Origin of the sequence: Acetobacter thailandicus, from assembly GCF_011516655.1 — a bacterium.
Taxonomy (GTDB): domain Bacteria; phylum Pseudomonadota; class Alphaproteobacteria; order Acetobacterales; family Acetobacteraceae; genus Acetobacter; species Acetobacter thailandicus.
Map to the genome: position 1 here is coordinate 115343 of NZ_WOSV01000007.1, position 42296 is coordinate 157638.

General features: G+C 46.5%; 27 protein-coding genes (1 of these 27 cut by a window edge). 12 read left to right on the plus strand and 15 right to left on the minus strand.

The annotated features are described in order from the left end of the window. Window positions 1-939, minus strand: the 5' portion of a protein-coding gene (locus GOB58_RS10070; protein WP_173560106.1) for a formimidoylglutamate deiminase. It extends 429 nt beyond the left edge of the window; 939 of the gene's 1368 nt are visible here — the first part of the coding sequence; it begins with the start codon at window positions 937-939; the stop codon falls past the left edge of the window. 150 nt (window positions 940-1089) lie between these two features. Between GOB58_RS10070 and hutI the strand changes: the two genes are divergently transcribed. The 5 genes from hutI to GOB58_RS10095 all read left to right on the plus strand — a co-directional run bounded on the left by hutI (window position 1090) and on the right by GOB58_RS10095 (window position 7988). Further along, window positions 1090-2322: an imidazolonepropionase gene (gene hutI, locus GOB58_RS10075; RefSeq protein WP_173560107.1), complete on the plus strand. Its 1233-nt coding sequence runs from the start codon at window positions 1090-1092 to the stop codon at window positions 2320-2322. A 76-nt stretch (window positions 2323-2398) separates the two neighbouring features. Beyond that, window positions 2399-3145, plus strand: coding sequence for a histidine utilization repressor (gene hutC, locus GOB58_RS10080; protein ID WP_086554871.1), 747 nt, complete (start codon window positions 2399-2401; stop codon window positions 3143-3145). A gap of 298 nt (window positions 3146-3443) precedes the next feature. Next, window positions 3444-4673 (plus strand): SMP-30/gluconolactonase/LRE family protein, encoded by a 1230-nt coding sequence (locus GOB58_RS10085; RefSeq protein WP_173560108.1) that lies wholly within the window; start codon window positions 3444-3446, stop codon window positions 4671-4673. Window positions 4674-5115: 442 nt separating this feature from the next. Further along, window positions 5116-6621, plus strand: coding sequence for an aldehyde dehydrogenase family protein (locus tag GOB58_RS10090; RefSeq protein WP_086635222.1), 1506 nt, complete (start codon window positions 5116-5118; stop codon window positions 6619-6621). Window positions 6622-6704: 83 nt separating this feature from the next. Further along, window positions 6705-7988 (plus strand): NAD(P)/FAD-dependent oxidoreductase, encoded by a 1284-nt coding sequence (locus GOB58_RS10095; RefSeq protein ID WP_086554874.1) that lies wholly within the window; start codon window positions 6705-6707, stop codon window positions 7986-7988. Window positions 7989-8009: 21 nt separating this feature from the next. On the opposite strand, the gene GOB58_RS10100 is transcribed toward GOB58_RS10095, so the two are convergent. Beyond that, window positions 8010-8636, minus strand: coding sequence for a TetR/AcrR family transcriptional regulator (locus GOB58_RS10100; RefSeq protein ID WP_233127623.1), 627 nt, complete (start codon window positions 8634-8636; stop codon window positions 8010-8012). A 743-nt stretch (window positions 8637-9379) separates the two neighbouring features. Here GOB58_RS10100 and GOB58_RS10105 point away from each other — a divergent pair. Then, the gene (locus GOB58_RS10105; protein ID WP_173560109.1) at window positions 9380-12067 is read left to right on the plus strand and encodes a Hint domain-containing protein; all 2688 of its coding nucleotides are present in this window, start codon (window positions 9380-9382) and stop codon (window positions 12065-12067) included. Between the two features lie 156 nt (window positions 12068-12223). Here GOB58_RS10105 and GOB58_RS10110 read toward each other — a convergent pair whose 3' ends face one another. The 6 genes from GOB58_RS10110 to GOB58_RS10135 are packed head-to-tail and all read right to left on the minus strand — an operon-like array spanning window position 12224 to window position 23476. Further along, window positions 12224-13189: a CmpA/NrtA family ABC transporter substrate-binding protein gene (locus GOB58_RS10110; RefSeq protein WP_086554666.1), complete on the minus strand. Its 966-nt coding sequence runs from the start codon at window positions 13187-13189 to the stop codon at window positions 12224-12226. After that, window positions 13186-13767, minus strand: coding sequence for an ANTAR domain-containing response regulator (locus GOB58_RS10115; RefSeq protein ID WP_173560110.1), 582 nt, complete (start codon window positions 13765-13767; stop codon window positions 13186-13188). The genes GOB58_RS10110 and GOB58_RS10115 overlap by 4 nt, the downstream gene beginning before the upstream one ends. 18 nt (window positions 13768-13785) lie before the next feature. Continuing rightward, window positions 13786-17724 (minus strand): bifunctional nitrate reductase/sulfite reductase flavoprotein subunit alpha, encoded by a 3939-nt coding sequence (locus tag GOB58_RS10120; protein WP_173560111.1) that lies wholly within the window; start codon window positions 17722-17724, stop codon window positions 13786-13788. 6 nt (window positions 17725-17730) lie between these two features. Beyond that, entirely contained in the window at window positions 17731-20634 is a 2904-nt protein-coding gene (gene nirB / locus GOB58_RS10125; protein WP_173560112.1) for a nitrite reductase large subunit NirB, read from the minus strand. Between the two features lie 17 nt (window positions 20635-20651). Beyond that, window positions 20652-22292, minus strand: coding sequence for an alginate export family protein (locus tag GOB58_RS10130; RefSeq protein WP_173560113.1), 1641 nt, complete (start codon window positions 22290-22292; stop codon window positions 20652-20654). Then, complete coding sequence (locus GOB58_RS10135) at window positions 22292-23476, minus strand: nitrate/nitrite transporter (RefSeq protein ID WP_173560114.1); 1185 nt, start codon at window positions 23474-23476, stop codon at window positions 22292-22294. The genes GOB58_RS10130 and GOB58_RS10135 overlap by 1 nt, the downstream gene beginning before the upstream one ends. A gap of 645 nt (window positions 23477-24121) precedes the next feature. Here GOB58_RS10135 and GOB58_RS10140 point away from each other — a divergent pair. From GOB58_RS10140 to GOB58_RS10150, 3 genes are read left to right on the plus strand one after another with little or no spacing between them, the layout of a single operon-like run. Continuing rightward, window positions 24122-26743: a plasma-membrane proton-efflux P-type ATPase gene (locus tag GOB58_RS10140; protein ID WP_173560115.1), complete on the plus strand. Its 2622-nt coding sequence runs from the start codon at window positions 24122-24124 to the stop codon at window positions 26741-26743. A 26-nt stretch (window positions 26744-26769) separates the two neighbouring features. Next, entirely contained in the window at window positions 26770-27606 is an 837-nt protein-coding gene (locus GOB58_RS10145; protein WP_173560116.1) for a polyphosphate kinase 2 family protein, read from the plus strand. Window positions 27607-27666: 60 nt separating this feature from the next. Further along, window positions 27667-28908 (plus strand): ArsB/NhaD family transporter, encoded by a 1242-nt coding sequence (locus tag GOB58_RS10150; protein ID WP_173560117.1) that lies wholly within the window; start codon window positions 27667-27669, stop codon window positions 28906-28908. A gap of 268 nt (window positions 28909-29176) precedes the next feature. Here GOB58_RS10150 and GOB58_RS10155 read toward each other — a convergent pair whose 3' ends face one another. Next, on the minus strand, window positions 29177-29389 hold the full coding sequence (locus tag GOB58_RS10155; protein ID WP_173560040.1) for a hypothetical protein: 213 nt from the start codon (window positions 29387-29389) through the stop codon (window positions 29177-29179). Here GOB58_RS10155 and GOB58_RS10160 point away from each other — a divergent pair. Continuing rightward, entirely contained in the window at window positions 29289-30923 is a 1635-nt protein-coding gene (locus GOB58_RS10160) for a phospholipase C (protein ID WP_173560131.1), read from the plus strand. The genes GOB58_RS10155 and GOB58_RS10160 overlap by 101 nt on opposite strands. A 118-nt stretch (window positions 30924-31041) precedes the next feature. Here GOB58_RS10160 and GOB58_RS10165 read toward each other — a convergent pair whose 3' ends face one another. Further along, window positions 31042-32424: a cytochrome-c peroxidase gene (locus GOB58_RS10165; RefSeq protein WP_265792558.1), complete on the minus strand. Its 1383-nt coding sequence runs from the start codon at window positions 32422-32424 to the stop codon at window positions 31042-31044. Between the two features lie 144 nt (window positions 32425-32568). Beyond that, on the minus strand, window positions 32569-34920 hold the full coding sequence (locus GOB58_RS10170) for a TonB-dependent receptor (RefSeq protein ID WP_242005306.1): 2352 nt from the start codon (window positions 34918-34920) through the stop codon (window positions 32569-32571). A gap of 229 nt (window positions 34921-35149) precedes the next feature. Between GOB58_RS10170 and mntR the strand changes: the two genes are divergently transcribed. After that, entirely contained in the window at window positions 35150-35638 is a 489-nt protein-coding gene (mntR, locus tag GOB58_RS10175) for a manganese-binding transcriptional regulator MntR (RefSeq protein WP_173560118.1), read from the plus strand. 84 nt (window positions 35639-35722) lie between these two features. On the opposite strand, the gene GOB58_RS10180 is transcribed toward mntR, so the two are convergent. Next, complete coding sequence (locus tag GOB58_RS10180; protein WP_173560119.1) at window positions 35723-37888, minus strand: Hint domain-containing protein; 2166 nt, start codon at window positions 37886-37888, stop codon at window positions 35723-35725. A 458-nt stretch (window positions 37889-38346) separates the two neighbouring features. Between GOB58_RS10180 and rfaD the strand changes: the two genes are divergently transcribed. Then, window positions 38347-39351: an ADP-glyceromanno-heptose 6-epimerase gene (rfaD, locus tag GOB58_RS10185; RefSeq protein ID WP_173560120.1), complete on the plus strand. Its 1005-nt coding sequence runs from the start codon at window positions 38347-38349 to the stop codon at window positions 39349-39351. Between the two features lie 242 nt (window positions 39352-39593). On the opposite strand, the gene GOB58_RS10190 is transcribed toward rfaD, so the two are convergent. From GOB58_RS10190 to GOB58_RS10200, 3 genes are all read right to left on the minus strand, one after another. Beyond that, window positions 39594-40586 (minus strand): glycosyltransferase family 2 protein, encoded by a 993-nt coding sequence (locus tag GOB58_RS10190; RefSeq protein ID WP_173560121.1) that lies wholly within the window; start codon window positions 40584-40586, stop codon window positions 39594-39596. Window positions 40587-40615: 29 nt separating this feature from the next. Further along, a complete protein-coding gene (kch, locus tag GOB58_RS10195; RefSeq protein WP_173560122.1) occupies window positions 40616-41788 on the minus strand; it encodes a voltage-gated potassium channel protein in 1173 nt (390 codons plus the stop codon). Between the two features lie 231 nt (window positions 41789-42019). Continuing rightward, a partial coding sequence (locus GOB58_RS10200; RefSeq protein WP_173559508.1) for a carbohydrate porin occupies window positions 42020-42296 on the minus strand: 277 nt, incomplete at its 5' end.

The following is a 42296-nucleotide window of genomic DNA, read 5'->3' on the forward strand; positions in this document are numbered from 1 at the left end:
GTTCTTTGCAACATATTCAACAAACGGAAAAAAGCCGTCTCCGAGGTTGGCCTCTGTCACCGGGCACAAACCTGCCACAGCCTGACTTTTTGCAATCCTGGTGACCTCAGGCGACGTAAGATGAGTCGCATGTACAAGACACCAGCGGGCATCAACAGGCACATGCTCGAACAGCCAGGCGACGGGCCTCTGCCCTGTCGCGGCAAGACACTGTTCTACCTCCCCGATTTGCTCCGCAATATGAATATGTACGGGTGATGACTGAGCAACAGCCGAAACAAGCGCATTAATATCTTCTGTCCCGACCGCACGCAGAGAATGCAGACCCAGCCCGACAGAAACAAGGGAACTCCCCTGCCATTGCTTTCGGAGATTACTGATAATTTCAGCTATAAAACCCGGTGTTGAGGCAAAACGTTGCTGCTCATCCTGCAAAGGTCTCTGTCCAAACCCTGCATACATATAGAGCGTCGGCAAAACTGTAACACCCAACCCTGCGGTTTGTGCACCTGCGGCAATTCTCATCGCCATTTCGGCAGGCTGATTGTAAGCACAGCCATTTTTATCACGATGCAGATAATGAAACTCAGCAACCTGCGTATAGCCTGCGCGTAACATTTCCATATACAAAAAAGCGGCAATCCCCTCCATCTGATCGGGAGAGATATGACCGGCAAGCTGATACATCAGCGTGCGCCATGTCCAGAAAGTGTCAGATGGCGTTTGCCGGCGCTCAGCAAACCCGGCCATGCCACGCTGAAAAGCGTGAGAATGCAGGCTGATCTGGGGTGGCAGAGCAATCTCATACTGCTCCATCCCTCTGGAGGGCTGACTGTCGGCTGTGACAGAAGAAAATCTGCCATCCGGCCCGATAACTAAGGAGACATTTTTTCTCCACCCCTCAGGGAGAAGAGCCTGCTTCACAAAAATTCCGGTCATGCAGTCATACCCATTTTACTCAGCTTCCACCCGCATCATTAAAGCTGCTCCAGGCGGAATCTGACCGTTGTCGTTTTGAAACCATAACGGATTTGACTTATTTGTATATACCTTTGTATGGTATCTCACAGACTAAGAAAGCAGGATGCCATGTGGGATACACTCTGGAAGAACGTTCACTTAGCCACGATGGCACCATCGCGCATCAGCTCACCTGACCCTTATGGATGCATTAAAAATGCCGCCATTGCAGCGAAAAATGGTAAAATTACGTGGATTGGCGCTGAAGCTAATCTTCCTGACGCCCCCGAAAAACTTGCACGATCTGTTATCTCTATGCAGCAGAAATGGGCTACCCCGGGGCTGATAGATGCCCATACCCATCTTGTCTATGCAGGTGATCGAAGTAACGAATTCAGCCAGCGCCTTAATGGAGTCAGCTATCAGCAGATTGCACACGAAGGCGGCGGTATTAACGCTACTGTAGCAGCCACACGTGCAATGTCTGAAGAGCAGCTGCTTGAACTGGCTATAACCCGTGCCAAGCGTATGATTGCAGGCGGCACCACGACTATCGAGGTAAAATCAGGCTATGGTCTGACCCTGGAAGATGAACTCAAGCTGCTGCGTGTAGGCCGTGCCCTTGAACAGCACCTTCCCATACGTGTGCATACAACCTTCCTGGGTGCACATGCTCTGCCACCTGAATATGCCGGCCGTCAGACTGACTATGTCAACACCATCATCAATGATATGTTACCTCGCATAGCAGAAGGAAAACTCGCTGACAGTGTCGATGTCTTTTGTGAAACAATAGCGTTCTCACGATCCGAAACCGAACAAATCTTTCAGGCCGCAGCACAGCTTGGCCTGCCGGTTCGCATTCATGCTGACCAGATGTCAGACAGCGACAGCTGTGCTCTCGCAGCCCGCTTTAAGGCCCTGTCAGCTGATCATGTCGAATATGCTAACGAAAATGGTGTTCAAGCTATGGCGACAGCAGGCACTGTCGCTATGCTCCTGCCCGGAGCCTTTTACTTCATTCGCGAAACGAGACTGCCGCCGGTAGATCTTTTCAGAAAGCACAAAGTGCCCATGGGGCTTGCCACAGACTGCAACCCTGGAACCTCCCCGTTGCTCGACCTGACAACCACCATGAATATGGCCTGCACCCTGATGCGCCTGACACCGGCTGAAGCCCTGCATGGCGTTACAACAATTGCCGCCAGGGCTCTTAACTTACAAAACATCACGGGTGTTTTGCAGGAAAATTATGCTGCCGATATAGCTTTCTGGCCCATATCAGGCCCACATGAGCTCTCTTACTGGATTGGTGGCGTCAGGCCCTCGGCACGGGTCTTTGGTGGCAAAACAGACAACTAAAAAACATAATCTCTATACAGGTGATACAAACGTCCATATTTTACCAAAACACCCCGCGCTACCAAAGGATCAGTTCATGACACCATCTTCTCCTGCTCCCCGCCCGCAGCTTCGCTATGAGCAGGTAAAGAAATATATTACTGATCACATCACCCGTGGAGAATGGGATGTCGGGGAAAGGCTCCCTTCAGAGAGCGAGCTGGTCGAGACTCTTGGAGTTTCACGTATGACCGTGCACAGAGCTTTGCGGGAGCTTATGACAGAGGGGCTTGTAACCCGTGCGCAGGGCGTTGGTACTTTTGTTGCAGAACTGATGCCCCGTGCCCCGCTGCTTGAACTACGCGATATTGCAGATGACATTATCTCGGCGGGTCACACTCACACACAAAGGCTGGTAACCCTTGAAGCTGTCAGAGCCGATGTGGATCTGGCCATGGCCTTTGATCAGCGCCCGGGTGCCAAGCTGTTCCATTCTGTTATTGTGCATATGGAAGATAACATCCCCCTGCAGGTTGAAGAGCGCTATGTTTCACCACATTTTGCACCGGACTACCTGGAGCAGGATTTCACTTCTTTGCATCCGCACCGTTTGCTGACACACATAGCTCGCCCTGATGAAATGGAACACGTTATTTTTGCCGTGACACCAGAGGAAAAAATACAGCAGCTTCTGGAGCTGGATGAGCCTGCAACGGCGTGCCTTCAGCTCGTGCGCCGCACATGGGTACAGGGCAAAACGGTAATGAAGGGAATTTTCACTTACCCCGGCAATCGTTACAGCCTTGGCGGACGTTACCAGGTGGATAGTCTCAAAAATCACTGAATAATACTTACGATATCTGATTATATATCAGGCAGTTAAGCTTAATAAGGCTTAACTGCTTATTTGCGCTCTGACGACAGTAAAAGCCTGAACCATTAGCCTCGTCACAAATCTGAAAATAAGCCTGCCTCGTTAATAAGATAACACCAAAAAAAATAAAATATTACTATGCATAGCTGCCTGCTCCTCTCTACCTCAGCACTACATAAATTTGCACATTGATAAAATAACTACCACTATTTAAAATAACCATTAAGTAATTTAGTATTTTCTCATATTGCGTGACAGGTCTGATAAAATGCCTCATTTGAATGACAAGCAACATTTACCGGCATGCACAACTCGTCGTAAAATTCTGGCTGCCGGCATCGCAGGTCTTGCCGGCACTACACTGATAAAACAGCACGACGCCTTAGCTGCGAACAGTGAAAGTGTATCTCCGCCAAGTATCATAAGCACCCCAGCCAGAGTCTGGGGGCCTCAGGCACCCGTGCCTTTCACACCTGACCCCGATATTATATCCTACGATCCGTCTTTCAATAAGGTCATTTCCTGGAACGCACCGTTAGAACAGGCCTGGCGAGGGAATGTCTCGTGGCTTGAAGGGCCAGCATGGTCAGTTGAAGGGCGCTTTCTGCTCGTAAGTGACGTAACAGGAAGCAGTCAGTATCGCTACGCTGAAGATACGCATGCGATGTCCGTATTCCGTAAGGAAAGCTATCATTCAAATGGAAACACCTTTGACAATGAAGGGCGGCTGCTAACATGTGAGCATGGCCTGCGTCGGGTTATTCGCTGGGAACATAACGGAACCTGCACTGTTCTGGCCGATAAATATCAAGGCAAACGCCTGAACTCTCCCAATGATATTGTCGTTGATAAGGATGGAGGAATCTGGTTCACAGATCCGGATTACGGAGACCGTTTGTGGGAGGGGCACCCAAACGAACCGGGTATCAACGCACCGACACCAGACAACCTGACCTGGAACCTGGGAACGGAGCTAAGCACTGAACTGGGCGGCGCTTATGGACAGCAGGCTCATGTTTTTTATATTGACCCGGAAACACGTGAACTCACAGCCGTTCTTACAGAAAATCAGCTCGCCGGCCCTAATGGACTCTGTTTTTCGCCTGATTATAAAACTCTTTATATCGCCTCCAGTGCAGATAAAGCCGCACACCCAGGCGGAGGTGGATTTCGTAATATTTATGCCTTTGATGTCACGGGTAATAAACTAACTAATCAACGCATTTTCGCATCCATGACTCTTAACGGCGAAAAATTAATGCCTGACGGTATTAAAGCCGATGTTGTGGGCAATATATGGGTTGGCGCCAGTGGCTCCCTGGGTCTGTGTGGCGTAATTATTTATAATCCCGCGGGTAAAATGATCGGCCGGCTCCGTATGCCACGCACCATTTCAAACCTGACATTTGGCGGACCTGAACGTAATCGCCTCTTCATGACAGCTCGGGATTCCATTTTTACTCTTGATGTCGCGACACAGGGTGCCGGGTTATCCTAAAAGCCACATATTATGGGCCGGGCGGCTGGTTTTACTGTTTCTCATGAACAGATGAAATTTATTTTCACAATATACAGCGCCCGACCTCAGTAAGTCTCCCTTCCATCAAGACACCACCCCCAAAAAATAAAATATTGCCAAATAAAATATATCATTTTATTATTACACCCATTAATTTTAGAAAAAAATAAAAATATTTAACATCATATTGATTTATATAATATTTTTATAATGAATTTATTTTTTAATAATACTTTATTAATGACATCTCCACCAAAAGTGGCACTGAGTGTCATTTTTCACGATGATGTGACACTCCACCGTATTGCAGACTCTATCCTGTCTATATATCAAAGAATATAGTAATCAGGATAAGCAGAGTCCTGATTAAAAATCAGTCAGCATTTTATGCAGGCAATGAACAGGACAAATGGAGTATCCCATGTCAGTCATTCAGGCCCCTCCTTTTAAATCACGCTATGAAAATTATATTAACGGTGAATGGAAAGCCCCGGTAAAAGGGCAGTATATGAAAAATATCTCGCCTGTTGATGCGCGCATATTATGCGAAGTGCCACAGTCTACAGCCGAAGATATAGAACTTGCACTCGATGCCGCCCATAACGCATTTAAAAGCTGGGGACGGACCTCCATCGGCGAGCGCTCTAACATTCTTCTCAAAGCAGCCGATCGCATGGAGGCCAACCTCGACCTTCTCGCACGCGCTGAAACGTGGGATAATGGTAAGCCTATCCGTGAAACACTGGGCTCTGACATCCCCCTGGCAATCGATCATTTTCGCTATTTTGCCGGCTGTATCCGCGCTCAGGAAGGCGGTATTACTGATATCGATCAGGATACAGTGGCCTATCACTTTCATGAACCTCTTGGTGTTGTAGGGCAGATTATTCCGTGGAATTTCCCCCTGCTGATGGGTGCATGGAAACTGGCCCCGGCTCTGGCTGCAGGCAACTGCGTGGTGATGAAGCCCGCTGAAACAACACCAGCCAGCATGCTGGTACTGATGGAAATCATTGGTGATCTCTTTCCTGCCGGCACAATCAATATCGTGAACGGTCTGGGGCGAGATGCAGGGTCAGCACTTTCCAACAGCAGCCGCATTGCGAAAATTGCCTTCACAGGCTCTACACCAACAGGCAAAATGATCGCGCATGCTGCTGCAGAAAACCTGATTCCGGCAACACTGGAGCTGGGCGGTAAATCTCCCAACATATTCTTTGCAGACATCATGGATCATGATGATGACTATCTCGACAAAGCCCTGGAAGGCTTTACCCTGTTTGCACTTAATCAGGGGCAAATCTGTTCATGCCCAAGCCGTGCTCTGGTTCATGAGTCTATCTATGATAAGTTTATTGAACGTGTGCTTCCACGGGTAAAAGCTATCAGACAGGGGAACCCTCTTGACCCTGAAACCATGATGGGTGCGCAAAACTCACTCATGCAGCAGAACAAAATTCTTGAATATATCAACATTGGACGCGATGAAGATAAAGCCGAAATACTGACCGGCGGTGCAAAGCCAGAACTTGGCAATGACCTCAGCAATGGCTTTTATGTTCAGCCGACAATCTTCCGCGGTGATAATACGATGCGTATTTTCCGCGAAGAGATTTTTGGTCCTGTTCTGACCGTCACTACATTTAAGGACGAAGCCGAGGCACTGGCAATTGCCAATGACACCGAGTTTGGCCTTGGGTCAGGCGTGTGGTCTCGTAATGGCAATATCTGCCACCGGGTCGCAAAAGGCCTGCAGGCAGGGCGGGTATGGGTAAACTGCTATCATATCTACCCTGCTGGCGCGGCATTTGGCGGGTATAAAAAATCTGGCATTGGTCGTGAAACACATAAAATGGTTCTCGAACATTACCAGCAAACTAAAAATATACTCACCAGCTACTCTGAAAAGAAACTTGGTCTCTTTTGAGTCAAAAAAAGGGGAGCATAGTTGCATGCTCCCCTTTAACCGTTATTTTACAATGATCTAAAGAACAACGACGGGTAGAGACTATGAGCCGGAAATTTGAAATCCTGATCGTTGGCGGCGGTGTTGCAGGTCTTGCACTTGCAACACGCCTTGGCAACACAATGGGCAGGCAGGGCAAAGCACGTATCACCCTGATCGACAAAAGTTTTTCTCATGTCTGGAAACCAATGCTGCACTGCTTTGCAGCCGGCACTGCCCAGAATGAAAATGACCGCATCAGTTTTATGGCACAGGCCAGACGTCATCATTTTGAATTCTGGCCCGGTGAGGTAATCAGCCTGGACCGTGAAAAAAAGGAAACAGTCCTTGGCCCGCTTTATGGTGCAGACGGAAGCCTGGTACTGGAAGGGCGAACGGTTAAATATGATGCACTGATCTTATCAATTGGCAGCTGTGCAAATGATTTTGGCACACCCGGGGTCTCTGAGCATTGCCTCTTTATTGACAACCTTGTTGAGGCCAATGGTTTCAACGAAAAGTTCCGCATGGAACTTCTTCGTTCCTATGCTGGCGATGGTGCCCTTGATATTGCTATTGTAGGGGGCGGCGCGACTGGCACTCAGCTCGCGGCAGAGCTGCACAAAGCACTTGAGCTGGCTGGCCTTCATAGTTTTTCACAAACGCCACCCGTACTAAATATTACGCTGCTTGAAGCTGGCCCGCGTATTCTGCCTGCTTTCCCCGAAGAAGTCTCACAGGCTGCCAGGCAGGAACTTGAGCGCATTGGCGTCAGAGTGCTTACATCTGCTATGGTTTCAGGAGCAGACAGTCATGGCTTCACCCTCAAAGACGGCAGCCACATACCAGCCACCCTGCGCGTATGGGCCGCAGGCGTCAAAGCACCTGAAGTTACCAAAGGTTTTGGCGACCTCTCCCTGAGTCGTTCAGGGCAAATTCTGGTAAAACCAACCCTTCAGTCTGTTGATGACCCTGCCATATTTGCTATGGGCGATTGCAGCTATATTGCCGACGACCCTTTGCCGCCAACAGCTCAGGTAGCAAGGCAACAGGCCCATCACCTCGCACGGCAGTTACCGGCGTGGCTATACGATAAACGTGAAATATCGCCTTGTGTTTTCAACAACAAGGGAGCGATTGTCGCATTAGGGAATTATAATGGATGGGGAACTCTGCCTGGAGGCACAGTCTTTGGAGGCGGAGTATTTAAAGGGCTGTCAGCTCGTCTGGGGCACCTGGCTTTGTATCGCCAGCACCAGGTTGAACTTTATGGTGTATCACGCGGCCTGATATCCTGCTTTTCTGACTGGGTAAGCTCTCTGGTTAATCCTTCGATCCGACTTCACTGACCGAGCAATAAAAATGCCTGCTCAAATCTCTCTGAAGCAGGCAATCTGCAGCATAATAACACGCTGAATCAGAACGACCAGGTCAGTACGCCCCTTTACACTAATCCACTCATCTACAGCGGTTCTGAAAGCGGCAATTCCTGACCGGGCGGCAACTCTGGCTGCCAGAGCCCTGTCACCGCTTTCAGACATGCGTTGTTCCAGCGCTGCAGCCAGACTATCCTCCCAGCAGGCATATTTATTTAAGCTCACCGAGCGTAATTCCGGCGTACGTTCAATCAGACGCACAAAAGCAAGCGCTTCTTCTTTCGTTTTTGCCATGTAAGGCACAACAGCCTCGAGCGCAACCTGAATGACCGCCTGAGGCAGCATATCTGCCGGACAGGCATTTACTCTCCTGGTCAGAACATCTGTCATCTGCTGCGTCCAGGCCGTAACGAGATCTGCCTTAGCAGGAAAGTGACGAAACAAAGTCCGGCGTGAAATACCCGCCGCTGCCGCAATTTCATCTGTGGTTGTTTTATTAAACCCTTTTTCAGACAAAAGCCTCATGGCGGCATCGATCAGAGCATCCTGGGTTTGCCGCCTGCGTTCTTCTCGCCGCGAGAAATTGCGCGCCACATCAGATGCTACAACCCAATCAGACAAAACATAACCTTCAAAAAATTCATTCTCATACTCAATCTGATTGATCACATTAAAAACGGATCAAAAAAACCGAACGCAGTGCCGATGGTATGCCACTATTCTCAAAGTGTTACCACTCCTCATATGCCTCACTGAATGTTTTAGAACATATCGGTTTCCAAACCGAATCTTCCTTAATATCTCCATTTGAGCCACATCAGTCGTTCGATACACAGAACCCGCTCTGGCTCACCACCATACCCCCCGGGGAATACCTTAAAAGAAATTAAGTTTAAAAAATAATAACAATAATACCCCTGAGTTTTAATTAAACAAAAAAAACAATAAACTTCACGTAATAAAAAATAAAATATGAAATATAAATAACTTTTTTATTTAATTTTATTTTTGACATATATCAAAAAAAATATCTTTTAATGTAATTAATCATAATTAAATATTAATTGTTTATTTTTTTATTTTTTACATTTTATGATTTATTTATCATTAATAAATTTTTAATTATTAATATATAATTTATTTGATGGTATGTGCAGATATACCTTATTTATCACGCAGGATTGTTTTTTCTTAACGAAACAGCATGAAAGATCACAGTTATTTATAAACAAACTCGCATATGAGTTGCATTATAAATCACAGTCTGATCATCCCCAGCTGCCTTCAGCATAATGTTTGCTCTGAGAACTCGTTGAAATAATTCAATTGATTACGTTTTAAATATTTATGAAGGTAAACAGAGAATGAGTCATGTTACATCCAACGTCCTGTATGTTGATGATGGTCTGAATGGATGGACAAACCCTGGTGGATTTTACGGCGCCGGATTTACATCTGTAACCGTTGAATCCGGCGGAACGTTTGCCGGCGCAACGCTTACCTCCGGAGGCAGCTTAACAATCCAAAGCGGGGGCACTGTACTCAACAACACATTCGAAGGCGGTACGCTGACTGTTGAAAACGGTGGGGCTCTCAGCAATATAACTATCAGTAGCGCTGCAACCGCTATATTTTTAGCAGGCACTAACGAATATTATTACAATGTAAATTTAGACGGTGGCACAATAAGTGCCTTTAACTCTACACCTTACTTTAACTGGGGAAGTAATGGCGGCACACTCATTCTCGAAAGTGGGTCAGTCGATACAGAAGGTGAGGACCCTTCATCTGGAAATGCCAATATCATAGTAAATTCAGGGGCCGTACTATCCGGCACTACGCTGGCCTCTGGCAATACACTCACTGTAAACAGTGGCGGCAGCGTCACCGGTGCAATTATCAATTCTGGCGCAACAGCGGTATTTTCCGCAGGCGCCAATGAAAATGCCACTCTCAATGGCGGCGTAATCAGCGCTTATAACTCTCCTCCTTATTTTACGTGGGGCAGTAGTGGTGGCACACTCATCTTAGAAAGTGGTGCCATTGACACGAACGAATCACCATTTTCTGGAAATGCCAGTATCATAGTAAATTCAGGGGCTCAGCTATCCAGCGCTACGCTGTCCTCTGGCAATACACTCACTGTGAACAGTGGTGGCAGCCTCGCCAGTACAACCATCAATTCTGGCGCAACAGCGGTATTTTCCGCAGGCGCCAATGAGGTAACTTCTGTCCATCTCAATGGTGGCGTAATCAGCGCTTATAACTCTCCTCCTTATCTGGGATGGACCACTAGTGGTGGCACTCTTATCTTAGAAAGTGGTGCCGTTGATACGTACGAAACTCCACCTGCCGGCAACGCCAATATTTACGTTAATTCAGGGGCGACCCTGCAAAGTACGACTATATCTTCCGGCAATACACTTATTGTAAGCAGCGGGGGCGTAGTCTCCACCCTTACTGTTACCAGCAGCGGTGGTGCTGGTATACGAGGCCTTTCGTCCTCTGCTGTTGTCTCTGGCGGAGGTGTTCTGGAGGCTGCTGCCGGCGGAATAATTGCAAATAATACTGTTGAAAGCGGTGGCTCCTTATATGCGCGCAGCGAAGGCGTAATAGGCACAACAACAGTTTCAAGCGGTGGTTCTCTTTATGCATTTTCGGGCGGTGTCATCTCAGGCAACGTCACAGCAGAAAGAGGTGCCCAGGTCACCATTCCATCAACCGCAGGGGGCACAGTAACCCTCACGGGTGATGGTAATTCTGACCTGGTTATTACTGGCAATACAAGCCCGACAACTGTTATCTCAGGTTTCACTCAAAATGTAGGAACAGGTGCTGTTGACAGCATTACACTCGAAAGTGTGAAAGCTAATGACGTTAAAGACGTCACATACCCTGACGCCGATCACGTCACATTCACACTTCAGGATAATTCATCCATTACGCTCAACATCATTGGTGTTAAAGAAATTGGCTATACTCTGAGTGAAAATTCTGATGGTGACCTGGTTTATGAGGTCTGCTTCCTGGCAGATACACTCATTGCCACACCCAATGGTACAATGGCCGTGCAGGACCTGAAACCAGGTGATATTATCGTTTCTTATCAGGACGGAAAAGCATGCCATACCACTGTGACATGGGCAGGCAAGGCACATTGCACTGTAAAATCAGAAAAATCTGACGATGAAGCCGGCTACCCTGTTCGTATTCTCCAGGATGCCATTGCACCAGGTGTTCCTTTTAAAGACCTGCTGGTAACAGCTGAACACTGCCTGTTTTTCGACAATGCATTTATTCCTGCACGTATGCTGGTTAACGGCCGCTCAGTCTTTTATGACCGCTCAGTTCCGTCTTATGACTACTACCATATTGAAACCGAGGACCATTCAGTCATTATGGCTGATGGTATGCTGACTGAAAGCTATCTCGATACAGGTAACCGTAATGCCTTCAGGCAGCAGGGGAATGTGTTCATCTTTAACCCACAGACAAAAAACTGGGAAAATGATGCCGCTGCTCCGCTGGATGTGTCACGCGAACGGGTAGAACCCATTTACCGCCAGATTGCACAACGTGCAGAAAAGCGCAGACTGCCACTTCAGACACTGCCGCCTGCACTCACAACTGAGACAAACCTGCATTTACGTTCAGCTAACGGACATATCATTCAGCCACTCCGTACAGTTGATAAATGCGTCATGTTCATGATCCCTGACGGTCTTGATACTGTGCAGATCGTCTCAAACAGCAGTAAACCCTCTGACACCCGGGGGCCATTTGTTGATGACCGACGCAATTTGGGTGTACTTATCGGCGAAGTGCTCTTTTTTGAAGGCAACAAAAAAAGAGAGATTATCCATCACCTCACCGATGACGCACTGAACGGCTGGCATGGTATCGCCCACCCTTCAGCACGCTGGACAAACGGCAATGCCTCTCTGCCACTGGGGCCTCGTAAACCAGGCAGCATCGGCCTGCTTTCACTCAGCATCGAAGCTGCCGGTCCTTACTGTGTAACGCAGGATGAGGAAGGCAAAAAAACAGCCTGAAGAAACACGAAGACCTGATAACATAAAAAATATCAGGTCTTCCTTTGAGTTAATCAGCTCTGCTCATTCAGGTTAAAACTGAAAATACCGGAAGCTGCTATAATATTTTACTATGCAGCTTCCTTTACTCAGGAAGTATATTCAGGAGCTAAACAACTAACACCAGCCCAGAGCAGATAACTTGGTCAGATCATCCGGTGTTAACCAGCCCTCACGCAACATATCCCGGATCATCCACCCGAACGAAAGCTCTGGTGTTTGGATATGCGTATTAAAAGACATTGTTTCTGTAATATTTTTTCCATCAGACAAAACAGAACGCACAGCTTTTTCGGGCAAATTTAAACCATTATTCTCCTGCTTAGCACTCAGTAATGCTGCCACTGAAGCTGAATTCTCTGACTGATTGCATAAGATTGCCGCTTCGGAAAGTGCTGAATAAAGACGTTTTGTTTCATCCGGATATCTCATTTTCCACTGATCTGTTAAAATGAGCATCTTCTCCAGATGATCTGGCACAGTAGCTGCTGAGCCTGATACAGCAAAGGCAAGGTGACGGAGCTGGGCATCTGCGCCCCAGGGTGGGCCGGCACAAAACCCGTCAATTTCTCCTCCCAGAAGAGCCTCAATCATACGAGCGGGAGGCATAACCACAATGTCTGTTTCCGTATTACGGCAGACGGAAATTTTTTTGAGAAATCGTGTCAGAATAAGGTAATGTGTCGAATAAAGGTGAACAACAGCAAGACGCGGCTTACGGTTAAGAGAACTCTGCCAGGTATGAAACGCTTTCTTTTTGTCTGGTTCCGAAATCCACGCACTCTGTGCCGCAGCCTGCCCACGCAGAACAATACTATTCCCTCCCCTGCTGACAGGCAGACCAGGGCGCAAACCAATAGCCCTCCCCCGCTGCCCAAGCGCTGTCATTATAGCCAGTGGCGGAAACATAAGTGCCCCATCAAGGCCATTCCAGACAAGACCATCAGCAACGTTAGCCCATGAGGGCATAACAACAGGCTGAATATTCAGACCATAACGGGAAAAAATATCGCGTGCGTGCGCCACCAGCACGGGGGCGCTATCAGCCAGTTGTAAAACGCCAATACGGCATAATGAGCTCATACTGGTGTACTCCTGTCATGTCGGGCAAGATAATCTTTAGCGATATCAGCTATTTTCCGTGATTTTTCCATAGCCTGCTTACGAAACCAGCGGTAAGCTTCATCTTCTTTACAGCATTCATTTTTCATAAAAAGCAGCTTTGCCCGATCTGTCGCTTCACGGTCAGACAATGTTTTTCTGGCGGCCTGTAGTTCTGCACTGGTTTGCCGAAAGCGGCGATACAGTGCAATTGCAGAACGCAGCAAAGGTTTTACATCTTTTACCGGTGTATTCAGTACATTGTATGAGCAGACGCCAGCCGCAAACGCATCTTCCATCAGACTCTCGTCATCCTCATCAATAAACAGGGCAACAGGCCGCTCAAGGCCAGAGGCAGAAAGTGCTCTTACACTATCAAGCGCATCACGATCAGAGCGGCTTATATCTACCAGAACAATATCAGGTATATGTATGCGTACAGCATCAATAAGGCTGGTGCCCGGGTGAAGCATAACAACATCCAGAGTGTTGTCGGCTTCGAGCAGGCTTGCCAGGGCCCCTGCTCTGTGGGAATTTTCATCTGCCAGAAGGACCTTCATCACCCGTTGTCTTTCTGTTTAGTATACATCACGCAGATAGCGGCCGCTGCGTGCCAGCTCTGCCAGAAACTCCCCGGCCTGTTCAATGCTCATCGCGCCATGACGGCTGACAATCTGTTTCAGAGTATCATCAACATCACGTGCCATTCTTGCAGCATCACCACAGACATAAAGGCAGGCACCCTGATTAATCCACTCCCACATGGCAAAACTGTGTTCGTTCATACGGTCCTGCACATAAATACGTTCATCCTGATCACGAGAGAAAGCTGTATCAAGACGGGTCAGATACCCCTGAGCCATAAAATCCTCCAGCTCTGAGCGATAATAAAACCCATTTTTTTCATGACGTTCACCAAAAAAGAGCCAGGCAGGCCCTGTTGCCTGCCGGGCAGCACGCTCCTGTAAAAACGCGCGGAATGGTGCAATCCCGGTTCCTGGTCCAAGCATAATTACCGGCAGACTATCATCCTCCGGCAGGCGAAAATGCGAGGATGGCTGTATAAAAACTGAAACTCCCTCACCACTTTTAAGGCGGGTCAGCCATGTGGAGGAGACACCAGGAAACGGCGTATAATTTACACCAACCGTCAGGTGAACCCGCTCCGGATGCAGACGCGATGATGAAGACACCGAGTAAAGGCGTGGTTGCATGCGCCTGAAAAGCCCTGGTATCTCCTGCTCTGAGGGTGGCACCGTCAAAGTGCTTATCAGGTCAGGCAAATATCCGCTTTCCGTTAACCCCAGCTTTTTCAGCAACGCCGGTGCCGGACGAGAAAGATCAAACCACCGGCGCAGGGCGTCACCCAGAGACACGGCCCCTTTATGACGCAGTGTGAGCATAGTGTTTTCAGCAAGCTGAAGGGCTTTAAGCACTTTCTGCACAATGGCTTCATTATTCAGTGGCCAGACCCCAAGTGCATCACCTGTAGTATAGTTTAAACCAGTGCCGGATATATCCAGCTCAACATGGCATGTTTCTTTCCCGCCCTCTTCACCGCTCAGATGTGTAACTTTAACCAGGCGTGCAGTTACGGGTGTATCGCGGGTTATCCCCTCAGATACACATAGCGGCTGTTTCATTAACGGCTTTGTGTCGGTGCCCTTACCCTCATCCCCCAGTGCTTTGAGTAACTGAGGCTGCCAGGTCTCTACCACGTCGTCATAATCAGGCTCACACTCTGCACGCTCAAGCAAACTAAATGCGCCAAGAGAGCTAAGCTGCTTGTCCAGTAAACGCCCGAAACCACAAAAACTGGCATAAGCAGAATCCCCCAATGCCAGGACTGCATAACGTAGTGTCGTCAGTGGGGTGTTATGCTGCTGCAGCATGTTCCAGAAAGGAACTGCACTGTCAGGTGCCTCGCCGTCACCAAAGGTAGAGACTACAAAAAGAGCTGTCCCTGTCAGATCGTCGGGAGAACACCCCTCCAGACCAGCAAGCCTCACGTCATACCCATTTTCACTCAGCCAGGATCTGAGCTGTGTCGCCAGTATTTCAGCTCTCCCTGTCTGAGAAGCCCACCAGAGTGTAAGCGCCGGTCGTGAAGAGGCAGGCTGACTATCATTACGCGGAGCCACAGCTGGCAAACGTGAATAAAGTGAGGTCAGCAACCCGTTAAGGTAAGACACCTGCTCAGACGATAACGGAGCAGAAGGTGGAATAACCGGCACTGTATTCTCTGGCGGCGTAAGCCGTAACCCCTCCAGAAAGCCGTTTATCCAGCCGACACTCCCGCCCGAAAATTCTGGTTTTTTAAATGCTGTCAGGTTCAGATGCTGAGCAAGAAAATCGGCTGGCATAATGTCAGTTCTCTCCTGTGTCACAGAGGAAGCAGTTCCGATTAAAGTAAGCGATACGGCACAGTGTTTAATGCCTGGCTGCAACGAAAGCGGATCAACCGCATCAGAAGTGACCTCATTGATGCAGAGCTGTTCACCAAACCGGTCATTCCAGTGAAAAGGTGCAAAACAGGTCCCTGGCGCCACGCGTGATGAAATATGCGCAGGCAATATGGCTCTTCCCCGCACGGAGCGTATCTCTACAAGATCCTTGTCTGAAATACCTGTGTGTTTTGCATCGTCAGGAGAAATTTCAATAAACGGGCCAGAATTAAGTTTATTGAGCTGCATGACCCGACCCGTTTTGGTCAGAGTATGCCACTGGTGTTGCAGACGGCCGGTATTCAGCAAAAAAGGATAATGTTCATCAGGCTGTTCTTCCTGCGCCATCCATGGGCGTGGCAAAAACACAGCTTTACCATCAGAATGTGCAAAAACAGGGGGGGCCTGCATATCAGGACGATAACGAACAGGATGCCTTGTGGAGAGATCACCCTCTGCCGCAGGCCATTGAACAGGGCCTGTTTGCAGACGGGAATGACTTACTCCCGAAATATCGTAACCTGTCAGTGAGTTTGTAAACTGACCAGCTTCGGCAAATATCTCAGCCGAAGACGCAAAGGAGAAACCCTCGCTAAACCCCATGGCACATGCAACTCTGGCAATAATCTGCCAGTCCGGCAGGGCCTCTCCGGGTGGCGCCACAGCCTGACGAGCCAGTGTCATGGTACGGTCAGAGCTGACCTGCACGCCATCGCCCTCCGCCCATAAAGCACCGGGAAGCAGGATGTCAGCATAACGGCCGGTTTCGGCATCTGCATAAGCATCCTGCACTATAACCAGCTCTGCAGCTTCAAGAGCGTCTCTTACTTTACCGCGGCGGGGAACAGTAGCAACCGGGTTCGTGCAGATGATCCAGCAGGCTTTAATTGCCCCCTCTGCCATATCTCTGAACATCGCAATGGCGCCATCACTTCCGCTGCTACGGATCGTGCCCGGTGGCAGTTTCCACTGCTCCTCACAGAAAGATCTGTCTGTTTCTGAGAGAGTCGTGCGCTGCCCAGGCAACCCCGGCCCCATATACCCCATTTCACGCCCGCCCATCGCATTTGGCTGGCCGGTAAGCGAAAACGGGCCGCTGCCGGGCCTGCAGATAGCACCTGTAGCCAGATGCAGGTTGCATAATGCGTTAGTGTGCCACGCCCCCGATACACTTTGGTTTAAACCCATAGTCCACAGAGACATCCAGTCTTTCGCTTCAGCAATCCAGCGTGCAGCTGTCCGTATATCGTTTTCCGAGAGACCTGTCAGAGCAGAAACACGATCAGGTGTATAATCAGCGAGGAATGCAGGCATATCCCCCCAGCCGCGGGTAGAAGCCTCTATAAATTTTTCATCAATAGCGTTCAGCTCAATCAGCAGCAGAAGCAGGCAATTGAGCAATGCCAGATCTGTGCCCGGGCGTATCTGTAAAAACAGATCTGCTTTATCAGCCGTCGCCGTACGACGTGGGTCCACAACAATAAGTTTCGCACCTGATGCACGTTTACGGTCCATTAGACGCAAAAACAGGATCGGATGACAGTCTGCCATATTCGCACCAATGACGAAAAACAGATTACTGCAGTCAAAATCTTCATACGATCCAGGCGGTGCATCAGCACCAAGAGACAATTTATAGCCTGTACCAGCAGCTGCCATGCACAGACGTGAGTTTGATTCGATATGGCGTGTGCGCAAATAACCTTTGACCAGTTTATTCGCCAGATACTGCGCCTCAAGCGACATCTGACCCGAAACATAAAGAGCAATGGCATCAGGCCCATGCGTTTCAAGAACAGAACGTAAACGCTTGGCCGTTGTCTCAATAGCCGCATCAAGTGATACGGGCACGGGCGACACTGCACGCTCTGAGCGAATAAGTGCTGTATCGAGGCGCGCTGAAGATGTCACCGGCTCATGACATGTACTACCTTTAGTGCACAGACGTCCTTTATTAACCGGATGAGAAGCATCACCTTTCACCCGGACAATTTTCTGATCTTTAACCTCCATCACGATGCCGCATCCGACACCGCAATAAGGACAAACAGAACGGACTTCGCGGCACGTCATACAGAATTACGCCATCAACGTTTCTGTCGGGACAGCACCCGCCGTACTAAGTGCACGAATTTCTACACGGCCATGGTGGATCCGCGCATCCCACGCCCGGATAGATTTTGTAACATCTTCAAGACATGCCCCGTCTGTCAGACGGAAATGCTGTTTATAAAGAGGGGAAGCCACAACGGGTTCTCCGTTCAGGTCTCCCATCAGTCCACGCCCCAGCACATTAGCGTGGGAAAACGGATCATGATTATCAACAGCAAATACCTGCCCTTCCCCATAGGCATCGGGCAGATAGAACAAAGCAACCTGTATATCGTTATATAAAGCAACCACCCCGGAACGTGCAACCAGGTCCTCCCGAGCGCAAAGGTCTGTCCACTCCGCCGGGCCTGCTGTCAATGACTGCTCAGGCTGATTGTCAGCAGGTTTAACCTGATCGCGCTCAGGCACAGTACGAATGTTGGGGTCCGGGCGACTATCATTTACAAATGTACGGAAGCGTTTCAGTTTTTCCTGATCTGTAAGCGCATCTTTCCATTCACAGTGATATGTGTCCACGACATGCTGCATTTGCTGTTCAAGCTCTTCACAGATACCGAGGCTATCGTGAATGATAACATCTTTCAGATATTCCAGACCGCCTTCCAGCCCTTCACGCCAGACAGATGTCCGCTGCAGTTTATCTGCTGTGCGTATATAAAACATCAGGAAACGATCAATATATTTGACCAGCGTTTCTGAATCGAGATCTGTGGCGAAAAGCTCTGCATGGCGTGGCCGCATGCCACCATTACCACACACAAAAAAGTTCCAGCCATTTTCCGTGGCGATAATGCCAACGTCTTTACTCTGGGCCTCTGCACACTCGCGCGTACAACCAGAGACTGCAAATTTCAGTTTATGAGGGGAGCGCAGACCTTTATAGCGATTTTCCAAATCGAGCGCTTTACCAACACTATCCTGAACACCATAACGACACCATGTGCTGCCTACGCATGACTTAACAGTGCGGGTTGATTTTCCGTATGCGTGGCCGGTTTCAAAACCTGCATCAAGAAGCTCTGCCCATATTGCGGGAAGCTGGTGTAATTGTGCACCAAACAGATCTACACGCTGACCACCTGTTATTTTAGTATACAGATTATATTTTTTAGCCACCTGCCCCAGAATAATCAGCTTATCAGGTGTAATTTCTCCGCCTGCAATACGAGGCACCACAGAGTAGGTCCCGTTTTTTTGCATATTCCCCATAAAAGTATCGTTCGTATCCTGAAGGGGGATATATAACGGGTCGGTAATAGGTTTATTCCAGGCTGAAGCCAGAACAGAACCGACTACTGGCTTGCAGATATCACAACCAAGCCCTCCGTTACCGTACTGCGCCATAAGCTCTTCAAAACTACGGATGCCATGCACCCTGACAAGAGAATAAAGCTCCTGCCGGGTGTACGAAAAATGTTCACACAAACTCCGGTCAACCGTGATCCCACGAGCACTCAGTTCAGTCTCAAACACGTTTTTCAGCAAGGCGGCACAACCGCCACAACCTGTGCCGGCTTTTGTCTCATTTTTCAGCGCTGAAAGATCTGTACAGCCCTGCCCGACAGCAGCGCTGATGGCCCCCTTTGTCACATTGTGACAAGAGCAGATTGTTGCCGTTTCAGGCAGGGCATCAGCGCCCAGTAAAGCTGCCCCCTCCCCCCGCGGCAGTATAAGGGTCGCCGGGTCAGCCGGTGGTGCAATCCTGTTCTGCACATACTGAAAAATCGTATCATAATACGAGTTGTCACCGACCAGCACGGCACCGGTGATGCGCTTACCATCAGCTGAAAGCACAAGGCGACGATATGAGCCATCGGCCTCACCAATAAAACGATAGCTGGTGGAACCAGGCTCAAGGCCATGTGCATCACCTACAGAACCGACATCAACGCCTTGTAGCTTAAGCTTCGTTGACATGTCAGCACCGGTAAAAGCAGCCTCGGTATCACCAGCAAGTAATGCACTGACCACACGCGCCATGGTATAGCCTGGAGCGACCAGACCAAAAATCTTTCCCTCCCACAGCGCACACTCACCAACAGCAAAAATATCAGGATCTGACGTACGGCAGTGATTATCGATAACAATGCCACCACGCTGCCCGATAGCAAGCCCGCAGGTACGGGCAAGATTATCCTGTGGTTTGATACCAGCTGAAAAAACGACAAGGTCAGTTTCAAGTGACGTGTTATCTGCAAAAATAAGTTTGTGCCGATGCGTTGTACCCGCAACAATTTCCTGCGTCTGGTGCTGAACACGCACATCTATACCCAGGGCCTCAATACGATGCTTTAAAGCACGTCCGCCCTCTTCATCAAGCTGAGCAGGCATCAGGTGAGAGGCCAGCTGAATAACACTGACATTAAGCCCTAACACTTTAAGGGCATTCGCAGCCTCAAGCCCTAACAGCCCTCCGCCAATGACAGTGCCATGCTGAACATTACTGGCAGAATCACGGATAAGATCCAGATCTTCCAGTGTGCGGTATACAAGACCAGCCGTGCCGGTATTACCCGGAACAGGCGGTACAAAAGGCAGCGCACCTGTGGCAAGAATAAGTGTGCTGTAAGGGAGCTGCATGCTCTCTGTAACAATAATTTTCTCATCACGGTTGATATGAGTCACCCTGTCATTCAGGTGAAGCGTGATGCCATGTGCATCGTGAAAATCCTCCTGATGCAACCTCAGCGCCAGAGCATCCTGCCCTGTCATATACTCTGTCAGGTGAACACGATCATAAGCCTGATGACGTTCTTCACCAAAAATATGAACATCATACTGCTCGTGCAGACCATGCATAACAAGCTGTTCTGCACAGTAGTGGCCCACCATGCCATTACCAACAATAATAAGGTTTTTTTTCTGGGTCATGGGCGTGCCTCCCGCCATTAAAATTTAAATTCGAGGGTTTGCATATAAAGTACTCCCTCTCTGGCACCGGCATCCCGCATCCCGTGTGAGAGAAGTATCCCTTCAATATCATGAGTCCATGCCCAGTGAGGGGCAAAATTCCAGGAAAACTGTGTGTAGGGCATAACACCGGTAAACCCTCCATGCAGGTTATTTCGCCAGCTGTAGATTTTACCATTGCCGCCATAAACAGCATCCTGCGTGTTAGCACGCCAGAAAACCGGAACATGAAATTTTATTTGCATATCAGGTCTTATCGCAAGATTAGCAACCGGACCAACACCAATAAGATTTTGCGATGTCAGAGAGAGAGAAAGGTCATTATAATAGGGCAAAGGCACATATGGTGTCGCAAAAGTGCCGACAGAACCGCTCTGTTTACTGTCTGACCCACCTGAAAAAATATCGGCCTGTATACCAAAGCCTGGCTTACCAACCCAGTCTGGCCGGTTATATGTAATTGTAGCGTTAACCGCATAAGCACGAACCGAACGGGTATGCAGGCTGTTCTGTGCAGGACGAAACTGCCCCCCCTGAAAGACACCTGTCAGACTGGTGCTAAACGGGCCGGCATTCCCCCACAGACGCACACCAATATTATCCCGGCGTGATGAACCTTTTTGCAAACCACCAGGTGAAGCTGTCGGAATAGATGCTGCTGCACCGCTATATAAATAGCCAAGGAAAAATACATCAGCAAACATCTGGCTTTTTTGCCCCATAAACTCAAATGAAGGCAGTGCTGTTGATGTATAGGCACCATACAGACGGGCATTGTAATTTGTGCCATCAGCAAACACTTTTTGCGGCAGTTTATTGGTTTGCAAAAAGTCAAAAACATCTAATCTGAAACGTTTCCATATTGCATAGCCACGAAAGCCATCCCATGTCTCCTGCACATTTGTCAGGTCACGGGGTGACTGCATAGAGACAGGTGCATCAAGAAACAGCTGCCGCCCGCCTATAACCCCCATACGAGCACCAAGCAGGCGCCCTTTAACTTCAAGAATACCCTGCTGAAGATCAAGACTCTCCCGCTCGGTGCCAAGCTGATAGCCATAGGTATTTGACCCGCCGGCAACACCATAAATAAACTCAGCATAAGCACGCACATGCTCACCAAGATGCAGGTCTGCGCCATACTGGTTACGTAAGAGCACCCTGCTAGCATTAGTTTTACCGGCATAACCCATCTGAGGCTGATTTTCGAAAATATAGCGCAAACGGTTTTCACCACTCAGGCTGAGCCAGATACTCCCGTTATTATTCAGCCGAATATATTTAAGACGATTAAACCAGTCTTTCTGACGAACGGCGGGAGAAGTCCGGGCCAGAGCGCTCCAGTCCTCAGCCCAGCGGGCCTGGCCATAACCACCGGTGACACCAAAACCTGAAGCCGCATTATTGCCTGTATTAAATACACCCCAGTCAGGATGATAAAGCGCCCCGCTTATGATAGCTTTTTTATTGGGCAACGGCAGAACAGGAACAGGCACAACCGGCTGTGGAGGAATTTTTACCGCTCTCGGCGCATTTGCCAGAGCACATGCGTTATTAAGCATAAGGGAAGCAATGAGACCGCAGCTTCCCTGACGTGCAAAGCGGGTGAGAGAGTGCATTATACAATCCCTCCGGTCCATTTACGATGACAGAACGTAACGCAGATACAGGCGACAAAGCACAAAAGTGAAAAAACAAAAAAGCCTGGCCCATATGAACCGGCAAACTGACGAGCTGCCCCCAGTGAGGAAGCAAGGTAAAACCCGCCAACACCACCGGCCATACCAACAAGACCGGTCAAAATACCAACCTGGGCAGGAAAACGCACAGGGACAAGCTGAAAGACAGCACCATTGCCCAGACCAAGAGCAAGCATACCTGCAAAAAATGCAGCAAAAGCCAGATAAACCGAAGGCAGGCCCGCAGCAATGCTGGCAAAAATAAAGCCTGCAACAGCGTAAAGTAACATAAGCGCTTTTGTGCCACCCATGCGATCTGCCATTGCACCGCCAACCGGCCGGATAAATGATCCGCTAAACACGACAAAAGCCGTACAGGCTCCGGCAATGGCAGGAGGAAGATGATACTGATCATTAAAATAAATGGTGAGAAACGATGCCAGCCCCACAAAACCACCGAATGTGACGCTATAGAAAAACATCAGGAGCCAGCAACTGCGAGATTTTAATGTGTTTCCCCATGATGCAAGAGAGGGGCCCGATGGCCGTCTTGCAGGCTCGCGTGCCAGGCACACAAACAAAATCAGTACAATAATAAGAGGAAGTGTTGCCAGCCCCAGAACATTAAGCCACCCCATCACAGCGGCAAGACCTGGAGCAAATAAGGAAGCGAGTGCTGTACCTGAGTTACCTGCACCGGCAATACCCAAAGCAGTACCCTGATAACGAGGGGGATACCACGCAGACGCTAACGGCAGAGCTATAGCAAAAGATGCCCCGGCAACACCCAGAACAAGCGCAACCCAAAACATACCACCATAACTGTGAGGAGCAAGAAACCAGGTCAGGGCAAGACCAAAAATAACACAAAGCTGCGCACCAATAGCGACACGACGCGGCCCGAAAACATCGACCAGCGCCCCGGCAAAAACACGTAAAGCCGCCCCGGCAAGAACAGGGGTCGCAACCAGGAATCCCTTCTCTCCGGCATTGAGATGCAGGTCATGCGCTATCGAGATACCCAGCGGGCCCAGCAAAACCCAGACCATAAATGAAACATCGAAATACAGAAATGCTGCGATAAGAGTCGGCGCATGGCCGGCTTTCAGGAACCCTTTGTCCACAGAACGTCTCTCTGATGACTTACACATTCATGCAAAAGCCATCGCCCTTAAGGGCCAGCGAACCGCCGTTGATCCGCTCTGTGTCGCACTTCAGCCCCGAAAGGCACAGGTCATTTTCGCCCGCACTGACGAAAAGGTTTAATCTGAGAACATTATACAATCATAATAATTCGAAATCAAAATGATTTTAATGTAATCAAACCACTCCGCTCTGGTCGCGCTACCTAACAAAATCCCATAAAAGCGGGAACCCACCGAAGTGTTTTGCCTCGTGATTTTCTGGTATGATATTTTAACATGAGTGAAAGGACGTCTTATAAAAACAGATACGTCACAGCAGCTCTGCCGCGATCGCTAACCTCACCAGGAAAACGATGCTGCAACAAACAAGGCAGGGTCATGAATATTTTCCTTCGAGCTGTGTACACCATATTTTTTGCGCAAAATATCAATATTATTCTATAATTTATTTTATTAGTATTTATAAAAATAAAAAATTACTCAATATAAGTTATTATTAATGCATGACAATAAAAAGTATAAATATTTTGTTTAATTTATATTGACATAATCAGGCCTCTCACTCCTAATATTTATCCCCTTGCAAGAGCAGACTGTTTTTGCACCTACAGAACGGAGCTAGTGATGTCTTCCCCTTCTGCCGCTACAGCTTCTGATACCCCTCCCATTTCACCTTCGTCACAAACAACAACAACCGGAAAAGCTACTGGCGGAAAGGCCATGCCTCTCGATGCTGCCGGTATCACACAAAAAATCATTGAAATGAAAAGTACACCGCAGGGACTAACTGCGGATGAAGCAAAACAACGCCTTGCGACAGACGGCCCTAACGTCATTCAGGCACATGAAGAAAGCCGCTGGAAAAAGCTGCTAAGCTACTTCTGGGGGCCTATCCCGTGGATGATTGAAATTGCAGTTGTGATTTCTTTTTTCCGCCATGACTGGCCTGATTTTTTTGTTATTGCCGGTTTGCTGATCTACAATGCGTCAGTTGGTTTCTGGCAGGATAACAAAGCCGCCAACGCTCTTGCTGCTCTGAAAAAAGGGCTTGCTCTTAAAGCATCAGTCTGCCGGGGCGGAGAATGGATTACAGTTGACGCGGCTGATCTTGTCCCTGGAGATCTGGTAAAAGTCAACGCAGGGGAAATTATTCCGGCTGATCTGCTGCTCACTAACGGCGCTTATCTGTCAGTTGATCAGGCTGCTCTGACCGGTGAGTCTCTCCCTGTTTCCAAGAAAGAAGGCGACAGCGCTTATTCGGGCTCAATTGCTCGTCAGGGCAGCATGAGTGGTATTATTACAGCAACAGGCAATAACACTTTTTTTGGTCGTACAGCCCGTCTGGTTGCTTCAGCAGGCAGCAAATCGCATGCAGAGCAAGCTGTTCTGCGCATTGGCGATTTTCTTATTCTGCTTGCAGCGGCACTTGCTCTTATTCTGGTCGGTGCCCGACTATGCCACGATCTGGCCAGTGGTACTGGCTGGCACTGGAGCGAAGCAGGAGCCATTGCTCAGTTCGTACTGGTACTACTGGTAGCTTCAGTGCCAGTCGCCATGCCCGCGGTTATGTCTGTCACAATGGCTCTGGGAGCACTGGCACTTTCGCGGCAAAAAGCCATTGTTTCACGTCTTTCTGCCATTGAAGAACTCGCTGGGGTTGATGTCCTGTGCTCCGACAAAACGGGCACTCTGACTCAAAACAAACTGACGCTTCAGGCACCTATTCCCTTTGGTTCTGCTCAGCCAGATTCTCTGATCATCGCAGCTGCTCTGGCCACACAGAACAACAGCACAGATGCTATTGACCAGGCTATTCTGAAAGCTCTGCCTTCAGCCGATGCATTAAACGGCTACAAACAAACTGACTTTGTGCCTTTCGACCCGGTTAATAAAAAAACGGTCGGTATTGTTCAGGGGCCTGATGATCAGACAATACACTATGCCAAGGGTGCGCCTCAGGTTATTGCCAGGCTGTGCGGGATTAGTGAAGATGCAACAGACGAACAGGATACGGCCTATTTTGGAAAAGTTGCAGAGCTGGCAAGCCATGGTACCCGTGCACTGGGTGTAGCCACATCAAAAGATGCCGGAAAAACATGGCAGCTGTCAGGGCTGCTACCAATGCTTGACCCACCCCGCCCTGATGCAGCACAGACCATAGCTAAGTCAAAACAGCTTGGTCTGTCAGTTAAAATGGTAACAGGTGATGATGTTGCCATTGGTGCTGAAATCTCACATCAGCTCGGCCTTGGTGAACATTTGATAAAAGCAACAGACATTTTTGCAAAAGGCACTGATCCTGATAAAATTCCATTAGATGTTGCGCATGCTGTTGAAAACGCAGATGGTTTTGGTCGGGTCTTCCCTGAACATAAATTTGAAATTGTCAAAGCACTGCAGGAGCTGGGGCACATTGTTGCTATGACAGGTGACGGTGTAAACGATGCCCCGGCTCTCAAACAGGCTGACTGTGGCGTTGCTGTTAGTGGCGCAACTGATGCCGCCCGCTCTGCTGCGGCTCTGGTGTTAACCGCTCCTGGGCTATCAACTATTGTTAATGCCATTGTCGAGGCACGCGCTATTTTCGAGCGTATTACATCTTATGTTTACTACCGTATAGCAATGACAATCGACATTATGTTCCTGGTCGTTATTGCCTACCTTGCATTTGGTTTTCAGCCTCTTACAGCCATTATGATCGTGGTGCTGGCTCTCCTTGATGATATCCCGATTATGACAATCGCTTACGATCACGTTAAAGCCAGCCCGTTACCGGTACGATGGAATATGCACCGGATTATCTCCTTTTCATCCGTCATGGGTATTGCCGCTCTGGCTCAGAGTTTTGGTTTACTTCTTATCGGCATATGGTGGATGCATACGCCTGCTCTGATGTCGTTTATCCCGCTTAATCCTCTGCTGCTGCAGACAATGATCTTCCTTCAGCTGGCCGCTGGCGGACATCTCCTCCTGTTTGTCGTGCGCACCAAGGGTACGCTTTTTCGTCCTCCCTACCCAAGTCTGCCGCTTTTATTAGCTGTTACCGGCACACAGATTGTTGCAGTTTTACTCTGCCTTTTTGGCATTCTTGTTCCTGCTCTTCCATGGCAGATGGTTGTAATTGTCTGGATTTATGTTCTGATCTGGATGGTCATCCTTGACGGCATTAAACTTCTTACAAACGCTATTTATGCGCGCCGTGAAAAGAAAAGTTCTGAACTCACCACACATATTCTCCATCGCTAAATCACTGTTTATGAAAGTAGCCCGTTATGGATCTTCGTAAAAAACTGATTGTAAAACCAGGGTCTTCACTAAAACTAAAAGATATTGATGCATCTTTTCATGGTAATTATAAATCCAAGGAAGATGCAATTAAAGACCTTGAGAAAAATCGCAATAGTATGGGAGAACTTCAGCAAAAACTTTATGGAGAAAAAAAGCACGCTTTACTTATTGTTTTACAGGGCATTGACGCTGCAGGCAAAGACGGTGTTTGCTGGCATGTCATGCAGTCAATGAATCCACAGGGAACATTTGTAAAAGGATTTAAACAACCAACTGAAATCGAAAAACGACATGATTTTCTCTGGCGTATTCATCCTTTTACACCAGGGCTTGGTCAGGTCATTGTTTTTAACCGTTCTCACTATGAAGATGTACTTGTCGTGCGTGTGCACGACCTTGTGCCCAAAGAGGTCTGGTCAAAACGCTATGAATTAATCAATGACTTTGAAAAAATGCTTTCATCGAACAACGTCACAATTCTGAAATTCTTTCTTTATATCACCCCTGAAGAGCAGCTTAAACGTTTTCGCAAGCGCCTGGATGACCCTTCCCGCCAGTGGAAAATCAGTGATGCTGATTATAAAGAACGTGCTTTCTGGGATGAATATACAGCAGCCTATGAGGACATGCTTAACAAATGTTCAACTGAACAGGCTCCCTGGTATGTTATCCCCTCTAACCACAAATGGTTTCGCAATGTCGCAATTTCACAAATCATTGCAGACACCCTGACAGATATGCATCTGCAGCTTCCTGCCCCGACCGTCGATATTGAAGAGATAAGAAAGCTTTACCATAAAGCCAAACAAGATAAAGAATAACTCTCTTATGTTTGCGTGCTCACCTGAGCACGCAATGCTACAATCAGGGCGCCTGTATTAATGGATACTACCTTATTTTTCTTTCTGATGGTTTACGTTGCTATGGGCCTGGGCAAGCTGCCCGGCTTTAATGTAGACCGTACAGGGGCCGCACTGATTGGCGCCATGGCTATGATGGCTACCGGCTGCATCAGCCCTGAAGAGGCCTGGATTGCTGTTGATTATCGTACCATTGGCATGCTGTTCGGCCTTATGGTTGTATCTGGCGCTTTCACGGAATCCGGCTTTTATGCATGGACTGCTCAAAAAGTAGCGACTTTATCGGTTGGCCCTGCTGCTCTGCTCGCTGTGTTTGTTGCTGCAGGAGGCGGTCTCTCTGCCGTGTTAACAAATGATGTTGTCGTTGTTGCCATGACCCCGCTACTGGTTTCTGTTACGTTAACCCGCGGCCTGAACCCGGTACCTTTTTTGCTTGGTTTTTGTTTTGCCGCAAACACAGGGTCTGCAGGCACATTAATCGGCAGCCCGCAAAATATGATTGCAGCCCAGGAACTGAATATATCCTTTACTGGTTTTCTGTCCGTCGCCGGGTTACCTGCTTTGGTGTCTTTACCCATTGTGTGGGGTATCCTGGCATGGCTCTACCGGGGTAAATGGACACTACCCGCCTCTGAAACACAACTGCTGCTACCTGCGCAATCAGAAACGGCTGTTGTGCTTAATGTTCCTGAAACCTGCAAAGCAGCCTTTATCACTATTGCCGTTATTACCGCCTTTGTACTGGGCGTATGGTCAAAAGAACTGGTTGCCCTGACAGCAGCAGCTATTTTGCTTCTTAACCGCAAAATTTCCTCAAAAGATGTCCTTAAACAGGTTGATGCTAATCTGCTTTTGCTTATTTCTGGCTTATTCATTGTAAACGCAGGCCTGAGCAAAACACATCTGCCGCAGCACCTGCTTCATGAACTCAATAACTGGGGTATCGACCTGAGCAACCCTCTGGCCTTATTCGCCACCAGTGCCGGGCTGAGCAATATAATCGGCAATAACCCAACAGTAATGCTGCTCGTGCCCTTTTTACAATCTGCTCATAATGCCAATGCGATAGGAGCAGCCCTGGCTCTCGGCACAGGGTTTTTCAGCAACCTGATTATTTTTGGTAGCCTGGCAGGTATTATCGTTGTTGAGCAGGCTGCCCGCTTTGGTGTTAAAATATCATTCGGCACATTTATGCGGGCAGGCACTCCGGTCTCACTCGCCTGTATGGCAATGGCTGCACTCTGGATTATTTTTCTTCAGTAGTACAATGCACGAACAATGACACGTGGAAAAACTGTATCCAAAAGTATATTTATCGTTCCCGCACCTGCAATAACAAGGCGTATTTATTGATTTTTTATGATTGAACAAAAAAAACCGTTTCTCTTGTCATGTGTTCTTCACAAAACAGTCACACAACTCCTGGTAAACACAAGCTAAAGAACAACCGGTTTATATAATGCTCTGTCAGTCAGGGCATAGCATACATTAAAGATGTGGCCGTTGCCTGATATTCAGGGGACGGTATTTTTTATAGTGCTGCAACACCCGAAGCCGGAAAGCAAAACACGAAAGGTGACGTAACAGTGTTCGCCAGGTCTACGAAAGTCGCATTCTCGGCTTTTTTGTCTTTTTTTGTCTGTATGCCTGCGATGAGTAGCGCAGCAGGAATCGCTGCTTCAGGAGCCGGGCACATGCCGGCCTCGCGTTTTGCAACAAAAACGCCAATCAAACATCTGGTCATTATTTACCAGGAAAACGTGTCGTTCGACCATTATTTTGCAACGTATCCTAAGGCAACAAACCCATCGGGAGAGCCATCTTTTACAGCTGCATCCGGTACACCTCAGGTAAATAACCTGCAAACAGCACATCTGCTCGATACGAACCCGAACACGAATACAGCCAATGGCTCGGGGGCCGGTCTCCCATTCCGTCTCGACCGCACGCAGGCTGCAACCGCTGACCAGAATCACGCTTATACAGCCGAGCAGAATGCCACGCATAATGGCGCTATGGATCTGTTCCCTAAATATACAGGTAATGGCATATCAGGTGGTGTTGGCGCATTTGGTACAGAAGGTCAGGTGCTGGGATATTTTGATGGTAATACCGTTACTGCTTACTGGAATTACGCTCAGAACTTTGCGATGAGTGACAACAGCTATACAGACACGTATGGTCCGTCAACGCCAGGTGCACTTGAGATTGTCAGTGGCCAGACAAACGGCATTAACACTATTGCCGGTGCGAAGACATCATCAGCCATCATTAATGACGGTCAGGGTGGCTACACCATGATCAATGACGTTGACCCGGCTTATGACGTCTGCTCCTCTCACACATACACTGTGATGATGGAAAATTCCAAAAATATTGGTGATCTGCTCAATACAAAAAACATCCCATGGGGTGGTTTTATGGGCGGTTTTGATCTGTCAAAGGTCAATACTGACGGCACGACAGGCTGTCAGCGCCAGACATATTCTGAAGTTGTTTCACAAGATGTAGCTGATTACATCCCTCATCATAACTGGTTTCAGTATTTTGCCAGCACATCTAACCCTCAACATACCCGCCCGTCTTCAATTAAGGCCGTAGGTTACAGCACTATGCTGAATTCGACAGCTGCTGAACCCGCCAATCATGAGTATGACCTGAACGACTTTTACAGTGCTTTGAATGCCGGTAACTTCCCTGCTGTGTCATATATTAAGATGCCAGCCTATCAGGATGGTCATGCAGGATATTCAAATCCTCTTGATGAGCAAGAAGGTGTTGTAAAACTGGTTAATTTTGTTCAGCTGCAGCCTGAATGGAACAGCACCGCTATTATTATCGCATATGATGATTCAGACGGCTGGTACGACCACCAGTATACAAAACCACAGCATGGTTCATTTGATGCAACAGCTGACCAGCTCAATGGTAGCGGTGTATGTGGTACAACTGACAACCAGCCTGTGGGTGTTAGCGGCAAACCAGTTAATGGCCGTTGTGGTCCTGGCACGCGTACACCTTTTATCGTTATTTCACCTTTTACGAAACAGAACACAGTGAGTCATACTCTTGTGACCCAGGCCTCAGTCGTGCGCTTTATTGAAGATAACTGGCTCGATGGTGCTCGTCTGGGTAGTGGCTCTTTTGATAAAAATGCTGCCAGCATTGATGATCTGTTTAATTTTACACATGCGCGCTCCGGCCAGCTTCAGCTTGATCCGAAAACTGGTTCGGTTGTTACTAATACAGTAAGCAAAACAAAATATCGAAAAATATAACGGAGCGCCGCCTTAAATTTCTGTAAATTTTTGTGACGTTACAACTATTCTGCATGAAGCCATTTATAACTCATGAACAAAAAAGGTCTAATGGTTTCAGTCAGGCCTTTTTTAAACTTTATTTTTTATAATTATCATTTTCATCAGACCATCCATCCGTTAATGTTTTTAAAAATGCAATAATCGCTTTACGTTCAGAGCGACTTAAAGCAGGTACATCGCCAGGTTTGCGGTTAAATGGCGCATCTGTTCTATCAACATTGCTCTTATAGACCTGTGGCAAATCATTATATAACTGCGCTTTTCCGCGGGTATCTTCAGGGTAAAAACGCTGAGGTTCAATATCTCTGAGGACATAAAAATCAAGAACATCCTCAAGCGAGTGAAAAATACCATTATGAAAAAATGTTTGTCGTGTTGAAGTATTTCTTAGAGTTGGCGTCGCAAACATTCCACAGTAAGGAGCAAGATTTTTGCGTCCGTCAGGCTTCTGATCACAAACACCCAGGTCATAATATGACGGATTTTTATTACGTTGCAGTGCCATATTGCGAGGGGCTGCCAGTGCTTCATACTGATGATCAGTAAAAAGTGGTGGCAAACCATCTCTTTTTACTGTATCCACATGGCATGCTGCGCAATTCCCTTTAGCTGGATCATTAAATAAAACATATCCTTTACTTTCTTCAGGGGTAAAATGTGCTTTACCCTGAAGCCAGAAATCAAACTTACTTGAGTAAGGGTGGAATGCCTGATTTTCAATCTGATACCGCGCAAGTGCAAACAGCCCTTCAGCAAGCAGAAAATCAGAAGATTTCTGACCACGCACCCCGGCAAGTTCACGTAAAGGCGCCGCATAATCTGCTGTCTGAAGACGCTTAATAACCTGATCTTTATTCGCAGCCATTTCATCAGGATCAAACATTGGTCCGCGCGCCTGTTGCAGCAATGTATCAGCCCGCCCGTCGAGAAAAAGCCCGCCCTGCGGGACAAGATTAGCCGCTGACGAGGCTGTGTTAACTGCACTTTTGGCTGCATGTGCTGTAACTGTAGCTGGCACAGCAACAGCAGGCACGACATCATCAGCCACAGCATCATCCGGCCCGATACTAAAAGGAGGCTGACGTTCAAGATAAGTCAGACCAGGTATCTCACGTCGTCCCTGCCGGTCTGCATTTCTGCCACCAAGAAAAACCGGCGCTGTACCAGCTGGCCCATAATGAAGGGAAGGCTCATGACAGGATGCACAGGAGAAATGTCCTGATCCTGACAAAGCCTGATCAAAAAACATTGCCTTCCCTACCCGTGCCATCGCCGACAAAGAAGACGCTGTATGCAGGCGAATATGGCGAGGACAAGGGTTACTGCCATCAGATGCAGGGTTGCAGACTGCCGCAACTGATACCGTCTGAGCCCGGCCAGATGGAACGCCACTTAAGGTAAAAGCCAGAGCCGGAACCGTTATACGAAAAGAGGCTTTAAAAAAATCAATACACCACACACGTTAAGCCTTAATGAGAGACACCGGCCTCATATCACCTCTTATACTACCGTTTTATTATTTTTTTATGAAAACGACACGACTGCCCTGAAAAAATATTTTAAGAGCTAACAACATGTTTTATATACGCCAGAAACAGCCCGCTCAGAACTCGCAGATAACTGAAAAAAATGTTCCACGCCGCTGCCCATATTGTGCCTGATAAATACCAACACCACTGCCATTTCTAAGCTGATAGCGCTTATCAAAAAGATTTATGATATCGACACGTATTTTAATATCATGCCTGGCAGCTATCTGTGTAAAAGTATGCTGATAACCTATATTAAACACGTCATACTGAGGCTCTTTTTCAAGATTAGCAAATCCACTCCGCAAACCATAACCATACACGAAATCAATATATGCCATATCGTACCTGGTTATCCATGATGCACCTGCCGTTGCGGTGAACTCTCCCTGATGATCAAGCTGAATAGAATGTGATTTTATGTAAGCAAGTTCAGCCATATCGAACTGATACTGAGCTGAATTAATGTCGCGTGCTGACGTTTTAACAAAAGAGAAATTACCAAATAATGACCATGGTCCATGCCGCCACGAGCTGCCAAACTCTGCACCATAAACACGCCCTCTTCTGTAACTGAAAGGTGCAAGAATAACGGCACGCCCAAATTGTCCGAGATCAGTCAGATCATGTGCCCATTTGGCATAAGCATCAATCGTAATCTGAAACTCTGGTGTAATACGCTGAAGAATACCAGCATCGACATAATTTGATTTTTCCACCTTTGTTGCATCATTTATCATATTTGCGGCGGCATTGCTTGTACCTGCATATTTTAAAAGTGTTGAAGGGTAGATATATTGTGGTGAGGGTGGTGCAAAATAGCGCGAATAACCAATATGCAACGTTGTTGTATGCTCTGGTTTCCAGACAATATTAGCTCTTGGGCTTATCTGCCCTTCATTATCAAACGATGATGCAAACCGGTCATAACGAACACCATAATTGAATGTCAGAGCAGAGGTAATTTTATATTCGTCCTGAATATAAGCACCAGCTTCAACCGACCAGTTCCCTGTATTATCAATCAGACGAACAGGAACATCAGAACTCTGACGGCCCTCTGCATTAACCGGAAACGCAAGCGTATTTGTATCCAGTCTTTCAGATGTATATTGCCCCAGAAAACCAGCCCGCATTGTATGGCGATGTGCAATTTTGTAAGAAAGATCGAACTGCATGCCACCTGTAGTAAAATCGTTGACCTCATGCTGAGAAACACCCTGATAAAGCAGATCCCGATCGGGGTCAGGTTTGTAATCAATCCGGCCATAACGAAAATAGGGCGAAGCCTGAAAATTTAATTTTCCTGCTGTACGCTGATAGGAGAGCACAGCATAATAATTCTGTTCTGTCTGAGTGTCATTCAGCTTTGACCAGTGCATTGATGGAGCATGCGGGTTTAAACCCGCTACATTATAAATCGTCGTATAATCAGGACTGTTAACATCAAATGTTTTAAAAGAATCAGGTATCTGAAAATCAGCATACGATGCGCTGGCAAGCAGGGTCAGACGACTGACCTCATCAGGGTGATAAGAGAGATATGAGAAAGCTTTCTCCTGCTCTGTTCTGTCATGCACAGCACGAAAACTGTTACTCGGGTTTTCAATACCAATGTCATTGCGCGTATATGATAACGTGGTGAAATAATCGAGTTTACCATGCGTTCCGCCAAGCTGAAGAGACGGAACAAATGTGTTGTAACTGCCACCATAAAGCGAGATCTGATTATGTTTCAGAGTATTGCCTGTTTTTGTAGTGACATCCACGACCCCGGCAGTGCGAAACCCAAACTGGGCTGGCAAAGTACCCGTAAGCAAATCCACTGACTGAATAATACGTGTATCAAGTTCCTGACCAAACCCGTTTAACCCCTCAGGCAGGAGCACGCCGTTGACACGGTAAGACAGGCCACCATGTTCACCACGCACATGGACTTCTCCATAGCTATCCAGCACAACACCCGGCACACGAAGCAGAATCTGGCTAAAGGCAGCATTCTGTCCACCTGGGGTTGTGGTTATCTGACGCTGATCAATATGGTAATCAACCGCTCCCAGCCCGGGAAAAATACGGGCACGGGCACGGTTAAGATGACCAACAACATTGATATGCTCTGAAGATGCAGAGCTATCCTGTAATTTTTCATCTGAAACCGAAGATTTTTTCGCGGCTTTTACCTCACGATGAAGCAGGTCCCCGCCACTATGTCCGGCCGAAAAATGCGGCAACATATCAGCGGACCGGGAAGAGCTTAGCCTTTCTGCACGGGCAACATCTAAGCTTAACCAGCCCAGACCAAAGACAGCACAGGAATAAAATACACCACGCAAACCAGCCTGGCCAAGATCAACTCCGGCGTTAAAGGGAGTGATATTATGCCTTAGCTTATAAAAATAGCATTTGCTATATTTAAAGATACACATAGGTGCCAAACTTCTTCTGCCAGAAATATCTTAGAAAAAAGTGAACATAACACGCCCACTTAAGCGTATCTGCCAGATATATGCAATATGCTATATTAATTAGCACATAGATATTCATAAAATTCGCGAATGGTCATTCAGTCATAAGCATGATATTATGATGGTTATAAAATATGCATTTCAGAATAATCTTCACCTTATCAAAGCCCGGATAACCGCAACCAGATATATGAAAAAATACATGGAAAGACCTGCCCCACTCCCGGATACAGAAACCCACTCTGAAGGTTTTCGTGCAAACCGCGCAGCAAGACAAACTGTTCTTCATGAAGATTATGTCGAACTTATCGCAGATTTACTTGATGAAGGTCAGGAGGCACGTCAGGTCGACCTGGCTGAACGTCTCGGAGTATCACAACCAACTGTTGCAAAAATGCTTGTGCGCCTGGGACAGGAAGGGCTGGTCGTCCGAAAACCCTATCGTGGTATTTTTTTAACACCCGCCGGAAGGGAAATGGCTGACAAAGTTAAAGCACGCCATCGTGTTGTTGAGACATTTCTTCTGGCTCTTGGCGTTAGTCCGGATAATGCGCGAATTGATGCCGAGGGACTGGAGCATTACGTAGGAACGGAAACACTTGAGGCATTCCGGATTGCTATGCGTGCAGATATTTCAAATTTCATGAAAAAGGCACGAAACAATGACAGCCCGGCTTAATGTTTAAACCGTAAATTTTCTCTTATACCTGCAGGCCTGTTATTTCAAACAGACCTGCAAATCATAAAGATTTATATTATATAACTAGTTATAAGACATCATATATTTTCTTTTTGATATTTTAGAACTCAGATATGGACCAGCCGCAACAACCTCGACTGACAGCATCGCTAAACTCTCAACGTCTGATCGATTTAAATAAAGAACGGCGTCCCCTTGTGTCCAGCGATATAACTGACTTTCTATAACATCCCAGCCCGTCAGCTTTTCTGCCATCAGATGATCGTTAATAGAACGATCCTTCCCTGCATCAAGCAATATAATTTTACCGACAAGGACACCCAGCTGGCGACGATCATCGACATAAGGCCCTTCTGTATCACAGGGCCTTGATGTGCGGGAGATTATCCTGACTTTTGAAATTCCCGGTGGAACCATGAAACTTACAAAATTTCCCTGCTTTCTGGAGGGTCTCAGGATTTTTCCTGTTTCTGACAGTAAATGAAGATCTGCATCATGAACAAGATCTGCTGCATGTTCCTTAATAATACCCATATCATCTGCGCGTTTTTCAAGCGCACGATATACTGGCTCAACAAAAGGCCGGCTAACCATAAGTGGCGCGGCAGCGTGATCAACCCAGTTATGAGGTTTTTCTTTAAATCTCATGATACCTTCTGACACACGAAAATTACGTCTGCTACCAGTATTAAGATAACTTTCAGTTTTTACGCCGTTAACCATGATAATAGCATGATTACTGACTTCAATATGATAATATGCGTAAGTCGTTACTGTTTTATCATAGAAAATCGTACGGCCATTAACCAGCATTCGCACAGGGATAAAAGAATTTTCAAAAAACAGGCAGTGCTCTGACGTAATCAGAAGATCCTCAGACGGAATACCCTGCGCAAGTGCACCGCGCAAAATGCGGACAGGATACCCTGCTTCGTCATCAGACAGATAAGGGTTTACAACGCAGCGGGCTTCCCCCGTCCAGATCAGAGGAGATGTTATTTCAGCTCCGTCTACATAAGTAACAATCTCATCACCCGCACGCAAATCTTCAACCAGAACTAAGCCTGATGGTGTATGAACCCTTGCGCCGGCAAGGAAGCAGGAATCATCTGATGTAGCGGTATAAACAGCCCCCTGATTAACAGTTAACTGCTGATTAACGACCTGAGGCGTAGTTAATGTACCCCCCGAAGAAACAAGAATGCTGACGCGACCGTCACCTGCAGTGAAAGCTGAGCCATTCAGAGTGCCTGAGGTATTATTTCCACTCAGATGTGACTCTGTATAAATATCATTTATTGATGTACCACCATTTTTAATAACGGTAACTTCTGATTCATAAATATTATTAACTGACGATCCACCTGATGAAATATTAAGGTACCCATTGGCTGTATAGGAATCTTCAATTAATCCACCACTACTAACATTTATAGTAGGACCAACACCGTTATATGTATGAACTGCTGTAATTCCAGTCACAACAGCGCCACTCAAAATGTTTAATGTTGTAACATTCCAGAGGTCGACTATGCCACTATAAGAAGTCTGACTACTTGTATAAATTGTAACACCATCTGAATTCAGAGAGGCTGTCCACACCCCTCCACTAATAACCTGTGCTGCATTTACAATGTCAGGAGGCGAATAAGGCGTTGAAATTCCATTATAAATACCACCACTCAGCAATGATAGTTTTTGATTTGTAATATCAGCATCAGATATAGAAGCACCTGATGAAACTGTAATAACACGATTAGCAGTACCGACCCCAAAAGCAGAACCATTCAGAGTACCAGTTGCAAGCGAACCTGCACTAAAGGTTTCCTTTAAAAACGTATCATCTGAAGAGGAGCCTCCACTCCTGATAAATACTGTTTCCGCTTCATATGTATTGGCTATAGATTTCCCACCTGATGAAACCGTAAGACGACCATTTGCAGTATATGAGCTTTCCAGTACACCTCCACTGCTTACAAATATTCTGGGGCCACTTCCCCCTGGATAAGAGTGAACTGCAGTAAGCCCACTAACAACTGCTCCACTTTGAATGTAGAGATTAGCCGCATTCCATAGATTCACAGGGCCACTTATGACTGCTGTACCACTGGAATAAACTGTAACACCATCTGAGTTTAAAAGGGCTGTCCATGTACCACCGCTAATATTTGTATAATTATTTTCTATATCAGCTGAATAATCCTGGGATGCAGATGATGTGCCAGCCATTTTGTTGTCCCTGATATTTATTACAAATAAAAAATGTTAGTAATTTATTAAATATATTTATTTTTAATAAGGGTCAATTTTTTTATCTGGTATAAATCAGAAGTGATAAAAAAATTATCTAAAATTATATGAATTGATTCTCTATAATAAATAATTATACGAATTAAATTACTAAAAATAAATTTTATTGAAAAAGTTTTAAAATGAATCATCCAGGTCGTGTCGTCAGTTAAGCTCTGCGCGTTTAACGTCAGGATTTTATGCTCTGGCCGATAAGACATTCGATGCAGACTGGCTATAGACAACATTCCCCGTCGCCATACAGCTAACTTTGTTCATTATTCTGCTTAACTGACGACACACCCTAGCCAAACAGTATATATGTATAACAAGATGTGATAATCATTATATGAGAAAGATAGAATTTAACCTTTTGACGGCATAAAGTATTATATACCATGACAAAACGTATTATTGTTACAGGTGCAGCAGGGTTTATCGGCAGTAATATCATCCGTGCCCTTAACGTGCGTGGTATTACAGATATCATTGCAGTTGATAACCTGACTCATGGCGATAAAGCGTTAAATCTGGCTGACCTTTCAATTGCAGATTATATCGATAAGCACGATTTTTATGATGCATTACTTAGCGGTCACTATGGTCAGATCGAGGCTATTTTCCATGAAGGTGCCTGCTCTTCTACTACAGAGCAGGATGGCCGCTATATGATGGCCAATAATTTTGAAACCAGCAAAAAAGTTCTGGCCTACAGTCAAAAAACCGGAGCACGTTTGCTTTATGCTTCAAGTGCCGCAACTTACGGGGCTTCTTCAACATTCAGAGAAGAACCAGCTTATGAAAAGCCTCTTAATGTTTATGGCTACTCAAAATTATTGTTCGACCAGGTTGTCAGGCGGAATTTACCCGACCTGAAAACACAGGTTGCAGGTTTTCGTTATTTTAACGTCTACGGCTGTCGTGAGCAGCATAAAGGCAGCATGGCTTCAGTTGCTTTTCACAATTTCAATCAGTTCATGACCAATGGTTCAGTAAAACTTTTTGGCGAATATGGAGATTGCGCCGCCGGAGAGCAGAAGCGTGACTTTATTTTTATCAATGACCTGATCAATGTCAAACTCTGGTTTTTTGACCATCCGGAGCATAGCGGTGTGTTTAACCTGGGCACCGGCAAAGCTCAGCCATTTAATGACATTGCTTCAACCGTTGTGAATACAGTTCGCGAAATTAAAGGATTACCCTCACTCTCCCTCGAACAAATGGTAAAAGAAAACTTTATAGAATACATCACATTTCCCGAAAAATTACGTGGAAAATATCAGTGCTTTACTGAAGCTGATATGAGCCAGCTACGTCATACCGGGTGTGATATTGTGTTTAGTGATGTTACACATGGTGTTAACCAGTATGTAAATGAACTTTATACGCGTTATCAGAGCTGACTGTTTTACTGGCTGTGAAGAAGCGAAACATATAACCGGGCTATAGAGTGTATGACGATCAGTGAGAAAGGATAAAAGACCTTCTCACTGATAATGAAAGTTGTGTCAGATACAAATCACAACAATAAATTCATGATGTCCAACAGCACCATTATCCTAACGAACCGGCATAGCCAGTACAGGCTATGCCGTGCATCGGGTCATATCAGGTCAGTAACATACCCCCCTTAACTCAGGCGGGATCATAAAATATCACAAGACAAATGCGAAAGTGATGCTACTGCCAGATATGCGAGACGCTTTACCTCTCGTCGACCCAGTGCAACACTATCTAAAATTAACCCACAACCCACGGAAAAGAAACCAAGTATCATCAGACCAGTAGACAGTACAGCTGTGGGTAGTTTTTTAACCAACCCTGTATGAAAAAAGTCTATGATAACAGGAGTTCCTAAAAAAATGCTCAGAAATATTATACAGATACCGATAGCACTAAAGAAAAATAAAGGACGTTCCTGCTTAACAAGCTTAAAAATCATTCGAACAATACGAAAACCGTCTCTGTAAGTTTTCAGCTTGGAAACCGACCCTGGTGGTCTTTCAATGTATCGAACAGGCATCTCGCCCACCGGCATGCTTAATTCAAGAGCATGAACAGTCAGCTCTGTTTCTATTTCAAAGCCAGATGAAAGAGCCGGAAAAGATTTAACAAACCGACGCGAAAACACCCTGTAGCCAGAAAGCATATCAGAAAGCCTGCGTCCGAATATACTTGCGACAATACCTGTCAGAACCTTATTACCAAAAATATGCCCCCGACGGTACGCCTCATTACAATCTGCAACACGCGCACCGTTAACCATGTCCAGGCCATCGCTCAATGCCATTCTAATCATCTCAGGGGCAGCAGCAACATCATACGTTGCGTCGCCATCAATCAGAATATAAAGATCAGCATCAATGTCGGAAAACATGCGACGAACAACATGCCCTTTCCCTTGTAAGGCCTCAGTCCGAACAATTGCACCAGCCTTACGGGCACGATCTACCGTTTGGTCTGTTGAGTTATTATCATAAATATAAACTGGCACACCCGGCAATATTTTATGAAATTTCTCTACTACCGAAACAATGGTAACCTCTTCGTTATAGCACGGTATTATAACAGAAATTTTTAAATTTTTTAATATTAGAAAATAATCTTTTTCATTTAGTGATTTTATTTTATTTTCCATTTTTATTAATTCATCACCAATTAAATAAACTATTTTTTCACGGGATTGACGAAGAAAATATCAATAACATGATCATCAATCTTTTCCCCTTTTAAAGCTCTTACGAGAATTTCACTTCCCAGCTGCTGAAGGGAAAGTACACCATCAGGATGTACGTGTTTGATTTTATTCATATTCTGGCTTTCATTAACCAGAGAAATAGTTTTAGTTTTTTCGCCTGATATTTCCTTAGATGTGAGAATAACAAAAGCATTATCCGCATCATTATCCATCAGCGATATAATATATTTTGCTTTATCAGCCCCTGCCTGTTTAAGGGTATCTATCGCTGAAGGGTCACCTTCCACCACATCCATATAATCCGGAAATAATTTTTTATGATCCGGGTAGCAGACCACGGTTACAACAGCTCCACCATCAGCAAGATTTTTACTCACACTTTGAGCCAGAGAAGAAGACCCTGCGATAATGTAATGATTATTACGAACCACGTAAGAAAAACCCCCTGTAAGAATACGATGTACATTATGCCGAATTAACGTTCCGGCAATTGAAGCAACCGACGCTGTAAAAATAGTAATACCAAATATAATAAGGGTAACTGTAAACAGTCTCGACGTGGGCGTACACGGCACGATATCACCAAATCCAACCGTAGACATACAAACAATGACAAAATAAAATGCGGAGTATAAATCCTCAATTTTAGGATTAAACTGACTACCAAGATAAAGAACACCAAGGGTTCCATAGACAACTAATGACAGTATACTAAAAGAAGAAAGTATACTTATTCCACCTATACTGTACCTGTAAAACTGCCGCCAGAAGGTTGCCAGAAATAAAATTGATATTACTTCATATATATTATTTAATTCATTTCCATTTTTCATTATTAAGTTAAATAATACCATAAAAAATAACAAAGATATAGAGATAAACCATGCTATACGGTTTCTTATGGTCAACATAAAAGACATAAAAAACAGCGAGAATCCGACTATAAATTCAGGAATATCTATAATTTCTAAAAAACTTAAAGCATCACTCCATGAATGGAAGTCATATATCGTATTAGGTATTATTTTTAAGATTTTTTGTACAACAGGATAAATAATAAGATATCCGTTATGGGCCACCATAATGGATATAAGATAAACATAAATTATAGGCTTTTTAAAAACTTTTAATACACCTATCATACCAAACCCCGTGCCTGCCCACTTTAGAAATACAACTAAGTATCAGTATATTCCAAAACATTTCTGCCCTAACATAACAAAAATATCAGCAAACCTGGCAGATGAACAGCACCACATATAAGGTGATATTATAAAATAACAATTAAAGTAAATATTAAATATATCTGTCTATTTTTATTATAAAAAATGGCTTTCCTAAATAAAAAATATCAAGAAAGCCATTTGACCTTTTTACTTTCTGATACGGTGGAGGTCAGCGATATTGAGGCCTGGGTTAAGCTCGAACGTGAAGGTCAGACCGGCCTGTATAGCGTGAGTGATATGAGGGCGCGGGGCTGCCGCAGCCAGCTGATCGGGGTTCCAGATATACTCAAAATAAGGGGACAGACTGACCCCCGGCGCCAGGTTAAAACCATACAGCGCCTCAAGCATCGTCTCAGAATCAGGCCACTTGCTGTTATAACCCTGCGACTGCAGCGAGGCATTCATTGAGCGGGTCACTTTGTGG

Excerpts from the sequence above, each read along its gene's own strand:
- GOB58_RS10110 (WP_086554666.1), bottom strand. The coding sequence starts at position 13,189 with ATGAGCTCATTATGCCGTATTGGCGTTTTACAACTGGCTGATAGCGCC.
- mntR (WP_173560118.1), top strand. The coding sequence starts at position 35,150 with ATGAAAAAATACATGGAAAGACCTGCCCCACTCCCGGATACAGAAACC.
- GOB58_RS10090 (WP_086635222.1), top strand. The coding sequence starts at position 5,116 with ATGTCAGTCATTCAGGCCCCTCCTTTTAAATCACGCTATGAAAATTAT.
- GOB58_RS10160 (WP_173560131.1), top strand. The coding sequence starts at position 29,289 with ATGCCTGCGATGAGTAGCGCAGCAGGAATCGCTGCTTCAGGAGCCGGG.
- GOB58_RS10120 (WP_173560111.1), bottom strand. The coding sequence starts at position 17,724 with ATGACGTGCCGCGAAGTCCGTTCTGTTTGTCCTTATTGCGGTGTCGGA.
- GOB58_RS10115 (WP_173560110.1), bottom strand. The coding sequence starts at position 13,767 with ATGAAGGTCCTTCTGGCAGATGAAAATTCCCACAGAGCAGGGGCCCTG.
- GOB58_RS10145 (WP_173560116.1), top strand. The coding sequence starts at position 26,770 with ATGGATCTTCGTAAAAAACTGATTGTAAAACCAGGGTCTTCACTAAAA.
- GOB58_RS10150 (WP_173560117.1), top strand. The coding sequence starts at position 27,667 with ATGGATACTACCTTATTTTTCTTTCTGATGGTTTACGTTGCTATGGGC.
- GOB58_RS10170 (WP_242005306.1), bottom strand. The coding sequence starts at position 34,920 with ATGTGTATCTTTAAATATAGCAAATGCTATTTTTATAAGCTAAGGCAT.
- rfaD (WP_173560120.1), top strand. The coding sequence starts at position 38,347 with ATGACAAAACGTATTATTGTTACAGGTGCAGCAGGGTTTATCGGCAGT.
- GOB58_RS10085 (WP_173560108.1), top strand. The coding sequence starts at position 3,444 with ATGCCTCATTTGAATGACAAGCAACATTTACCGGCATGCACAACTCGT.
- kch (WP_173560122.1), bottom strand. The coding sequence starts at position 41,788 with ATGATAGGTGTATTAAAAGTTTTTAAAAAGCCTATAATTTATGTTTAT.
- GOB58_RS10095 (WP_086554874.1), top strand. The coding sequence starts at position 6,705 with ATGAGCCGGAAATTTGAAATCCTGATCGTTGGCGGCGGTGTTGCAGGT.
- GOB58_RS10130 (WP_173560113.1), bottom strand. The coding sequence starts at position 22,292 with ATGCACTCTCTCACCCGCTTTGCACGTCAGGGAAGCTGCGGTCTCATT.
- hutI (WP_173560107.1), top strand. The coding sequence starts at position 1,090 with ATGTGGGATACACTCTGGAAGAACGTTCACTTAGCCACGATGGCACCA.
- GOB58_RS10155 (WP_173560040.1), bottom strand. The coding sequence starts at position 29,389 with ATGACCAGATGTTTGATTGGCGTTTTTGTTGCAAAACGCGAGGCCGGC.
- nirB (WP_173560112.1), bottom strand. The coding sequence starts at position 20,634 with ATGACCCAGAAAAAAAACCTTATTATTGTTGGTAATGGCATGGTGGGC.
- GOB58_RS10180 (WP_173560119.1), bottom strand. The coding sequence starts at position 37,888 with ATGGCTGGCACATCATCTGCATCCCAGGATTATTCAGCTGATATAGAA.
- GOB58_RS10105 (WP_173560109.1), top strand. The coding sequence starts at position 9,380 with ATGAGTCATGTTACATCCAACGTCCTGTATGTTGATGATGGTCTGAAT.
- GOB58_RS10140 (WP_173560115.1), top strand. The coding sequence starts at position 24,122 with ATGTCTTCCCCTTCTGCCGCTACAGCTTCTGATACCCCTCCCATTTCA.
- GOB58_RS10190 (WP_173560121.1), bottom strand. The coding sequence starts at position 40,586 with ATGGAAAATAAAATAAAATCACTAAATGAAAAAGATTATTTTCTAATA.
- hutC (WP_086554871.1), top strand. The coding sequence starts at position 2,399 with ATGACACCATCTTCTCCTGCTCCCCGCCCGCAGCTTCGCTATGAGCAG.